The organism is Mesorhizobium amorphae CCNWGS0123 (genome assembly GCF_001686985.1).
In the GTDB taxonomy this organism is placed as follows: Bacteria; Pseudomonadota; Alphaproteobacteria; order Rhizobiales; family Rhizobiaceae; genus Mesorhizobium; species Mesorhizobium amorphae.
Genome location: NZ_CP015318.1, coordinates 898,737 through 953,533 on the forward strand (window position 1 = coordinate 898,737; position 54,797 = coordinate 953,533).

Annotated in this window: 59 protein-coding genes (2 of these 59 cut by a window edge); 29 read left to right on the forward strand and 30 right to left on the reverse strand. The window is 63.4% G+C overall.

Features of this window, described 5'->3' with window-relative positions; genetic code table 11:
- A protein-coding gene (gene msrA, locus A6B35_RS04310) for a peptide-methionine (S)-S-oxide reductase MsrA (protein ID WP_006206184.1) crosses the window boundary here: on the forward strand, positions 1–181 show its 3' portion. Its footprint begins 560 nt before the window's first position; only the last 181 of its 741 coding nucleotides appear in the window; its start codon lies beyond the left edge, outside the window; it ends in the stop codon at positions 179–181.
- Between the two features lie 140 nt (positions 182–321).
- Here msrA and A6B35_RS04315 read toward each other — a convergent pair whose 3' ends face one another.
- From A6B35_RS04315 to A6B35_RS04325, 3 genes are all read right to left on the reverse strand, one after another.
- Complete coding sequence (locus A6B35_RS04315; protein ID WP_006206183.1) at positions 322–609, reverse strand: GIY-YIG nuclease family protein; 288 nt, start codon at positions 607–609, stop codon at positions 322–324.
- Between the two features lie 186 nt (positions 610–795).
- Positions 796–1,800: a cytochrome d ubiquinol oxidase subunit II gene (locus A6B35_RS04320; RefSeq protein WP_006206182.1), complete on the reverse strand. Its 1,005-nt coding sequence runs from the start codon at positions 1,798–1,800 to the stop codon at positions 796–798.
- Positions 1,801–1,812: 12 nt separating this feature from the next.
- Positions 1,813–3,174 (reverse strand): cytochrome ubiquinol oxidase subunit I, encoded by a 1,362-nt coding sequence (locus A6B35_RS04325; protein ID WP_006206181.1) that lies wholly within the window; start codon positions 3,172–3,174, stop codon positions 1,813–1,815.
- A 228-nt stretch (positions 3,175–3,402) separates the two neighbouring features.
- On the opposite strand from A6B35_RS04325, the gene A6B35_RS04330 reads away from it, so the two are divergent.
- Both A6B35_RS04330 and A6B35_RS04335 read left to right on the forward strand, forming a co-directional pair.
- Positions 3,403–4,329, forward strand: a complete 927-nt coding sequence (locus A6B35_RS04330; protein ID WP_006206180.1) for an ABC transporter ATP-binding protein — start codon at positions 3,403–3,405, stop codon at positions 4,327–4,329.
- Between the two features lie 14 nt (positions 4,330–4,343).
- Entirely contained in the window at positions 4,344–5,105 is a 762-nt protein-coding gene (locus A6B35_RS04335) for an ABC transporter permease (RefSeq protein ID WP_006206179.1), read from the forward strand.
- Between the two features lie 13 nt (positions 5,106–5,118).
- Here A6B35_RS04335 and A6B35_RS04340 read toward each other — a convergent pair whose 3' ends face one another.
- A complete protein-coding gene (locus tag A6B35_RS04340; RefSeq protein WP_006206178.1) occupies positions 5,119–6,156 on the reverse strand; it encodes a phosphatidylglycerol lysyltransferase domain-containing protein in 1,038 nt (345 codons plus the stop codon).
- Positions 6,157–6,428: 272 nt separating this feature from the next.
- On the opposite strand from A6B35_RS04340, the gene A6B35_RS04345 reads away from it, so the two are divergent.
- Positions 6,429–6,920 (forward strand): MarR family winged helix-turn-helix transcriptional regulator, encoded by a 492-nt coding sequence (locus A6B35_RS04345; protein WP_006206177.1) that lies wholly within the window; start codon positions 6,429–6,431, stop codon positions 6,918–6,920.
- Complete coding sequence (locus A6B35_RS04350) at positions 6,917–7,597, forward strand: GNAT family N-acetyltransferase (protein ID WP_065518152.1); 681 nt, start codon at positions 6,917–6,919, stop codon at positions 7,595–7,597. Before A6B35_RS04345 ends, A6B35_RS04350 begins: the two co-directional genes overlap by 4 nt.
- A 29-nt stretch (positions 7,598–7,626) precedes the next feature.
- On the opposite strand, the gene A6B35_RS04355 is transcribed toward A6B35_RS04350, so the two are convergent.
- Positions 7,627–7,851, reverse strand: a complete 225-nt coding sequence (locus A6B35_RS04355; RefSeq protein WP_006200566.1) for a hypothetical protein — start codon at positions 7,849–7,851, stop codon at positions 7,627–7,629.
- A 143-nt stretch (positions 7,852–7,994) separates the two neighbouring features.
- The gene (locus A6B35_RS04360; protein ID WP_006200567.1) at positions 7,995–9,998 is read right to left on the reverse strand and encodes a PhoX family protein; all 2,004 of its coding nucleotides are present in this window, start codon (positions 9,996–9,998) and stop codon (positions 7,995–7,997) included.
- Between the two features lie 194 nt (positions 9,999–10,192).
- On the opposite strand from A6B35_RS04360, the gene A6B35_RS04365 reads away from it, so the two are divergent.
- From A6B35_RS04365 to A6B35_RS04385, 5 genes are all read left to right on the forward strand, one after another.
- Complete coding sequence (locus A6B35_RS04365) at positions 10,193–10,534, forward strand: hypothetical protein (protein WP_006200568.1); 342 nt, start codon at positions 10,193–10,195, stop codon at positions 10,532–10,534.
- A gap of 112 nt (positions 10,535–10,646) precedes the next feature.
- Positions 10,647–11,348 (forward strand): phosphatase PAP2 family protein, encoded by a 702-nt coding sequence (locus A6B35_RS04370; protein WP_006200569.1) that lies wholly within the window; start codon positions 10,647–10,649, stop codon positions 11,346–11,348.
- A 91-nt stretch (positions 11,349–11,439) separates the two neighbouring features.
- Positions 11,440–11,706, forward strand: a complete 267-nt coding sequence (locus A6B35_RS04375; protein ID WP_006200570.1) for a helix-turn-helix domain-containing protein — start codon at positions 11,440–11,442, stop codon at positions 11,704–11,706.
- Between the two features lie 79 nt (positions 11,707–11,785).
- The gene (locus tag A6B35_RS04380; RefSeq protein WP_006200571.1) at positions 11,786–13,489 is read left to right on the forward strand and encodes a SulP family inorganic anion transporter; all 1,704 of its coding nucleotides are present in this window, start codon (positions 11,786–11,788) and stop codon (positions 13,487–13,489) included.
- 381 nt (positions 13,490–13,870) lie between these two features.
- Positions 13,871–15,643: an adenylate/guanylate cyclase domain-containing protein gene (locus tag A6B35_RS04385; RefSeq protein ID WP_006200572.1), complete on the forward strand. Its 1,773-nt coding sequence runs from the start codon at positions 13,871–13,873 to the stop codon at positions 15,641–15,643.
- 152 nt (positions 15,644–15,795) lie between these two features.
- On the opposite strand, the gene A6B35_RS04390 is transcribed toward A6B35_RS04385, so the two are convergent.
- Entirely contained in the window at positions 15,796–16,656 is an 861-nt protein-coding gene (locus A6B35_RS04390) for an SMP-30/gluconolactonase/LRE family protein (RefSeq protein ID WP_006200573.1), read from the reverse strand.
- 113 nt (positions 16,657–16,769) lie between these two features.
- Between A6B35_RS04390 and A6B35_RS04395 the strand changes: the two genes are divergently transcribed.
- Positions 16,770–17,570 carry a helix-turn-helix domain-containing protein gene (locus A6B35_RS04395; RefSeq protein ID WP_006200574.1) on the forward strand — a complete coding sequence of 267 codons (801 nt, stop codon included), beginning with the start codon at positions 16,770–16,772 and terminating at the stop codon, positions 17,568–17,570.
- 360 nt (positions 17,571–17,930) lie between these two features.
- Positions 17,931–19,136, forward strand: coding sequence for an adenylate/guanylate cyclase domain-containing protein (locus A6B35_RS04400; RefSeq protein WP_244897073.1), 1,206 nt, complete (start codon positions 17,931–17,933; stop codon positions 19,134–19,136).
- Positions 19,137–19,205: 69 nt separating this feature from the next.
- On the opposite strand, the gene A6B35_RS04405 is transcribed toward A6B35_RS04400, so the two are convergent.
- Genes A6B35_RS04405 through A6B35_RS04415 form a run of 3 tightly spaced genes read right to left on the reverse strand, consistent with a single transcriptional unit; the run spans position 19,206 to position 21,489 of the window.
- Positions 19,206–20,033: a C40 family peptidase gene (locus A6B35_RS04405; RefSeq protein ID WP_006200576.1), complete on the reverse strand. Its 828-nt coding sequence runs from the start codon at positions 20,031–20,033 to the stop codon at positions 19,206–19,208.
- A gap of 41 nt (positions 20,034–20,074) precedes the next feature.
- Positions 20,075–21,019, reverse strand: coding sequence for a CHAD domain-containing protein (locus A6B35_RS04410; protein WP_006200577.1), 945 nt, complete (start codon positions 21,017–21,019; stop codon positions 20,075–20,077).
- Positions 21,016–21,489: a CYTH domain-containing protein gene (locus A6B35_RS04415; RefSeq protein WP_006200578.1), complete on the reverse strand. Its 474-nt coding sequence runs from the start codon at positions 21,487–21,489 to the stop codon at positions 21,016–21,018. Before A6B35_RS04415 ends, A6B35_RS04410 begins: the two co-directional genes overlap by 4 nt.
- 91 nt (positions 21,490–21,580) lie before the next feature.
- Between A6B35_RS04415 and A6B35_RS04420 the strand changes: the two genes are divergently transcribed.
- The 5 genes from A6B35_RS04420 to A6B35_RS04440 all read left to right on the forward strand — a co-directional run bounded on the left by A6B35_RS04420 (position 21,581) and on the right by A6B35_RS04440 (position 26,351).
- Positions 21,581–22,285 carry a CerR family C-terminal domain-containing protein gene (locus A6B35_RS04420; protein WP_006200579.1) on the forward strand — a complete coding sequence of 235 codons (705 nt, stop codon included), beginning with the start codon at positions 21,581–21,583 and terminating at the stop codon, positions 22,283–22,285.
- Complete coding sequence (locus A6B35_RS04425) at positions 22,282–23,235, forward strand: HlyD family secretion protein (protein ID WP_006200580.1); 954 nt, start codon at positions 22,282–22,284, stop codon at positions 23,233–23,235. Before A6B35_RS04420 ends, A6B35_RS04425 begins: the two co-directional genes overlap by 4 nt.
- A complete protein-coding gene (locus A6B35_RS04430; protein ID WP_006200581.1) occupies positions 23,232–24,152 on the forward strand; it encodes an ABC transporter ATP-binding protein in 921 nt (306 codons plus the stop codon). Before A6B35_RS04425 ends, A6B35_RS04430 begins: the two co-directional genes overlap by 4 nt.
- Positions 24,149–25,285 carry an ABC transporter permease gene (locus tag A6B35_RS04435; RefSeq protein ID WP_006200582.1) on the forward strand — a complete coding sequence of 379 codons (1,137 nt, stop codon included), beginning with the start codon at positions 24,149–24,151 and terminating at the stop codon, positions 25,283–25,285. The genes A6B35_RS04430 and A6B35_RS04435 overlap by 4 nt, the downstream gene beginning before the upstream one ends.
- Before the next feature lie 100 nt (positions 25,286–25,385).
- Entirely contained in the window at positions 25,386–26,351 is a 966-nt protein-coding gene (locus A6B35_RS04440; RefSeq protein WP_006200583.1) for an MBL fold metallo-hydrolase, read from the forward strand.
- A gap of 87 nt (positions 26,352–26,438) precedes the next feature.
- Here the strand turns inward: A6B35_RS04440 and A6B35_RS04445 are convergent, their stop codons facing one another.
- Positions 26,439–27,419: a threonine/serine dehydratase family protein gene (locus tag A6B35_RS04445; RefSeq protein WP_006200584.1), complete on the reverse strand. Its 981-nt coding sequence runs from the start codon at positions 27,417–27,419 to the stop codon at positions 26,439–26,441.
- Positions 27,420–27,554: 135 nt separating this feature from the next.
- Complete coding sequence (locus tag A6B35_RS04450) at positions 27,555–27,875, reverse strand: hypothetical protein (protein WP_006200585.1); 321 nt, start codon at positions 27,873–27,875, stop codon at positions 27,555–27,557.
- A 171-nt stretch (positions 27,876–28,046) separates the two neighbouring features.
- Here A6B35_RS04450 and mbfA point away from each other — a divergent pair, with 171 nt between their 5' ends.
- A complete protein-coding gene (gene mbfA / locus A6B35_RS04455; protein ID WP_006200586.1) occupies positions 28,047–29,030 on the forward strand; it encodes an iron exporter MbfA in 984 nt (327 codons plus the stop codon).
- 8 nt (positions 29,031–29,038) lie between these two features.
- Here the strand turns inward: mbfA and A6B35_RS04460 are convergent, their stop codons facing one another.
- Entirely contained in the window at positions 29,039–29,383 is a 345-nt protein-coding gene (locus tag A6B35_RS04460; RefSeq protein ID WP_006200587.1) for an antibiotic biosynthesis monooxygenase family protein, read from the reverse strand.
- Complete coding sequence (locus A6B35_RS04465; protein ID WP_006200588.1) at positions 29,380–29,712, reverse strand: NIPSNAP family protein; 333 nt, start codon at positions 29,710–29,712, stop codon at positions 29,380–29,382. Before A6B35_RS04465 ends, A6B35_RS04460 begins: the two co-directional genes overlap by 4 nt.
- Before the next feature lie 180 nt (positions 29,713–29,892).
- Here A6B35_RS04465 and A6B35_RS04470 point away from each other — a divergent pair, with 180 nt between their 5' ends.
- Positions 29,893–30,567 (forward strand): ArsR/SmtB family transcription factor, encoded by a 675-nt coding sequence (locus A6B35_RS04470; protein WP_006200589.1) that lies wholly within the window; start codon positions 29,893–29,895, stop codon positions 30,565–30,567.
- Positions 30,568–30,785: 218 nt separating this feature from the next.
- Here A6B35_RS04470 and ligD read toward each other — a convergent pair whose 3' ends face one another.
- Together ligD and ku are read right to left on the reverse strand one after the other, a co-directional pair.
- The gene (gene ligD / locus A6B35_RS04475) at positions 30,786–33,311 is read right to left on the reverse strand and encodes a DNA ligase D (RefSeq protein ID WP_006200590.1); all 2,526 of its coding nucleotides are present in this window, start codon (positions 33,309–33,311) and stop codon (positions 30,786–30,788) included.
- An 11-nt stretch (positions 33,312–33,322) separates the two neighbouring features.
- Positions 33,323–34,180, reverse strand: a complete 858-nt coding sequence (gene ku / locus A6B35_RS04480) for a non-homologous end joining protein Ku (protein WP_006200591.1) — start codon at positions 34,178–34,180, stop codon at positions 33,323–33,325.
- 353 nt (positions 34,181–34,533) lie between these two features.
- On the opposite strand from ku, the gene A6B35_RS34255 reads away from it, so the two are divergent.
- Positions 34,534–34,680, forward strand: a complete 147-nt coding sequence (locus A6B35_RS34255; RefSeq protein WP_006200592.1) for a hypothetical protein — start codon at positions 34,534–34,536, stop codon at positions 34,678–34,680.
- A gap of 179 nt (positions 34,681–34,859) precedes the next feature.
- Entirely contained in the window at positions 34,860–35,321 is a 462-nt protein-coding gene (locus A6B35_RS04485; RefSeq protein ID WP_006200594.1) for a thiol-disulfide oxidoreductase DCC family protein, read from the forward strand.
- A 161-nt stretch (positions 35,322–35,482) separates the two neighbouring features.
- Here the strand turns inward: A6B35_RS04485 and A6B35_RS04490 are convergent, their stop codons facing one another.
- The 10 genes from A6B35_RS04490 to A6B35_RS04535 all read right to left on the reverse strand — a co-directional run bounded on the left by A6B35_RS04490 (position 35,483) and on the right by A6B35_RS04535 (position 45,409).
- On the reverse strand, positions 35,483–35,770 hold the full coding sequence (locus A6B35_RS04490) for a DUF1330 domain-containing protein (protein ID WP_006200595.1): 288 nt from the start codon (positions 35,768–35,770) through the stop codon (positions 35,483–35,485).
- 27 nt (positions 35,771–35,797) lie between these two features.
- The gene (gene pyrF, locus A6B35_RS04495) at positions 35,798–36,496 is read right to left on the reverse strand and encodes an orotidine-5'-phosphate decarboxylase (protein ID WP_040582194.1); all 699 of its coding nucleotides are present in this window, start codon (positions 36,494–36,496) and stop codon (positions 35,798–35,800) included.
- Positions 36,497–36,513: 17 nt separating this feature from the next.
- On the reverse strand, positions 36,514–37,110 hold the full coding sequence (locus tag A6B35_RS04500) for an NADPH-dependent FMN reductase (RefSeq protein WP_006200597.1): 597 nt from the start codon (positions 37,108–37,110) through the stop codon (positions 36,514–36,516).
- A 45-nt stretch (positions 37,111–37,155) separates the two neighbouring features.
- Complete coding sequence (pmtA, locus tag A6B35_RS04505) at positions 37,156–37,761, reverse strand: phospholipid N-methyltransferase PmtA (RefSeq protein WP_006200598.1); 606 nt, start codon at positions 37,759–37,761, stop codon at positions 37,156–37,158.
- Between the two features lie 165 nt (positions 37,762–37,926).
- Positions 37,927–39,057: a molecular chaperone DnaJ gene (dnaJ, locus tag A6B35_RS04510; protein ID WP_006200599.1), complete on the reverse strand. Its 1,131-nt coding sequence runs from the start codon at positions 39,055–39,057 to the stop codon at positions 37,927–37,929.
- Positions 39,058–39,281: 224 nt separating this feature from the next.
- Positions 39,282–41,198, reverse strand: coding sequence for a molecular chaperone DnaK (dnaK, locus tag A6B35_RS04515; protein WP_006200601.1), 1,917 nt, complete (start codon positions 41,196–41,198; stop codon positions 39,282–39,284).
- Positions 41,199–41,462: 264 nt separating this feature from the next.
- The gene (locus tag A6B35_RS04520; protein ID WP_006200602.1) at positions 41,463–42,257 is read right to left on the reverse strand and encodes an inositol monophosphatase family protein; all 795 of its coding nucleotides are present in this window, start codon (positions 42,255–42,257) and stop codon (positions 41,463–41,465) included.
- Positions 42,258–42,329: 72 nt separating this feature from the next.
- Positions 42,330–43,331: an LLM class flavin-dependent oxidoreductase gene (locus A6B35_RS04525; RefSeq protein WP_006200603.1), complete on the reverse strand. Its 1,002-nt coding sequence runs from the start codon at positions 43,329–43,331 to the stop codon at positions 42,330–42,332.
- Positions 43,328–44,158, reverse strand: coding sequence for an arylamine N-acetyltransferase family protein (locus A6B35_RS04530; RefSeq protein ID WP_006200604.1), 831 nt, complete (start codon positions 44,156–44,158; stop codon positions 43,328–43,330). Before A6B35_RS04530 ends, A6B35_RS04525 begins: the two co-directional genes overlap by 4 nt.
- Positions 44,159–44,239: 81 nt before the next feature.
- Positions 44,240–45,409: an AI-2E family transporter gene (locus tag A6B35_RS04535; RefSeq protein ID WP_006200605.1), complete on the reverse strand. Its 1,170-nt coding sequence runs from the start codon at positions 45,407–45,409 to the stop codon at positions 44,240–44,242.
- Positions 45,410–45,783: 374 nt separating this feature from the next.
- Here A6B35_RS04535 and A6B35_RS04540 point away from each other — a divergent pair, with 374 nt between their 5' ends.
- Complete coding sequence (locus tag A6B35_RS04540) at positions 45,784–46,350, forward strand: carboxymuconolactone decarboxylase family protein (RefSeq protein WP_006200606.1); 567 nt, start codon at positions 45,784–45,786, stop codon at positions 46,348–46,350.
- A 120-nt stretch (positions 46,351–46,470) separates the two neighbouring features.
- Positions 46,471–47,289, forward strand: coding sequence for a helix-turn-helix domain-containing protein (locus A6B35_RS04545; protein ID WP_006200607.1), 819 nt, complete (start codon positions 46,471–46,473; stop codon positions 47,287–47,289).
- A 32-nt stretch (positions 47,290–47,321) separates the two neighbouring features.
- Here the strand turns inward: A6B35_RS04545 and A6B35_RS04550 are convergent, their stop codons facing one another.
- Positions 47,322–48,383: an LLM class flavin-dependent oxidoreductase gene (locus tag A6B35_RS04550; protein ID WP_006200608.1), complete on the reverse strand. Its 1,062-nt coding sequence runs from the start codon at positions 48,381–48,383 to the stop codon at positions 47,322–47,324.
- A gap of 221 nt (positions 48,384–48,604) precedes the next feature.
- Here A6B35_RS04550 and A6B35_RS04555 point away from each other — a divergent pair, with 221 nt between their 5' ends.
- Positions 48,605–49,033 carry a DUF6481 family protein gene (locus A6B35_RS04555; RefSeq protein WP_006200609.1) on the forward strand — a complete coding sequence of 143 codons (429 nt, stop codon included), beginning with the start codon at positions 48,605–48,607 and terminating at the stop codon, positions 49,031–49,033.
- Positions 49,034–49,140: 107 nt separating this feature from the next.
- Here A6B35_RS04555 and sugE read toward each other — a convergent pair whose 3' ends face one another.
- Together sugE and A6B35_RS37140 are read right to left on the reverse strand one after the other, a co-directional pair.
- Complete coding sequence (gene sugE / locus A6B35_RS04560; RefSeq protein WP_006200610.1) at positions 49,141–49,455, reverse strand: quaternary ammonium compound efflux SMR transporter SugE; 315 nt, start codon at positions 49,453–49,455, stop codon at positions 49,141–49,143.
- 252 nt (positions 49,456–49,707) lie between these two features.
- Positions 49,708–49,833 (reverse strand): hypothetical protein, encoded by a 126-nt coding sequence (locus A6B35_RS37140; RefSeq protein WP_006200611.1) that lies wholly within the window; start codon positions 49,831–49,833, stop codon positions 49,708–49,710.
- A 212-nt stretch (positions 49,834–50,045) separates the two neighbouring features.
- Here A6B35_RS37140 and A6B35_RS04565 point away from each other — a divergent pair, with 212 nt between their 5' ends.
- The 3 genes from A6B35_RS04565 (at position 50,046) to A6B35_RS04575 (ending at position 52,406) form a co-directional block, all read left to right on the forward strand.
- Entirely contained in the window at positions 50,046–50,855 is an 810-nt protein-coding gene (locus A6B35_RS04565; protein WP_006200612.1) for a transglutaminase-like domain-containing protein, read from the forward strand.
- Positions 50,856–50,973: 118 nt separating this feature from the next.
- Entirely contained in the window at positions 50,974–51,939 is a 966-nt protein-coding gene (locus A6B35_RS04570) for a cation diffusion facilitator family transporter (RefSeq protein WP_006200613.1), read from the forward strand.
- Positions 51,940–52,001: 62 nt separating this feature from the next.
- Entirely contained in the window at positions 52,002–52,406 is a 405-nt protein-coding gene (locus A6B35_RS04575) for a GFA family protein (protein ID WP_006200614.1), read from the forward strand.
- Positions 52,407–52,423: 17 nt separating this feature from the next.
- On the opposite strand, the gene A6B35_RS04580 is transcribed toward A6B35_RS04575, so the two are convergent.
- Positions 52,424–53,677, reverse strand: a complete 1,254-nt coding sequence (locus A6B35_RS04580) for a DNA recombination protein RmuC (protein WP_040582195.1) — start codon at positions 53,675–53,677, stop codon at positions 52,424–52,426.
- 103 nt (positions 53,678–53,780) lie between these two features.
- Here A6B35_RS04580 and def point away from each other — a divergent pair, with 103 nt between their 5' ends.
- Both def and fmt read left to right on the forward strand, forming a co-directional pair.
- Positions 53,781–54,311, forward strand: coding sequence for a peptide deformylase (def, locus tag A6B35_RS04585; RefSeq protein ID WP_006200616.1), 531 nt, complete (start codon positions 53,781–53,783; stop codon positions 54,309–54,311).
- 4 nt (positions 54,312–54,315) lie between these two features.
- Positions 54,316–54,797: the 5' portion of a methionyl-tRNA formyltransferase gene (gene fmt, locus A6B35_RS04590; protein WP_006200617.1), read on the forward strand. It continues 454 nt past the right edge of the window; 482 of the gene's 936 nt are visible here — the first part of the coding sequence; its start codon is at positions 54,316–54,318; its stop codon lies beyond the right edge, outside the window.

A 54,797-nucleotide genomic window follows, 5' to 3' on the forward strand; every position in this document is an offset into this window, starting at 1 on the left:
GCTGGAGACCGGCAAGGCCTTCTATCCGGCCGAGACCTACCATCAGGATTTTCTGACGCTCAACCCAACCTATCCCTACATCGTCTACAACGACCTGCCCAAGGTGGCGAACCTGAAGCAGCTGTTCCCGGCGCTGTATAGCGAGAAGCCGGTGCTGGTGCTGGCGAGCAGCAAGAGTTGAGGGACGGAGGTTTGGGACGCGGGATGATGCCGTCCTTCCCTTCGTCATCCTAGGGCGAAGCAGGAGCGAAGCTCCGTCGCGGAGACCCAGGATCCATGCCGTGACGGTGGTTTAGTGCTCCTGCGGATCACGATCGAGCGTCACCAGCCCGTCCCTCGAAAGAGCTCAAACCATTCCGGGTTGGTCTTCTCGATCAGTTCGATCTTCCACTGTCTCGGCCAGCGTTTCAGTGATTTCTCGCGCTGGATGGCATCGGTAATGTCGAAGAACTCCTCATACCAGACCAGCCGTTGCACACCGTAGCGGCTGGTGAAACTTGCGCCCTCGCCGGCCTTGTGCTCCGGTATTCGACGGCCAAGATCGTTGGTGACACCGATATAGATTGTGCCGCGCTTCTGGCTTGCGGTCATATAGACGTAGCCGGTCATAGTTTCAGGGTAATCAGCGTCGGTACGCGCATAAGTGCCATTCTGATCCGTTGCATTCTGGAGCAAACGTCACGGCATGGATCCCAGGGTCTGCGCCGCGTCGCTTCGCTCCTTGCTTCGCCCTAGGATGACGAAGGGATAGGGATGCGCCCCTCTTAGCCAAGGCAACATCTCCCGCCACCCCTCTCAATCATACGTCAGGTCCGTCGCCTTGCCGCCGAACACCCGGTAGGCATAAAACGAATAGAAGATGATGATCGGCAGCACGACGACCGTGCCGGCGAGGATGATGGCGAGGCTTTCGGGCGCCGACGCGGCCTGCCAGATGGTCAGCTTGTCGGGCACGACGAACGGGTAGAACGACCAGGCCAGCCCGGCGAAACCGAGCGCGAAGATGGCGGCCAGAGTCAGGAACGGCGTCAGCGCATGACGGTCGTTGGGCCTTGGCAGATGGAAGGTCTGCCGCCACAGCCAGACGAACAGCAGCGCCGACAGGATCGGCAGCGGCGACAGATAGAGCATTTGCGGCCAGACGAACCATTTGTCGAAGATGCGCGGGCTGGCGAAGGGCGTGGCGAGCGACACCGCGACCATGCCGAGCGCCGCCAGCACGAGTGCGGTGCGCAGCCAGACCACCGCCTTCTTCTGCAATTCGCCCTCGGTCTTGTAGATCAGCCAGGCGGCGCCCATCGCCGCATAGGCGGCGGCGAGGCAGAGCGCGACCAGCGCGCCGAAGGCGATGCCGCCAAAGCCGACGTCGAGGCCGAGCACATAGACGCCCAGCATGTAGCCCTGCGCCAGCGAGGCGATGATCGAGCCGAGGAAGAAGATGCGGTTCCAGCGATGTTTTCTGCCGGCCGGCACCTTGGCGCGGAAATCGAAGGCGACGCCGCGCAGGATAAGGCCGACGAGCAGCAGGAACACCGGAATGTAGAGCGCTGTCAGGATGGTGCCGTGCGCCAGCGGGAAGGCGACCAGCAGCAGGCCGACGGCCAGCACCAGCCAGGTTTCGTTGGCGTCCCAGAACGGGCCGATTGCCGCGATCATCGTGTCCTGCTCGGCGTCCTCGGCGGCCGCGAACAGGATGCCGATGCCGAGATCGAAACCATCGAGGATGACGTAGATCAGGATGGCGAGGCCCATCAGGCCGGCGAAGATCAGGGGGAGCGCGGTTGGCCAGTCGAAGCTCATTGGTCTCTCCCCTTACTCACTCGCTGCCGGTTGCGACAATGCCGCGTTCATGACGCCGGGCAGCGGCGAGGCGTCACCATCCTTGGCCGCCTTCAGCGCCAGGTGCACCAGCACGCCGAGATAGGCGATCAGAAGCAGCACATAGAGGATGAGATAGACGGCCAGCGTCAGCGCGACATGGCTGCCGGCGACCGGGCCGACGGCGTCGGCGGTTTTCAGCACGCCGGTGACCAGCCAGGGCTGGCGGCCGATCTCTGTCGTGTACCAGCCGGCAAGCGTCGCCACCCATCCGGAGATGGTCATCGGCACCATCAGCAGCGCCAGCGGCTTGGGCAGGCTGTGGCGGCGCTTGAGGAAGAAGGCGGCCGACCAGGAAACGATCAGCATCAGGACGCCGGTGCCGACCATGATGCGAAAGCCCCAGAACACCGGGAGGACCGGCGGATGGTTGCCGGGATAGTCGTTGAGGCCCGGCACCACGCCGCCGGTGCTGTGCCGCAACACGACGCTGGCGCCGTCCGGGATGGCGAGCTCGAACCTGTTCTCCCTGGCCGCCTCGTCGGGCCACGCGAACAGCACCAGCGGCACGTTGGGGCCGGTGTTCCAGTTGGCCTCCATGGCGGCGATCTTCTGCGGCTGGTGCTCCAGCGTGTTCAGACCGTGCTGGTCGCCGGCGAATATCTGGATCGGGATCAGGATCGCGGCGGTGAAGACGCCGGTGCGCAGCGCCTTCCACATCGATTCGGAACGGTCGCCGTAGAGATAGCGCAGCGCCGACAGGCCGGCGATCAGGAAGGACACCGTCAGGCCCGACGCGAGCAGCATGTGGACGAGCCGGTAGGGCATGGACGGGTTGAAGACGATCGCCCACCAGTCGACCGCATGCGCCACGCCATCGCGCATCTCGAAGCCGGCCGGCGTCTGCATCCAGGAATTCAGCGCGATGATCCAGAAGGCCGAGGCCGTCGTGCCGCCGGCGACCAGCACCGTGGCTAAGGTGTGGATGCGGTTGGAGACGCGGCGGAAGCCGAACAGCATGATGCCGAGGAAGGCCGCCTCGAGGAAAAAGGCGGTCAGGATCTCATAGGCGAGCAGCGGGCCGGCGATGTTGCCGACAGTTTCCATATAGCCCGGCCAGTTGGTGCCGAACTGGAAGCTCATGGTGACGCCGGAGACCACGCCCATGGCGAAGGACAGAGCGAACACCTTCACCCAGGTGAAATAGGCGCGCATCCAGGCGGAATCGCCGGTCGCGTTGTAACGCAACTTGAAGAACAGCAGCACCCAGCCAAGTGCAATGGTGATCGCCGGAAACAGGATGTGGAACGAGATATTCGCGCCGAACTGGATGCGCGACAGAATGAGCGGGTCCATGGCGGGCTCCGGCTGCTGCTTGTCGTTGCAGAATAGGGCGCAAGCCCGACCGGGTCAAAGTGGCTTGGCGTCACGCGGGGCGCGTTGTCGCAGCATCCGGCCGCAAATCGTCAGCTGTACACACTGTCAATGGCCAGAACTGTCAGGAGCGGCATTGACTTCCGGCCGCGCGCACCGACATTCACCGGATTCCGTACAACAACACGTTTCAGGCAGCCGTTTTCAGCCATGCCATCAATCATATCGATTTCCGGGGTCACCAAGACCTACGCCACCGGTTTCCAGGCGCTCAAGGAAATCAACCTCGACATCCAGCGCGGCGAAATCTTCGCGCTGCTCGGGCCGAACGGCGCCGGCAAGACGACACTGATCTCGATCGTCTGCGGCATCGTCAACCGCTCGTCGGGCACCGTCACCGTGGACGGGAACGATATCAACAAAGACTATCGCGCCGCGCGCAGCCTGATCGGGCTGGTGCCGCAGGAGCTGACCATCGACGCCTTCGAGAGCGTGTGGGCGACGGTCAGTTACAGCCGTGGCCTGTTCGGCAAGCCGGCCAACCCGGCATTCGTCGAGAAGGTGCTGCGCGACCTCTCGCTGTGGGACAAGAAGGACGCCAAGGCGATCACGCTGTCGGGCGGCATGAAGCGCCGGCTGATGATCGCCAAGGCGCTGTCGCACGAGCCGCGCGTGCTGTTCCTCGACGAGCCGACGGCCGGCGTCGACGTCGAGCTGCGCCAGGACATGTGGGAGATGGTGCGCCGGCTGCGCGAGGATGGCGTCACCATCATCCTGACCACGCATTACATCGAGGAGGCCGAGGCGATGGCCGACCGCGTCGGCGTCATCAACCGCGGCGAGATCATCCTGGTCGACGACAAGGCTGAATTGATGCGCAAGCTCGGCCGCAAGCGGCTGTTGGTGGAGCTGCGCAGCCCGCTCGCCACCGTCCCCGAAAAGCTCTCGCGCTATGCGCTCGAGCTGTCGCCGGACGGCCAGCAACTGACCTACACCTATGACAACCAGAGCGATCGGCCAGGCGTCGCCTCGCTGCTGCGCGACCTCGAGGCCGCCGGCATCCATTTCCGCGACATGGACACGGAAAACAGCTCGCTCGAGGAGATCTTCGTCAACCTCTTGAGGCAAGAGCCATGAACCTGCGCGCGGCCATGAATCTTCGTGCGGTATGGGCAATCTACCGGGTGGAAATGGCGCGCGCCTTTCGCACCGTGCTGCAGAGCATCATCTCGCCGGTCATCTCGACATCGCTCTATTTCGTCGTCTTCGGCTCGGCCATCGGCTCGCGCATCACCGAGATCGACGGCATCAGCTACGGCGCTTTCATCGTGCCCGGGCTGATCATGCTGTCGCTTTTGACGCAGTCGATCTCGAATGCCTCCTTCGCCATTTATTTCCCGAAATTCGTCGGCTCGATCTACGAGCTTTTGTCGGCGCCGGTCTCCTATCTCGAGATCGTCATCGCCTATGTCGGCGGTGCGGCGACCAAGTCGATCATCCTTGGCCTGATCATCCTGGCGACGGCGTCGCTGTTCGTGCCGCTCCACATCGAACACCCGGTGTGGATGCTCGCCTTCCTGGTGCTGACGGCGGTGACCTTCAGCCTGTTCGGCTTCATCATCGGCATCTGGGCCAAGAGCTTCGAGCAGCTGCAGCTGGTGCCGCTGCTGATCATCACGCCGCTGACCTTCCTTGGCGGTAGCTTCTATTCGATCAACATGCTGCCCGACATCTGGCGCACGGTGACGCTGTTCAATCCGGTCGTCTATCTGATCAGCGGGTTCCGCTGGAGCTTTTACGGCAAGTCGGATGTCTCGGTCGGCATCAGCCTCGGCATGACGGTTGTCTTCCTGCTGATCTGCATAGCGATCGTCGCCTGGATCTTCAGGACGGGCTACCGGTTAAGGAACTGACCGGTCGGCCGCTTCAGATTGCCTTCACCAGCCGCAGCAGCCCCAGCATTTCGACAAATGTCCCCTTGCGGAAGGCGACATAGGTCGGCTGCTCCTTGCCGTGGAAGCGGCGCTTGAAAGCCGCCTGGCCCTGCAAATTGAACTTCGAGCGATTGACCCATGCGGAACCGTAGGCGCGCTGGAAGGTGCTGCGCCAGAAGTTCGATTCGGCAAAGCCGCTGGCTTCGATGTCGACAAGTGGCGACAGGCCCAGCGTGACGACGGAAACGCCTTCCTCGCGAAAGCGGTCGACGGCGAATTTGGTCAGGCCGATCTCGGCATGCGGGGTGGCGTCGACATGCTTGCGCTTGAAGGCCGTGGTGTAGCCGGTGACCTTGCCGCCGCTGAACAGCGGATCGAAGTCGAGCAGGGCGACGAGCTCGCCGTCGGGGCCGCGCAGCACGAAACGGCGCATGTCGATGCCGAGATGGTCGGCGAAGGGCCGGTTGAGGAAGCCCATTTCCCAGCGCTTGACGATGCGCTCGCCGCGCCAGTTCTCGGACAGCCTGGCGATCTCGTCGAGGAAGATGCTGCGCCTGTCTTCCTCGAAGGAGTACCCCTTTTTCAGCAACCAACGCTCGGAGTAGCGCACCGTTTCGTTGCGCTTGCCCGAGAAATCATGGTCGGGCAGCGGCAGACTGGTGTCGATACCCAGGCGGTTGACCTGATAGCCGAGCGAGGCCAGCACGCGCGCGGTCTCGGCACCGATCTGCACGAACCAGGGACTACCGGCGGCTTCGACGAAACGTCTGATGTAGGCGGGCCGGTCAGGCGGATGCACCACCGGGTCGCCCAGCGCGAAATGGTGCTTCATCTTGGTGCCGAAGGCGATGTAGCCGTCGCTGTCGCCGAAATAGGACAGTTTCTGCTGCACGGCGGTCGAGTAGGCGAGCGAGAAATTGCCATGCCGGCGGACCAGCGCCAGGCGCTCGACATGCGTCAGCTCCTGGCGCGGAACCCTGGGTGCTGCGCCTTCAAGAAGCCTGTCGATGGTGATGCGCAAGGAGGGCATGGCCGATCCGCGTGTCGAAAAGGGAGACCCGCCAGCCCACGGGCCTCGAATCAGTCGCACTGACGCGACCTGATTTATCGATCATATCGCGCATGCGCCATAGAAGGCGCCATCGGGCGCCATCTGCAGGGGAATCTCGGCCAAAAGGCGGCGGATGGCAGCGGCCTTATTCCTGGGCCATCACTCGCTCGAGTTGCGCCCTATGGCACCGGCTTTTGACTTTCCATGCATTGTTATATACCATGTTATTGATTTGCGTGGACGGATTGATCATGGAAGACGTCATTCGATCTCTTGGCTTCTTGTGCCTGGGCAGCAGGTTGAAGCGTATAGGCGAGCAGTTGCAGGCGGATACGCAGCGAGTGCTCGATCGCCTGGATGTCCAGGTTCAGTCGAGCCAGTTCCCGCTCCTGGCCGCGCTCGACAGGCTCGGGCCGCTGCCGGTCGGTGAACTGGCGCAGTCTCTTGGGATTGCGCAGCCGGGCGTCACACGAAGCGTCTCGCTTCTGGCCGAATTGGGGTTGGTCGAAGTCGGCCAGTCAAACAACGACCAGCGGCGCAGGATTGTCTCGCTCACCCGGGACGGTCGACGGCTGGTCGATGTTGCGAAGCGCGACGCCTGGCCACGCATCGAGAAGGCCGTCGCGGATCTCTGCGCAGACCTTTCGGGGCCGCTTCTGGATCAACTGGCCGCCATCGAGGACGGCCTCGCCGCAGTTCCTCTCGACCGCCGTGCGGAAAGAACCGGGGCTGCCGTGCAATGAGCCATGTTCTCGACCGTCCCATTTGGAGCGCACTCGCGACGCGCCATCAGGCGTTCGCGCAAGGCGACAGCCTTGCCAAGCGATACCTATCGTCGATCGTTCCTTTCGCCGCCACGGCAGCGCACGACGTGGAAAGCCAGCAGGCGCTCAGCAGGCTCATTCCCCCGCTCGAGAGCACCATCCTGGTCCAGGCGGATGCAATCGTCTTGCCTGCGGAGCTTTCTGCGATTTCGACCGCGTGCCTGGTGCAGATGACAGCCGAACAGCCGTTGCCGATCGTGTCCGACGAGGGTGTGCAACGCCTGACGCGAAACGATGCCGCCGACATGCTCGCCCTGGCATCGGTCACCAAGCCTGGCCCGTTCACGGCTGAGGCGTTGAGCCTCGGCGATTTCTGGGGCGTGAAGATCGACGGCAGACTTGCGGCGATGGCCGGCGAGCGCATGAAGCAACCTGGTTATGCCGAACTCAGCGGCGTGTGCTCGCATCCGGACTTTCGCGGCCGCGGCCTGGGCAGGCTGCTGTCCTTGTTCGTGGCAAACCAGATCATGGCGCGCGGCGAAGTTCCCTATCTCCATGCCTATGCCACCAACGCCGCGGCCATAAGACTATACGAGTCGATCGGCTTCCGGCTGAGAAGCACGATGAACATGGCCGTGGTCCAACATGCTGCATAGGGGCGCGTGAGCGGCTGTTCCCGTGGACATCAAGCCGACTTTGAATCAAGCCGCCGGAAACCAACGGCTTCCATGAGCATGTCCTCCTCGACCATGCCGGCATTATGCAGTGCAAGCAGGGTCAGGGCGATTTCCCGCGCCTCGGCTGACTCGGGATGCGCTTCGCGCCGCTGGCAGGCTTCGTCAAAGACGCGCTGCAGCCTGGCGATATCAGCAGGCTTGAGCAGGCCACGATCATAAATGGATTTCGGCATGGCGATCTCCTGATAAAGACCTAGGGCGCCACGCCTAAATTGCCAATCTTTCCCGAGGCTTGATAGGTCCCTGAATAAAAAGGAGGGATTTCGGGTTGCCGAAATCCCTCCTGCGATTGTCCAATCTCTCCAGTCTGGCCGTGTCAGATCGCGATCTTGCCGCCGCCCTGCTTGGTGATGGCGACCACCGACGGCCGCACCGGCATGTCGGGCTTGAAATCGGGCCAACGCGTCGACAGGTCCTCATAGTAGGAGGGCCGACCGAAGGCTTCCCAGTCCTCGCCGCCGTCGCCCGGATGCTGGACGGCGACGAAAGCGGTCTGGTCGTCCGGCGCAAACAGCGGGCCGCACATTTCTGCGCCGATCGGCACACGGAAGAACAGCTTTGACGTCGCTCGCGCCGAGCCTTCGGTGTCGACCGCCCACAGGCCATCGGTGCGGCCGGTGGCCTTCGGGCCCTGGCCGTCGGTGGCGACCCACAGGCGTCCGGCCGAATCGACGGCGCAATTGTCCGGCATGCCGAACCAGCCATTGGCTGTCGTTGCCGTAGAGAAGGTGGCGCCGACTTCGGCCACCGAGGGATCGCCGCACTTCAGCAGCACTTCCCACTTGCCCTTGGTGGCGGTGAAATCACCGCCGTCCTCGACGATCTCGATGATGTGGCCGAAGGCATTCTCGGCGCGCGGGTTGGCGGCGTCGACCTGCTCCGCCTTGCGCTTGGAATTGTTGGTCAGCATGACATAGACCTTGCCGTTACCGGCATTGGGCTGGATGTCCTCGGGGCGGTCCATCTTGGTGGCGCCGAGCAGGTCGGCGGCGCGACGCGTCTCGATCAGCACGTCGGCCTGATCGGCAAAACCGTTTTCGGCCGTCAACGGGCCCTGGCCGAAGACGATCGGCAGCCATTCGACCGAGCCGTCCTCGGCGAACTTGGCGACATGCAGCGTGCCGTCGTCGAGCAGGTTCATGTTGGCGGCACGGTCGTTCGGGTTGAACGTGCCCTTGGTGACGAATTTGTAGACATAGTCGAAGCGCTCGTCGTCGCCGAGATAGAAGACGACGCGGCCATCCTTGGCGACGATCGATTCGGCGCCCTCATGCTTGAAGCGGCCCATGGCGGTGCGCTTCCGCGGCGTCGAAGTCGGGTCGTTGACGTCGACCTCGACGATCCAGCCAAAGCGATTGGCCTCATTCGGTTCCTTGGCGAGGTCGAAACGGTCGTAGTGCGCGCCCCACTCATAGGCACCTTCGGGAATGCCGAGGCGCTTGTAGTTGGTGGCTTCCTTGTGGTCGGCCGGCAGTTCGCCGGAGAAATAGCCGTGGATGTTTTCCTCGGCCATGACATAGGTGCCCCAGGGCGTGACGCCGCCGGCACAATTGTTGAGGGTGCCGATGACCTTGGTGCCGGACGGATCGGCGCTGGTCTTGAGGCGGTCATGGCCGGCGGCAGGGCCGGACAGCGCCATTTCGGTGTTGGAGCTGATGCGGCGGTTGAGCTTGCCGTCGCGCACGACCTGCCATTTGCCGCCGTCCTTGCGGATCTCGACGATGGTGCCGCCGTGTGCTGCCATCTCGACATCGACCTGCTCCTTGCTGAGCGGTGCGACTTCGAGCGCCTTCTTGCCGTCCTTGTCGACGACTTTCACGATGCCCGGAAACATCAGGTGCGAGTTGGTGTATTCGTGGTTGACGACCAGCAGGCCATGCTCGGCCGAGCCGTCGATCGGGATATAGCCGATATAGTCGTTGTTGTAGCCGAACTGTTTCAGCTGGGCCTCGGCCGACTGCTTCGTCGGGTCGAATTCAGGCGAATCGGCAAACAGCGGGTCGCCCCAGCGCAGCAGCACATCGGCATCGTAGCCGGGTGCTACGTGATGCTTGTCGTCGATACCGGCTTCGAGCTCGTCGAACGAGAAGGCCGAACCTTCGGCGGCGCGGGCATTGTCGGCGCTGACCAATGCCAGCGGGCTGACGGTGGCGGCAATGGCCGAGACGGCGAGCGAACCTTTCAGAAAACCGCGGCGCGAGAAGCGCGAGGCGATGATCTCGCCCATGGTGCGGTTGTCGGTAGGGTTGGTGGCCGGGCCGTCATTTTCCTCGAGCAGGCTGGTGCGGAAACGGGCGTCGGGGGAGCGATGGTCGGTCATGAGACTTGCCTCTGGCTTCTTGGAGTGGCTGGAGCATGGGTACCTGTTCGACCCTTACAGTCGGCGGATCACACTTTCGTGACATTGTAAGCCGGTTTCAATCACCAGCCGGACCTTGGTGCGATGGACCTTGCTTGACGTCCCGGCTCGCTTCGGAAACAAGGGCTGCCACAAGCGTCATTCAGGGGCAAAAAGTGAGTCTTTCCGGATTACTTCAGCTCGGCATTTCGACCGTGATCTTCCTGCTGGCGGCAACGGCGGCCAAGCAATGGGGGCTGGCGCCGAGCCTGGGCAAGATCGTGGTGACGCTGGCGCTCTATTCGCTGGGCAATCTTATCATGCTGAGATTGATCCGAGAATTCGGCATGTCGGTGTCGTTCAGCCTGTCGGCGGTGATCCAACTGGTGTCGGTCAATGCCGTGGCGCTGGTGTTCTTCGGCGAACGCGTCAACGCGCTGCAGGCGACCGGCATCGTGCTGGCGGTCGCGGCGGTGGCGCTGATCATGCTCGGGCCCTATCTGCAAACGCACCTCTAGAGCAATTCCAGGAAAAGTGTGAAACGGTTTTCCGTCCGGAATTGCGTCAAAAACAAAGGAAAAGAGCGGTTCGGCGTTTCCGCGAAACGATGAACCGCTCTAGCGAGACCCGATGAAGACCTTCGCTCACACGCTGCTCAACCGCATCGAATTCCCGGTCCTGCTGGCCGGCCTGGTGATCGCCAGTGGGCTGTGGGGATTCGAGGAATTGATGGAGGTGGCGCGGGCGAGCACGCCGCACGCTTTCGACACCGAAATCCTGCTCGCCTTCCGCAAGGCGGGCCAACCCGACAGCCCGATCGGGCCGCCGTGGCTGGAAGGGGCGATGCGCGACATCACCAGCCTCGGCAGCGCCAGTGTGTTGGTGCTGATCACGGCAGCGGTGATCATCTATCTCTTGATGATCCGCAGGCCGGCAACGGCGCTGCTGATCTTCGTCGCCGTGGCCGGCGGCCAGGTGTTGTCCAGCCTGCTGAAGGCCGGCATCGATCGGCCGCGGCCGGATCTCGTCTCGCATCTCGTCAACGAGACGTCGTTCTCATTCCCGAGCGGCCACGCCATGCTGTCGGCGGTGACCTATCTGACGCTCGGGTCGCTGGTGGCCCGCTTCCTGCATGGGCGGACGACGAAGATCTTTGTGCTCTGCCTCGCGGTGCTGACCACCGTGCTGGTCGGGATCAGTCGCGTCTATCTCGGCGTCCACTGGCCCTCCGACGTGCTGGCCGGCTGGTGCGCCGGCTTCGCCTGGGCCATGCTGTGCTGGCTGGTGGCGCGCGTGCTGCAGCGGCGCAAAGCGGTGACGGATAGCGAATGACACATGTTTCATCTGTTTATATTGATGCTTGAAACATCATGATCCTTATATTATCCATTGACACTGCAGACTCAGACAAGGGTTCTGGCCGATGATCACTGCCGCGCAGATGCGCGCCGCAAGGGCGCTGGCCGGCATCGATCAGAAGACGCTGGCCGAGCGCGCCGGGGTTTCGCTTCCGACCATCCAGCGTATGGAAGCGAGCGACGGCGTCGTCAGGGGCGTGGTCGACACGCTGATGAAGGTCATCCAGGCCCTCGACGAGGCCGGGGTGGAGCTGATCGGCGACAACCAGGCCAGCGAGCGCGGCGGCAGGGGCGTACGCCTCAAGCCGGCGCCGCAGAACCCACAGAACTGAGCCCGCAAGAAAGTCGCGACGGCGACCGCCGACATCCTGCCGACGATCCCCGCCGCCTCCGAGACGCGGAAGGCAGTCCATGGATCAGATCCGGCGGGAGACGCATCAACCGGTACGGCCAACTTTCTCTGAACTGTTCACGCCCAAACTGGTGACGGTGCTGCGCGAGGGCTACACGCTCGAGCACTTCAGGGCCGATGCCATCGCGGGGCTGACTGTCGCCATCGTGGCGCTGCCGCTGTCGATGGCGATCGCCATTGCCTCGGGCGTGACGCCGGAGCGCGGCCTCTACACCTCGATCGTCGGCGGCTTCATCATCTCGGCGCTCGGCGGCAGCCGCTTCCAGATCGGCGGGCCGGCCGGTGCCTTTATCGTGCTGGTGGCGGCGACCACGGCGCGGGTCGGTGTCGACGGGCTGCTGCTGGCGACGATCATGGCCGGCATCTTCCTGCTCGTCATCGGTTATCTGAGGCTCGGCACCTACATCAAGTTCATCCCCTATCCGGTGACCGTCGGCTTCACCGCCGGCATCGCCGTCATCATCTTTTCCGGCCAGATCGTCGAACTGTTCGGGCTGAAGCTTGCCGGCAAGGAACCCGGGCCATTGGTGCCGAAGCTGATGGCGGTCGGCGAGGCGGCCGGCACGATCAACCTCTCGGCGACCTTCGTGGCGGTGCTGACCATCGTGGCCATCGCCTTGCTGAAGCGCTGGCGGCCGAAATGGCCGGCGATGCTGATCGCCATCGGGCTGGCCTCGGTCATCGTGGCGCTGCTTTCGCTGCCGGCGGAGACGATCGGCACCCGTTTCGGCGGCATCCCGCGCAGCCTGCCATGGCCGGCCTTCCCGTCGGTGAGCCTCGCCAGGATGATCGACGTGCTGCCGGATGCCATCGCCTTTGCGCTGCTCGGCGCGATCGAATCGCTGCTCTCGGCCGTGGTCGCCGACGGCATGACCGGACGGCGGCACCGTTCCAACTGCGAACTGGTGGCGCAAGGTTTTGCCAATATCGCATCGGCCCTGTTCGGCGGCATCTGCGCCACCGGCACCATCGCCCGCACCGCCACCAATGTGCGGGCCGGCGCGCACGGGCCGGTGTCCGGCATGATCCATGCGGTGATCCTGCTGGTGCTGATGTTGGTGGTGGCACCCTTAGCCAGCTACATTCCTCTGGCAGCGTTGGCCGGCGTGCTGGCGGTGGTGTGCTGGAACATGGTCGAGAAGCAGGCCTTCGCCACACTGCTGCGCACGTCGCGCGGCGACGCGCTGGTGCTGCTGGCGACCTTCCTGATCGTCGTCTTCCGCGATCTCACCGAGGGCATTGTCGTCGGCTTCGTGCTGGGCTCGATCCTGTTCATCGACCGCATGGCCAAGAGCATCGCGGTCGAGCCCGATCAATCGTTGGTGCCGGAGGACGTGGCCGACAGCGCCAGCGCCTATGATTCCAGCGAGGCGAGCGACGCCGACACCGTCGTCTACCGGATCTCGGGCGCATTCTTCTTCGGCGCCGCTTCGACCGTCGGCACGGTGCTCGACCGTATCGCCGACCAACGCAAGAACTTCATCCTCGACTGCTCGGCGGTGCCGTTCTTCGATTCGACCGCGGCCAATGTCATCGAGGGCGCTGCCCACAAGGCCAGGCGCGCCGGCGTGCGCTTCATCATCGCCGGCGCTTCGCCGCAGACAAGGCGCATGCTGATCAACCACGGCGTCAAACGGCCGCTGGTGACCTACGCCGCCTCGATCCGGGATGCGCGGGCGCAGTTGGCCGGGAACCGAGAGTAGCGAGCAGGATTTGCCGGTCGGTGGTCCCCTTGTCGGTGCGAGGATGTTCGCCCGTTGAATGTCAATTTTTGACCCGAAGCCGAGCTACGTCTTCCACCACGCGAACGGCAGCTTTGCGCCTTATTTCGGCCTAACAGGCAAGTTCGTCGTTGCCCTAAAGCGGACACCATCAAGCTGAGGTCGTGATTGCGACTCTCCCCGATCCGGGAAACATTCCTTTATCCAACCCCGTGGAAGGCGCGAGACGCGACCATGAGGGGGAACGGCTCAGCCCATACCAAGACGCAATAATTTAGATTACCTTTCTGGGACTGAGCTGTCGCGACCTATGGTCGGGTCGCATCACGTGGGAGACCTTCCTCCAATCTCAAAGCCGCATGCATGCGTCGATCGCTATTTCAGAAGTATTTCTTAGTCTTGTTCGCGGCGGCCATTTTTCCGATGGCCGCCGGTGGCATCAGCAACACTTGGTTCAGCTATGTCGACCAGCGTGCGATCCTCAGTGCCCTGCTGCGGTCCGAGGCAACATCGGCGGCTGACAAAATTGAGAGCTTTCTTGACAGCATCAAGATTCCGCTCGGCTCCACGATCCCCGAGGACGTGTCGGCCAATGCCGGCGTGAAACAGCTTCGGCTTCTTTTCCTGCGCGTGATGCACCAGGTCCCGGGAATTCTCAGCATCAGTTTCGTCGACGGCGCCGACGCGGAACGGCTGCACGTCTCTCGCACGGGCAAAAACAGGACAGAAAGCGGGGCGGACCGCTCGGGCGATCCCGCTGTCGTGGGCGCCAGGACGGCGAAGGTCTGGTACGGCCCAGTCATTTATCGCCAGGGTTCCGAACCGTCGGTAACCATGGCGATGGCGAATTACGACGATACAGTCCTAGAAAACACGATCATCGCCGAAATCAGTCTGAAGCCTATCTGGCTCATCGTTTCCGAAATCCGCGTGGGCCGCAGCGGCCAGGCACTTGTCGTCGACCAGACTGGCCACCTCATCGCTCACCCCGCGATCAGCAAAGTGATGCAGGGCGCCGACGAGAAAGCAGCTTTGGCGCTACGCGGATTGCAGGATGCGATCGCCGCCGCGGGCGGCACTGCGATTGCAAACCGCAACGCCGAGAATGAACGCGTTGTGACCGCTGGCGCGCCCGTTGCCGCGGCCGGGTGGACGGTATTTGTCGAGCAGTCGCAGGCAGAGGCATTTGCACCCCTATACGCTTCATTGTGGCGGACCGGCGGGTTGTTCCTCGCCGCCACAGTCCTTGCGGCGGTACTCGCCTATTGGCTTGCCAGACGGATGAGCGGGCCCATCCGATTGCTGGAAGAAGGCGCCCTCAAGATCGGTGCCGGGCAATTCGATCATCGGATCAACATTGTCACTGGAGACGAACTTGAGCGGCTGGCTGCGCGGTTCAACCAAATGGCGCAGGAACTTGCCACATCGCGGGACCGCGCGGAGCGACTGACGCGGTTGAAGCGCTTCCTTGCACCACAGGTTGCGGAACTCGTAGAGAAGGCCGGTGATGAGCGAATGCTCGCTGGACAGCGCGCAGAAATAGTCGCTGTTTTTAGCGACTTACGTGGCTTTACTGCATTTTCAGCGCACGCTGAGCCTGAGAACCTCATGCAGGTCCTGCGTGAGTACTATGAGGCGCTCGGAGCGATCATCACCAAGTATGAAGCAACACTGACCAGTTTTTCGGCGGATGGATTGATGATCCTCGTCAACGCCCCGGTTCCATGTGAAGGGCCGGCGCTTCATGCCGTAAAAATGGCTGTCGACATGCAGGATTCCACACAAGAGCTCATATCTCAGTGGCGGCAACGTGGTTACAAGATTGGCTTCGGCATGGGGCTCGCTATGGGGTGGGCAACGGTGGGTCGAATTGGCTATGAGGCCCGCGCTGACTACACCGCAATCGGCAATGTCGTGAACTTGGCATCGAGGCTGTGTTCGTCCGCTGAAGATGGACAAATCCTTATAGATTATTCCGTGGCACGCCATTTGCCTGGCAACACGCCGATCGTTGACCTCGGTACTCGCCAGTTCAAAGGCCTCGAAGGGCACGTTCGCGTCTACAATGTTGAGACGCAAAGGATTGAGCGGCCGAATTTAGGTTCTGCTGAGAATGACGCAGGGGAAAAGGGCTAGGCTCCTCTGCATCGACGTCCGCAATCGTTCTTCCCTGTACCACAAGAGGACCTACTGCTTCCGGCCCACTGCGGTCACTCGAGAACTGGCAGCGGATGACCGCTTCTGGCGCCAAGCGGAAGTTTCGTAGACCGGCCCCGAGACCTTGGCTTTCAATCGAGGCTCAGTGCCGCCACCGCGCCCTCGTTCATCAACGGCACATAGATGGTCGACTTGCCGTCGGTGCCGATGTCGGCGCTGCCCGGCTTGAAGGTCGCGATCACCTCCGGCGCACCGCCCTCATGATAGCGGTAGAGCGTGCCGGTCATGTAGGCGGTGGCATAGATGCTGTCGCCGATGGCGATGACGCCGTCGAGGTCGGCGAATTTTTGCGCGCCGGGCAGTGGCGAAATCGCCTTGGTGGCGAGATCGACCCACAGCAGGCCGCCGGGCTCGGCGGTGCTGAAATCGGGCTTGATGCCCTTGCCCCAGGAGGCGACGATCAGCCTGTTGCCGTCGGCGAAGATGCCGTTGGGCGAAGCAAGGGCGGCGTCCTTGAAGAACAGCTCCGGTCTGTCGCCGTCGATGCGGTAGATCGTGTCGGCCAGCATGTCGGTGACATAGACCTTGCCGGAGCTGTCGGCGGTCATGTCGTTGAGGAAGACGGCTTTCGGTACGTCGATGCTTGAATCCAGCTTGCCGCTGGCGAGGTCGACGACGCGGACCTTGGTGATGTCGGCGACGTAAAGCTTGCCCCCGGAGATTGCCATGCCCTTGGGTGCGTCCATGCCGTCGGTCCAATGTTGGGTGACGATCTTGCCGTCCAGCGACAGCACCGACAGATAGCCGTTGCCGTCTGCTGCGCCGGGATTGCCGGCGATGTTGGAGACGATGATGCGCTTGTTGGCGGCATCGAAGAGTGCGGATTCCGGCTGCTCGAAGCCAGAAGCGCGCCAGATTTCGCCGGCCTGGGCGGCAGGTACTGCCGCGATGCCGAAGACGGCGAGACATATCGAGGTGACGAGGGTTTTCATGGCTGATCTCCTGTGGTGACGGAGGAGAGCTAGGTTTTTCGATACTTTTCCGGAAGGCCTTTTGGCACTAGTATCGAAGATCGATACGAAATCGCGCGAAAGAGGTGCATTCCATGAACGGCCCGATCTTCGAGGCGCTGAAGCGGACGCTGAAGGCGAAAGGCCTCACCTATCGCATGCTGGCCGACCGCATGGGCGTTTCCGAGCCGACGGTGAAGCGCATCTTCCATGAGCGCAACTGCAAGCTCGACCGCCTGGTGGAGATCTGCACCGCTGCCGAGGTCGAGCTGGAGAACGTGCTGGGCGCGATGAACCGGGGACCGGGGCCGGCCAACCACGTGGCGCCGGAGATCGAGCGCAAGCTGGCGAGCCGGCCGGCGCTGCTGTTCGTCTTCATCATGCTGTCGGAGAAATTCACGCCCGAAGGCATCATGCGCTCGCAAGGCCTGAGCGAAGCTTCGATGTTCCTCTATCTGCGCGACCTCGAGGAGCTCGGACTGGTCGCGCTCGGCCGCGGCCTTTCGGCGAGGCTGCTGGTCGAGACGCCGATCCAGTGGAATTTCGAAGGACCGCTCAGGCCGCTGTTCGAGGCGACCAACAAGAATTTCATCGGCTGGGCGATCAACCATCTGCAGCGTGAGGCGACATTCGTCAGCTTCTCCCGGCGGATGCGGCCGGAGACGGCCGAGATGGTCAGACGCGAGGCGGAGGAACTGGCGGAGCGCGCAAAGCTGCTGGCTCATCACGACCAGCACACGACGCCCGAAGACGCGCTTATCGGCTACAAATGGACCTTTGCGTTCGGCGCGACGCCCTTTCCGGCGATCATGCCGGTTGGTCCGCACCCTAGGGATGCCGGTGCTTCCGACCGGCCCGCCGCTGCTGCAAAGGGACGCCGTCCTTTGCCGGCCTGACACGGCCAAGCCTCCGCCTGTCCTGCTTTGGTTTTCACCAAGATCTCTTGTCTGGACGTTTTTGCTCTTTTCAGCCGCGTTTCAAAAATGAAACCACATTCATGATAGAGTTAGCGCACTGATTTGCCAGATTGTAGAGGGCGGGTTTGCCGAATGCGTGACGCGTCCCCGTGAAATCGAAGTGATCCCATGCCGAGCGCGCCAACACTTGAGCTTCGCCGCTATTCGCGCCTGAAAAATTTGCGGGCGCGCGCAGAACGCCAGGGTGCTGCATTGCAGTTCTGGGCGCGTACGGCATCGCTCGCTGCGATCTCCTGCTTCTTTTCATTGATCAGCCGCTGGGATGCCTCGCTGCTCTTCGTGCTGGCGGGCCTGGTGCTGTTCCAGCTCGTCGGCCTGATCCAGTTTCTCTTTGCGCGCCGTCGCACGGCTCCATGGTGGCTCGGGTACCTCGTCGGTACGCTGGACATCGTTCTGTTGACCGTTCTGCTGATAACGCCCAACCCGTTTTCCCTGGAGGTCGCGCCGGCCGCGATGCAACTGCGCGAGGGCAGCTTCAAATTCCTGCTGATTTTCGTATGCCTTGGCGCGCTGACCCTTTCGACACGATTGGCACTCTATCTCGGCGCGCTCGCGGCCTTGACGTGGGCGATCGGCGTGGGATGGGTGATTTTTCATCCGGGAACCGTCATTCCGGCGACGAACCTCTATTCGCTACCGGTGACAGAGCGACTGAACCTCTATCTTAACCCCAATTTCGTCGATACTTTCGCGCAGGCGACCAACGTGTTGGTCGTGCTGATTATCGGCGCGATCATGGCGCTGGTCGTCTTTCGTTCCCGACATCTGTCGGAAGACTATGTCAAGGCAGAGCGCGCCCGCGCCAATCTCGCCCGGCATTTTTCGCCCAATGTAGTCGACCAGCTCGCCAGCGATGACGAGCCCTTCGGCCCGGTCCGCCGGCAGGACATCGCGGTGCTGTTCGCCGACATTGTCGGCTTCACACACTATTCCGAGGATCATCCGGCCGAAGCAGTGTTCGAACTTCTGCGTCAGTTCCACCGTCGCATGGAACAGGTCGTTTTCGACCACAATGGCACCGTCGACAACTATATCGGCGATTGCATCATGGCGACATTCGGGGTTCCGCAAGCCAGCCATGACGACGCGACTCGGGCCATCCAGTGCGCTGAAGCGATGATCGCCGCTCTCGAAAACTGGAATGTGCAGCGGGTGTCCAGGGGATACCCGTCGCTGGACGTTCGGATCGGTGCACAGTATGGCGCAGTCGTCATCGGTGCGGTCGGCAGCGAGCGCAATCTGTCCTTCGCGGTGGTGGGCGACACCGTCAACGTCGCCAGCCGTTTGCAGTCGCTCTGCCGTGAGCTTCAGGCGAACATTTGCTTCGGGTCACGACTGATTGAGGCCGCGAAGGCGGAATCGCCCACGACACAGTTGAATGCGCGCGATCATGGACCGGTGAGCATCCGCGGCCGGGACGAACCTGTCCATGTCTGGGTCGAACACAGAGCCGAAAACCAGGGCGCTATTGCGGTTTCGGCATGATGTAGGTCGCCATGTAAACGCCTGCGCCACAGCCGGATAGGGGCATGTCCTGGCCAAGCCCGAAAGCCGTCACGTGTCTGAGGCGATTGCGCCAGCCGTCGCGGCTGCGGCGTCTGTGCTTGCCTTGTCGTCCCAGGTCACCGCCCGGTAGTCGAAGCCATATTCCAGCGTCGGCTTGACGATGCGGAAGAAGGGCGACAGGTCGAAATCGCGCGGCGTGTAGAGCGAGTGGTGGCGGATGTGCAGGATTTCCCGGCGCATATAGCTCGACTGCGCCGAAGCGCGGCCGGGCGCGCGCGTGACCTCGGGCAGGATCGGATAGCGTATCTGGCCATAAGCCTCGGCAATCAGCGTCGAGCAGATCGCCCGCGTCGGGTCGCCGGAGCCGAAGGCCAGCATGCGGCGGCGCCAGCGAACCGGCACCGGCGGCGTCGGCAGGAAGAAGCGCAGCATGTCGAAAATGTTCTTGAGATCGTATTTCAACCCGAGCTTGCCGATCATGAAGGCGACGACCTTGTCGCGGTCTTCCGGCGCCAGGCCGCTCGCCCGGCAGATGCGGGTGTTGTAGGTGCGGTAGCGCGACAGCGGCACGGCGACGCAACCCTCGCCGAGGGTGACCTCGATCAGGCGCCGCCGCTCCGACCCGTCCTCGGGTTCCGCCAGGGCGTCGCCGACATAGAAGGCCGCGTGCGACCAGGTCGACTGCGTCAAATACTTGATGACCGCCGAAATCTTCTGGTTGCCCTCGATGAGCAGGATGTCGCCGGGCTGGAGCGTGCGCCGCAGCGTTTCGGCGTCGGACGGCGTGTACGGCTCGTAGCCGGAGGATTCATCCTGCAGCCGGCCGGCAAGCCAGCGGCCAAGGCGATCGAGAAGCGTTTCGGCGGGCGCGGTCATCGTAGATGGCGATTAGCACAGACCGGCGGTGTGGACCATGATCAGCTGGCGACGGGCAAGCCAGCATCTTCCTGAGCCGCGCCTGCCAGGTCTTCGCGCACCTTGCGGGCGAGCTTTTTCGTCGACCGCTTGGGGCTGTCGCCGAACAATTCGGCCGCGTCGGCGAGGCAGGTCTTTCTCAGGCTCTTTTCCGAGCGCTTCAGCAGCTTGGCGAGAAGCTTTGTGTCCTCGGGCGAACCGAGTGGCTCACCATCGGCATCGAGAAGCGCGCGCATGACGAACACGTCGTGCAGGTCGCCCAGCTGCTCGCCCAGTTCGTCGACCGCCTTGCGCCTGGCCTTGATCGGCGTCGGCCACAGCCGGCCGAGCAGCGACAGATGCATGCTGTGGGTCTTGGCCGCCTTGCGCAAATCGTGGAAATCATCGGCCGCGCCGCGGGAGCCTGCCCTGTCCAGCGCCTTGCGAGCCCGGCGCAAGGTGGCGCGGGCGCCGTCGGCGAGGATATCGGCGGCCTGTTCCGGCTGGTCGGGCAGGACCAGCCTGTCGATGTGGCCGAGACCTTCCGCGCAAGCGGCGGTCGCAGCACCTATGGCGGCGTCGAGTCCGGCGCCCGCATGCATCTCGTGCTGGCGCACCACCAGCCGGTCGCGGACGGGATCAAGACCGCCACCGGCGCTCTGCTCGGGAAAGCTCTTTGCAAGCCGGTCGATGGTCTCGATCAGCGCCGTCGCCTCGCGCGGGCCGGCCAGCAGGGCCGATACATGGCGGTAGCACTCGTTCTCGGTCTTGCAGAACGCCTCGTCTCCAGAACGGACCAGGCGCAGCAGGGCGCGGGCGTTCTTCAGCCGCTTGCGGCATTTGTGCAGCGCCTTCTCGGGGTTGTCGCGCGCCGCATCCAGATGGGCGAGCGACTTGCCAACCTCTTCGGCGAGGATACGCCTGACCTCGCCGGTCAGCGGCAGGCGCGGGTCTATGCGAAAGCTCATGCGGCGATCTCCGGAATCCCCCCAAGGGCGAGCGACGCGTTGTAGAATCTGTGCTCGCCGGTGACTTCCCGGCCGAGCCAATCTGGCAGCATTTCGTCCGGCACGTCTTCCGGCGTCTCGAGTTCAGCGACCACAAGCCCCGCCAGCATTCCGCCGAATACATCGACTTCATAGAGATAGCCGCGGTGCCTAACATGGTGGCGTGTCTTCTCGATGACACGTCCGATGGCGAATGCCCGCATCTCCTCGGCCTCGGCCAGCGGGATCGGATATTCGAACTCGTCGCGCTCGCGCGCCTTGCTGCCGAATTTGAGCGTCAGTTCGGCAGAAGTGCCGTCGCTGATGCGCACGCGGACCGTGCGGCCGGGCGCGGCGGCAAGGTAAAATTGTCGAATCCGAATATCCGCCTCGACCAGCTCACGCCAGGCGGCGCCGGAGACCAGGAATTTGCGCTCGACTTCCTTGCCCATGGCCGGGCACTAAAGCGCGGGCGCCCCGAGATGGCAAGTCGAAGCTGAGAATCAATTTGACTTTAATCAATCGATTGATTAAATACGATTGATGAGCAAGAAACCGAGCGCCAAACCTTCGCTTCGCGAAGCTTCGCCTGCCGACCAGACACGCGCTGCGCTGGTGCATGCGGCACTCAAGCTGTTCGGGCGGCAAGGCTTCGACGGCACTTCGACACGCGAGATCGCGGCCGAGGCGAAAGCCAATATCGGCTCGATCGCCTACCACTTCGGCGGCAAGGAAGGGCTGCGCGCCGCCGCCGCCGACTATATCGTCGACACCATCCAGGTGATAGCCGGGCAGGCCACCGGCGCGGCCCAGGCGGCCTCACCGGCCACTCCCGAGGCGGCGCGGGCGCAGCTCTTCACGGCGCTGGAGCGGATGGTGGGCTTCATCGTGGCAAGCCCGCAGGCCGGCGAGATCGTACAATTCGTACTTAGGGAATTGTCACATCCGACAGCGGCGCTCGACCGCATCTATGCCGGTGTGTTCGAGCCAACGCATCGCCGGCTCTGCCAGGTGTGGGAGCAAGCGACGGGCGAGGCGGCCGAAAGCGAGGCTACCCGGCTCACCGTGTTCACGCTGATCGGCCAGGTCATCTATTTCCGCATCGGCCGCGAGGCGGTCATGCGCAGGATGGGCTGGAACGAGATCGGCGAGGCCGAGGCCGCCAAGGTGGTGGCGGTGACGGCGGACAATCTCGGCGCGATCCTCGCCGCCCATAGTCCGGCCGCCCGCAAGGAGGGCAAATCATGAGTTTTCTTTGTTCGCTGCCGCTTGCCGCCCAGCTGTTCGGCGCCTGCGCGCCGGCCGCACCTTTAGCCGTCGGCTATGTCGAGGGCGACTATGTGCTGCTGGCACCGATCGAGGTGGCGCAAGTCGCGACGGTCGCGGTCAAACGCGGCGATCGGGTAGCCCCGGGCACGCCCGTGGTGACACTGGAAGACGCCGACGCCAAGATCGCGGTGGCGCAGGCGGAAGCTGCACTCGCCCAAGCGCAGGCGCAACTTGCGGACTTGCAGGTCGGCAAGCGTCCGGAAGAAATCGCGGTGCTCAAGGCGCAAGTCGACATGGCCAAGGCGCAGGCCACCGACGCCAGGCGCAGATATGACCGCGCCAGCGACCTGTTCAAGCGCGGCACCGGCACGCAGGCTGACTATGACACGGCCTCCGCCACGCTGGAGACCGCCAATGCGCAGGTCGGCCAGGCGGAGGCCAATCTCGCCGTCGGCGGCCTGCCGGCGCGCGCCGAGACGATCAAGGCCGCCGACAACCAGGTCAAGCAGGCGCAGTCGGCGCTGGAGCAAGCGCAATGGCGGCTGTCCAAGCGCGTGCTGGCCGCACCTTCGCCCGGTCGCGTCAACGACGTGATCCGCAATCCGGGCGACACCGCCGGGCCGACCGCGCCGGTGATTTCGATGCTGCCGGACGGCGCGGTGAAGCTCAGCGTCTACATTCCGGAAAGCGCCTTTTCCTCGGTCAAGGTCGGCACGCTGCTCGGCGTCCATTGCGACGGCTGCGGGCCGGATGTGAAGGCGCGCGTCAGCTATGTCTCACCCGACCCGGAGTTCACGCCGCCGGTGATCTATTCGCTCGAGAACCGGCAGAAGCTGGTCTATCTTGTCGAGGCGCGGCCGGAGGGCGATGCGGGGCCCCTGCAGCCCGGACAGATCGTCGACGTCGATCTGGCGGATGGCGCAAAATGAACGCCATCGACGTCCATGGCCTGGTCAAGCGCTTCGGCGACAAGACCGTCGTCGACCACGTGACGATGACGGTGGCCGAAGGCGAGATCGTCGGCTTCCTCGGGCCGAACGGCTCAGGAAAGACGACGACCATCCGCATCATGTGCGGGCTGCTGACGCCGGACGAAGGCGAGGGCACCGTGCTCGGCTTCGACATCCGCACCGACAGCCTCAGCATCAAACGCGAAGTCGGCTACATGACGCAGAAATTCTCGTTCTACGAAGATCTGACGATCGGCGAGAACCTCGAATTCGTGGCCCGGCTCTACCGGTTGAAGCCGGTGGAGGACCATGTGGCGCGGACGCTGGAAGACCTCGGCCTGACCACGCGCCGCAACCAGTTGGCCGGCACACTGTCGGGCGGCTGGAAGCAGCGGCTGGCGCTTGCCGCCTGCATCATGCACAAGCCGAAGCTGCTTTTGCTCGACGAGCCGACCGCGGGCGTAGACCCGAAGGCGCGGCGCGAATTCTGGGACGAGATCCACCGGCTGGCGAGCGGCGGGTTGACCGTATTGGTCTCCACCCATTACATGGACGAGGCCGAGCGCTGCCACCGCATCAGCTACATCTCCTACGGCAAGATGCTGGCCACCGGCACGGTCGACGAGGTGGTGAAGAATGCCGGGCTGACCACCTTCGTCCTGATGGGGCCGCGTCTCGACCAGGTGGCCGAAGCGCTGCAGGGCCGGCCCGGCGTCGACCAGGTGGCGCCGTTCGGTGCCACGCTGCATGTCGTCGGCTCCGACAGGAAGGCGCTGCAGGCAGCACTTGCCGACATCGAGAAGAAGCACAAGGGCGTCACGGTGGCGCCAGGCGAAACCAGCCTCGAAGACGTCTTCATCCAGTTCATGTCCGGTTCGAAGGACAATATGGCATGAACAGCCTCTTTTCCTTCGCCCGGCTCGGCGCCCTGCTGATCAAGGAGTTCATCCAGATGCGGCGCGACCGCATCACCTTCGCCATGATGCTGGGCGTGCCGCTGATGCAGCTGGTGCTGTTCGGCTATGCCATCAACAACGACCCGAAGAGCCTGCCGGCCGCACTGGTGGCGACGAGCAGCGACCCCTATACGCGGGCCATGGTCTCGGGGCTGCAGACCACCGGTTACTACCGCTTCGACTATGTCGCGCAAAGTGCCGAGGAAGCCGAATTCCTGATGTCGCGCGGCGATGTCGCCTTCGTCGTCACCATCCCCGCCGATTTCGCCCGCAGGGTCGAGCGCGGCGACAATCCGCAGATCCTGATCGAGGCCGACGCCACCGACCCGGCGGTGGCCAGCGGCGCCATCTCGACGCTCGGCACCGTCGCCAACCAGGCGCTGCTTCGGGCGCGCGGCATGCAGGAGGCCGCCGCCGAGAGCGCCAAGGGCCAGCTCGAAGTGGTGGTGCACCGGCGCTACAACCCCGAAGGCATCTCGCAATACAACATCGTGCCTGGCCTGCTCGGCGTCATCCTGCAGATGACGATGGTGATGATGACTTCGATCGCGCTGACGCGCGAGACCGAGCGCGGCACGATGGAGAACCTTCTGGCGATGCCCTCCAGCCCGCTGGAGATCATGATGGGCAAGGTGCTGCCCTATCTGGTGGTAGGCGCCGTGCAGGTGGTGGTGGTGCTGGCGGCGGCAAAACTTCTGTTCGCCATTCCCTTCACCGGCTCGATGTCGCTGCTCTTGACCGCCGTGCTGATCTTCGTGCTGGCGCTGGTGCTGCTCGGCTACACGATCTCGACGATCGCCCGCACGCAGATGCAGGCGCTGCAGCTGACTTTCTTCTTCTTCCTGCCGTCGATCATGCTGTCCGGCTTCATGTTCCCCTATCGCGGCATGCCGGACTGGGCGCAGCTGTTCGGCGAGATCCTGCCGCTGACGCATTTTTTGCGCATTATCCGCGCGGTGATGCTGAAAGGCGCCGAACTGCCGGCGGTGGCGACCGAGATCGGCTGGCTGGTGGTGTTCGTGGCTTTGTTTGCCGGCGTGGCGCTAGTGCGGTTCAGGCGGACTCTGGATTAGGGTCAGGAAATGCATGGACTCTGGATGCCTATCGGGGCTGTGCGCGGCACCCGAATTGGATAGAGTGGCGGCCCCTATGCATCGTCGGGCGGGCGCTCCCATGAAAGCCGTCGATACTGCAGAGATCATCTTTCTGGTCGACAACGCGACCGACAGTCTCTCGTCGAATCCTGGTTTCGTCGAGACCGAGTTCGCCCGCCACCGCCGACAAGGGATGCAATGGCTAACCGGGAAATGCCTGTGCTGCGCCGCGCATGGGTTGTCCTGCTTGATCACCGCCCGGACTGGACCCGCCAGCCGCTCACTCCTGTTCGACACTGGGCCCGAGGAATGGGTGTTTGAGCGCAACGTTGTCAGGCTCGGCGTCGATCTAGGGGAAGTCGGCGCGGTGATGCTGTCGCATGGTCACTGGGATCATGCAGGTGCAATGCCGCGCGCCCTCCAAATGATCACGATGAGCAATGGCGGACAGCGTATCCCGACCTACATGCACCCCGGTATGTTCGCCTTGCGCGCAACCAAATCCGGCGATGGGCAGTTTCGGCCGATGGAACTGGTGCCGAGCGTGGATGTCCTGTCCGGAAACGGCGCCGATGTCATCATTACCCGAGATGAGCTGCTGCTTTTTGACGAGACGTTCTATGTGAGCGGCGAAATCCCTCGCGTGACCCGGTTCGAACGCGGGTTTCCCGGCCAGTATCGCCAGAGCGCGGCAGGCAGTTGGGAGCCGGACGAAGTAATGCCGGACGAGCGTTTCGTGGCGATCAACGTGGCCGGCAAGGGGCAAGTCGTCTTCACCGCCTGCTCGCACGCCGGCCTGATCAACGTTCTGACGCACGCCAAGGCGCGGTTTCCGGATATCCCGCTCTACGCCGTGTTTGGCGGCTTCCACCTCTCCGGGATCACCGAGCCAAGTATCCCGGAGACGGTCGAAGCGCTGGCGCAGTTTGACCTGCAATTGATATCACCCGGGCACTGCACGGGTTGGCGCGCCACGAGCGCACTTGCGGCCGCCTATGGCGAGAGGGTCGTTCCATCTGCGGTCGGCAAGACGTTCGTGCTTTGACGACCCCCGTGGGCAGAGCTATTGGCCCCATGCCCTCCGATCCTTGCAAGGTGGAAAGAGGTGCGCGACCTCGAACCGGTCTTCACCCTAGGCCGCCGCCATGATTTCCGCATAGGTGCCGAAATCGACATTGCCGCCCGACAGCACCACGGCGACGCACTTGCCTGCCAGCTCGATCTCGCCCGATGACAGTGCTGCCAGCGCCACACTGCCGCCGGGCTCGACGACCAGCTTGAGATTGGCCATGGCGTCGCGCATCGCCTGTCGCGTTGCCTGGTCGGAGACGGCAACGACGCCGGAAAGGTTTTTGCGGTTGATCTCGAAGGTGATCGCGCCCGGCTCGGCGACGAGAAGCGCATCGCAGATCGATTGATGACCGGGCTCATTCGTCACCCTGGCGCCCTTAGCCAGCGAGCGGCGGGTGTCGTCGAAATGCTCGGGCTCCACCCCCCAGACCGCGGTGCCCGGCGAAGCGTCCTTGACCGCGATCGAAATGCCGCTGGAGAGGCCGCCGCCACCGCAGGGGATAACGACCGCGTCGAGGCTCGCGCCAAGCGCCTTTGCTTGGCGTACAAGTTCGAGGCCGATCGTGCCCTGGCCGGCGATGATACTGGGATCGTCGTAGGGCGGCACAAGAACCATGCCCTGTTCGACGTAAGGGCGAACGACGGTCATGCGGTCCTCGCGGACGCGATCGAAATGCACCACCTCGGCGCCCATCTTGCGGACATTGGCGATCTTCATCGCCGGCGCGTCGGCCGGCATGGCGATGATCGCCTTGACGCCGAACATCGCCGCGGAGGCGGCCACGCCTTGCGCGTGGTTGCCTGAGGAGAAGGCGACGACGCCGCGGCTGCGTTCCTCCTCGGTGAGCGAAGACAGCTTGTTGTAGGCGCCGCGGAATTTGAACGAGCCGGTGCGCTGCAGCGTCTCCGGCTTGAACAGGATGCGGCCGCCGAAGCGCTTGTTGAGTTCTTGCGATTCGATCAATGGCGTTTCGACGATCAGGCCGGAAAGGCGCGTGGCGGCGTGGTGAATGTCGGCAATGCCGGGAAGGGTAGCGGTCATGCGGGTGCCTTGCAGGAAGGTGGGTCCATTCATGGTGCACGGAAAATACGGCAGCATGCCAACGAAAAAATGTGACCGTTACAAAATCGCCTTTGCCTCAGCCGAGGCCCGCTGCCTCCGGCAGCTCCACGGTTCTTACCCCAGCAGCGTCTTCCGCCGGGCTCCGCCGGCCTTGCGCCAGGCGTTGAAGCGGTGGGTGGCGGCGGCGAAGGAGATCTTCATCTGTTGGGCGACCGAATAGCGCGACTTGCCGTCGTCGAACATACGGTAGCAGCATTCGACGCCTTCCTCGGTCAGCTTGCCGTCGGGGGTCTTGTTGTGCGGGTTGGCGGGGTCGAATTTTTCGACCTGCTGCTCGACGAGGCCTTTCAGGCGTTGCAGGTCGGCCTCTATGCTGGCGATGAGATCGAGGACGGGCTTTGGGTCAAAAGGGTGCGCGTGCGGCTTTTCAGTCATCCGTGATTCCTTTGTTTGGCTTAGGTTCGGGTATATAGGCGAACCTTCGCCAATAATGAAGGCCTCGTGGCAACTGCTTGGTTCAACATTTTTTGAACTCCGGGCGATCGCGATTGACCAGCAACGGATGAAGCCATAGTTTAGAACTATTCTAATCTGGGTGACTTCCTCATGCTTTCACGTGTCTTCGGCTTCGGTCGCCGTTCTTTCGATTCGCTGTCGGAGCAGGAGATCCTGGCGCTGGCCATCTCGTCCGAGGAGGATGACGGGCGCATCTACCGCGCCTATGCCGACGGGCTGGCGGAGAGCTTTCCGCAATCGGCCAAGGTGTTCGAGGCGATGGCGGAAGAGGAGGACGGCCACCGCGACTCGTTGATCGAGCTTTTCCGCAAGCGTTTCGGCGAGCGCATCCCACTGATCCGGCGCGATCATGTGAAGGGCTATTACGAGCGCAAGCCCGACTGGCTGGTCAGGCCGCTTGGCATCGACGCCGTGCGTCGGCAAGCCGAGGCGATGGAGCGGCAGGCCTATCTGTTCTATGTCGAGGCGGCCAAACGCACCACCGACGCCTCGACCCGAAAGCTGCTCGACGATCTGGCCGCGGCCGAACAAGGCCATGAGAGCTCGGCACACCAGCTTGAACAAAAACATGTGCCGGGCGAGGTCAAGGACGAGGAGGCGAGCGCAGAGCAGCGCCAGTTCATCCTGACCTATGTGCAGCCCGGACTGGCCGGGCTGATGGACGGGTCGGTGTCGACGCTGGCGCCGATCTTCGCCGCGGCCTTCGCAACCCATGACACGTTCCAGACTTTCCTGGTCGGGCTTGCCGCCTCGATCGGCGCCGGCATCTCGATGGGATTTACCGAGGTCGCCTCCGACGACGGCAAACTGTCGGGCCGCGGCTCGCCGGTGAAGCGCGGGCTGACCGTCGGCATCATGACGACGCTCGGTGGCCTCGGCCACGCGCTGCCCTATCTCATCCCGTTGTTCTGGACGGCGACCGCGGTGGCGGCCGTGGTGGTGTTCTTCGAACTCTGGACGATCGCCTTCGTGCAGAACCGCTATATGCAAACGCCATTCTGGCGCGCCGCCTTCCAGGTGGTGCTGGGCGGCGCGCTGGTGTTTGCTGCGGGCGTGCTGATCGGGAACGCTTAGCGATCCCCTCACCCATTCACCACCCGGCTGTCCGCTGGCGCCTCGGCCCTCTCAGTCAGTCCATAGTCACGCACGACATGGGCAATGCGCAGACGATAGCCGGCAAAGATTCCGCCACGGCCGGCCTTCTGCGCCTGCCTGTGCTCCCCCGTGTTGCGCCAGGCCTTGACCGAGTCCTCGTCGCGCCAGAACGACAGTGACAGGACGCGGTTCGGATCGACAAGGCTCTGGAAGCGCTCGATCGAGATGAAGCCGTCGATGCCGTCGAGCAGCGGCCGCAGTTCGGCGGCTATGCCGAGATAGGCGTCGCGACGGCCCGCCGCCGGCTCGACCTCGAAGATGACGGCGATCACGGCAGCACCAATTTGGCGTGCGGCCCGGAGGCGAGCTTCAGGAACATGCGATCCTCCTTCAGGATGAATTTTTCCCGCTTCGCGAGTTCGTAGTTTGCCTTGCCGGCCGGATCGGCGGCAAGCCTGGCGCGGTAGGCTTCGTAGGCCGCGAGGCTTTCGATGTTGTAGGCGGCGTAGGCGGTGGTGGCCGAGCCTTCATGCGGCGAGAAATAGCCGATCAGGTCGGCGCCGCAGCGCGGGATGACCTGCCCCCAGTTGCGCGCATATTCCTCGAATGCCGCCTTGCCGAACGGGTCGATCTCGTAGCGGATGAAACAGGTGATGGTCATTTTCGTCTCCTCGTCGGCTTGGGTCTGTTACGGCGACACTTCGAGCACGGTCGAAACATTGCGCGCTTGCCTGTGCTAGGCGATTCGATGTCAGGAGCGTTGCGGCGGTCATCGCCATCTCCTTGATCTGATCGCAGGATAGTGGTTTTCTCGCGGGGATGCTTCGATGGAGATGAAACTATGCGTGAAGGACCCGACATAGCCCGCATCGCCAGCCTGGTCGGCGATCCGGCGCGGGCAAACATGCTCTCTGCGCTGATGGGCGGAACGGCTCTGACCGCATCAGAGCTGGCGCTGGAGGCCGGCGTGTCGCTGCCGACCGCATCGTCGCATCTGTCGAAACTGATGGAGGGCGGCTTGCTGACTTTGGCCAGCCAGGGGCGGCACCGCTATTACGGCCTCGCCGGGCCGCAGGTGGCCGGCATGATCGAGGCAATCACCGGCGTCGCGGAAGCCGTCGGTCCCAAGCGGGTGCGGCCGGGCCCGCGCGACGCGGCCATGCGCGTGGCGCGCGTCTGCTACGACCATCTCGCCGGCGAGCAGGCCGTGGCTATGCTCGATCGCCTCGTCGACAGGAAGGTGCTGCTGCGCGACGACAAGGAAATCCGGCTCGGGCATTCGGCCGCGGCGCATTTCTCGGCACTCGGCATCGATGTCGAGGCCAAGGCGCGCCGGCCGGTGTGCCGCGCCTGCCTCGACTGGAGCGTGCGGCGCTCGCACCTCGCCGGCACGCTGGGCGCAGCGATCCTCGACAAGATCCTCGCCGAAAAATGGGCACGACGCGAAAAGGACAGCCGGGCGGTGGTGTTTTCACCGGGGGGAAGACGGCAGTTTGAGAGGGTGTTTTTGGGCTGAGCGGCTTCGTCATCCACGGGCGGAGCAAGGAGCGTAGCGACGCAGCGCAGACCCGAGGATCCATGCCGTGGCCTCCGAACGCCGCAACGGTGCAGAACCTAGGAGACGTCAGCGGGAAGTCGGCCATTCTGAGCCGCCGAATTCTTCGGTAAACGTCACGGCATGGATCCTAGGGTCTACACTCCGCTTCGCGTTCGCTCCGCCCTAGGATGACGAAATCATAGTGCCCGCTTGAGTGGCTTACCAAGCTTGAAGAAATCCTTCCATGGGTCGGCTTCCGCCAGTCGCTTCAGCGTCGCCTTGTCGCCGACCGCAAAAGCGTTCGGCGCCAGCCCGGCCTCGATCTCCGCCCAGGTCACCGGCATCGACACCGTCGCGCCCTTCTTGGCCCGCGACGAATAGGGCGTGACCGTCGTCGAGCCGCGGCCATTGCGCAGATAGTCGACGAAGATTTTTCCGGTGCGCGCCTTCTTCGACAGCGTCGCCGTGTAGCGGTCGGGTGCGGCCTGTTCCAGCGCGCGGGCGAAATCATGGGCGAAGGTCTTCGCCTCGTCCCAATCCGCCGAGGGTTTCAGCGGTACGACGACATGGTAGCCCTTGCCGCCGGACGTCTTGACGAGGTTCGGCAAGGACAGTTCGTCGAGCCGGACGTGGATGTCGAGTGCGGCCTCACGCACGGCCTTGACGCCGACACCTTCATCCGGATCGAGATCGAAGATGATCTGGTCCGGCTTCTCCAGTTCCTCGACGGTGCAGCCCCAGATGTGGACCTCGACAACGCCGTACTGGACCAGCGCGGCGAGGCCGTCGAAATCCCGGATGAACAAGATCTCCTCGCCGTCCATCGGATCCTTCATCCTCAAGATCTTGTCGTGCATGCCGGCGGAAGCGTGCTTCTGGAAGAAGCGTGGCCCCCCGATGCCGTCCGGCGCCCGCACCAGGCTGAGCGGCCGGCTGACGACGAATTGTTCCATGCGCGGCCAGACCAGCGCGTAGTGATCGAGCAGACCTTGCTTGGAAACCTTCTCGTCGGGCCACAGCAGCTTGTCGGGGTGCGAAAGCTTCACCGAGGTCTTCACGGCTCCGGCCGAAGTGGCCCTCGGGGCCGCCTTGGTGCCATCCGCTTTCGAGTTGCTCCCGGCCTTGCCGGTGGCTTGCTTCGGCTTTTCCTGCACGACTTCCTCCGGCGGCTTGTCCTCACGCAATCCCTGGAACGAGGCGTGGCGGATCATACGGTCGGATGTCCAACTGCGGAACTCCACTTCGCCGACGAGTTCGGGCTCGACCCAGACCAGTCCCTTGCCTTTCGGCACGGCGGCGGAGAAAGGCGAGGTTTTTGCCTTGAGGCCGTCGAGCCGCTTCTTCAGATCCGCGGCCACCTTGCCGGAGAAACCGGTGCCGACGCGGCCGGCGTAGTGCAGCTTGCCGCCTTCATGATAACCAACCAGCAGCGAGCGCAGGCCACGTCCGGTCTTGTCGGATGGCAGATAGCCGCCGATGACGAATTCCTGGCGCAGCGTGCATTTCGACTTCACCCAGGTCAGACCGCGGCCGCTGCGGTAAGGCGCATCGGCGCGTTTGGAAACGACGCCTTCCAGGCCCATCCGGCAGACATGCTGCAGCATGACCTTGCCCGGTTCGGCGAAATGGTCACTGAAGCGCAGCGCCGATTGCTCGGACTGCTCGCCGAGCAGTTCCGCCAGGGCCTGCTTGCGTTCGACCAGCGGCTCGCGGCGCAGATCCTGGCCGTTGAGCCGCATCAGGTCGAAGACATAGTAGACGAAGCGATCCGTCCGGCGGGCCGACAGGTCCGCCTGCAGCAGGGCGAAAGACGAGACGCCGCTGTCGGCGAGCACGACGACCTCGCCATCGACGATGGCATCCCGGCACTTCAGGCTGGCAAGCGCGGCGGTGACCGGGCCGTCGAATTTCCCGGTCCAGTCGAGACCGGCGCGGGTCAGCAGCCTGACCTCGCTGCCGGCAAGTTGGGCCTGCATGCGATAGCCGTCGAACTTCACTTCATGCAACCACTCCTCACCGGAAGGCGCGTTCTTCTGCAGAGTGGCGAGGCTTGGTTCAATGAAGCCGAGGCGCTTGGCGTGACCGGCTTTAGGCTTGCCAGCAGCCGGCCTGTTGGAATGCCAGACCTCGGCCTTCTTTCCTTTCGCCGTCTTGCCCGCGCCCACCTCCTCGACCGTCAGGCCCGACTTCACCGATTTCGGCGCGTCTTTCAGAATGTCCTCGCCGGGGCGCGCGGCGGCATCGTCGGACTTGATCAGCAGCCAGTTGTCGCGCTTTTCGCCGGAGCGAGGCTTCAGCCTGACGAGATGCCAGCGGCCATGCAATTTGTGGCCCTTCAGCTCGAAGCCGATATGGCCCTTCTTCATCGCCTTGGCCGGATCCATCTCGGGCACCCATTTGCCCTCGTCCCAGACGATGACGGAACCGCCGCCATACTCGCCCTTGGGAATGGTGCCTTCGAACGGCGCATAGTCGATCGGATGGTCCTCGACATGCACGGCCAGCCGTTTCTCATGCGGATCGAGGCTCGGGCCGCGCGTCACCGCCCAGCTCCACAACACGCCGTCATGCTCGAGGCGCAGATCGTAGTGCAGCCTTGTCGCCGCATGCTTGTGGATGACGAAGATACCGCCGGCCGTTTTCCCGGCCCGCGAGACCTTGCCCGCCGGCTCGGTGGTTTTCCGGAAGTCGCGCTTGGCTTGGTACTGTTCGAGGCCGGCCATGGGGCGGCCTCCTAAGCCGATTTACGCCTGCCGCCGGCGGCCTTCGGCCTGGCAGTTTTCGCCGAACGCTTCGCCGGCTTCTTCTCGCCACCACCGTCCGAGAGGCTCTTCTTCAGCGCATCGAAAAGGTTGACGACATTGGAGGGCTTGGGCGCCGCCTTCGGCTTCGGCGCCTTCCTGCCGGCCTTCTTGGCGCGGATCAGTTCGAGCAGCGCATCCTCGTATTTGTCGTCGAATTTCGACGGATCGAATTTCGCCTGCTTCTTGTCGATGATGAGCTCGGCCAGATCGGTCATCTCGTCGTCGGTCTTCACCGCCTTGATGTCGCCGAAGACGGTGTCCGGCTGCCGCACCGTGTTGTCGTAGCGCAAAGTGGTCAGCACCATGCCCTTGCCCAACGGCTCGATCACCACCGGTCTTTCCCGCTGGTAGAGGGCGATGCGGGCGAGCCCAGCCATTTTCTTGCCCGACATGGCGTCGCGGATGACGGCAAACGCTTCCTCCGACACCTTGTCGGCCGGCGAAACATAATAGGGCGTGTCGAGATAGATCTGCTGGATCGAGGCTTTGTCGACGAAGCCGTCGAGGCTCATCGTGTGCGAGGTCTCGATCTGCACCGCCTCGATCTCGTCTTCCTCGATATGGACGAACTCGTCGTCATCGACCTCATAGCCCTTGATCTCGTCGCCTTCTTCCAAAGGCTTGCCGGTCTCGGCATCGACATAGATGCGTTTGACGGTGTTGCCGGTCTTGCGGTTGAGGATGCGGAACGAGACCTTTTCGGTATGGGTCACGACATTGGTCAGTTCGATGGCGCAGGTGACCAATGACAGCTTGAGATAGCCCTTCCAGGCGGGACGCGGCGCCATGACGAGTTTCCTGTTCAATGCGGTTCAATCGAGAACGGGCAGGGCGCGTTCAGGTTCCGGCAACAAGCCCGAACGCTTGTTGGCGCGCGCACGGAAATTTCGTCTGGGGCTCAAGCGTTGAAACAGAACCGCGCCCAAGCGACATTCATACGAAACATATGTGATGCAAAAGTCACACAAGCCGAAATGGCGACAGACTGCACGGAAACACCCCGAATCAGCCGCATTCCGGCCACGAACCAGGGCGTTTCGGACCAGAAATTAACATCACGTTCACCGACTATTCACGCCTCGACGCTATCATCCCAGGCAATTCGGAAGGGACATCCGAAATCGGGACAGGGACAGGGAAAATGAAGTTCTGGAATCACATCGCCGGCTACGCCGTCGCCCTCCGCGAGTTCGTCGCGCCGACCTATCGGCCGGAGCGCTATTACATGCGCGGCCCGGGCCCGGCCTGCGCCCGTCGCGGCAATTCGCTGGGCATCAGCGCGCACTGATCATGACCGTCGAAAGCCGTCATGACAGCCGGATCTGCAAACCGGCCGACAACCATCGCGCAACCACCTACCGCGCCGAGCGCCCCGCGCTGGCCGACAGACGGCGTGCGACAACGCCAGGGCTTTGATGCAGCCATCGGCTGGCTTAGTGTCCAAGGACATGAGCAGCCGAGGCAATCGTGACCGACGTCATCAAGCCAACCTCCCTTCCTGAACCAGCCCCTCTTCCTGAATCCTTCGACGCATCCCATCCGCTGATCGTCTTCGACGGCGTCTGTGTGTTCTGCTCGGGTTTTGTCCGGATGGTGATCCGGCTCGACCGCAAGCAGCGCTTCCGCTTTGCCACGGCGCAGTCGCCGTTTGGCGAGGCGCTGTTTCAAAAATATGGACTGCCGACCGACAGCTACGAGACCAACCTGACCCTCATCGACGGCATCGCGTCCACTAGGCTGGATAGCTTCGTCGCCGTGATGGCCGAACTGGGCTGGCCTTGGCGGGCGGCCAAGCTCCTGCTGATTTTGCCACGCCCGCTGCGCGACTGGCTCTACGATCGCATCGCCAAGAACCGCTATGCCCTGTTCGGCAGAAGGGACAGCTGCGAGATCCCGTCAGCGGAGATGCGGGAGCGGCTGATTGGCTAGCAATTGCAGGAAAAGTGCGTGGTGGCTTTCCGTCTGGAGTTGCGTAAAAACAAAGGGTTAGAGCGGTTCAACAATTCTATCAAACGTTGAACCGCTCAGGGCCCGGTCGCCGTCATCGGCGGCTATTGTTTGCAATCGCGGCTGTCGCCTCTCGATGGGTTTCAGATGCCTTCGACCAGCACGATCTCGCCGTCGGCCACCTTCTGGCGGATCGCGACGGCGCGCTGATACTCCGGCGAGTGGTAGCAATCGTGTGCTGCGGCAAGTGACGGAAACTCGATGATCACGTTGCGTGCGCGACCCGGACCTTCGGCCTTTTCATGCTCGCCGCCGCGCGCCAGGAATGCAGCGCCGAACCGCTCGAAGGCCGGCTTGGCGGCGGCGACATAGTCCTTGTAGCCTTCGGCGTCACGCACATCGACGCGGGCGATCCAGTATCCTTTCGGCATTCGTCTTCTCCGGATTGGTCTTGTGTCTTACGCCGAGCGCATTTCGTCGAGGATCGCTTCTGCAACCGCTCGCCGGTCGGCGGCGCCGACAATCGGCCGCCCGACGACGAGGTGGCTTGAGCCGTTGCGGATCGCCTGCGCCGGCGTCACGACGCGCTTCTGGTCGCCATGGTCGCTGCCCTTAGGCCGTATGCCCGGCGTCACCACGGCCATGCCGGGGCCGACGATCCGGCGCACCGCTTCCGCCTCCTCGGCCGAACAGACGACACCGCCCATGCCGGCATGCAGCGCCTGTTCGGAACGCCGCAGCACCAGCGTGTGCGGGTCGTATTCATAGCCGGCGTCGATCACGTCCTGTTCGTCCATCGAGGTCAGCACGCTGACCGCGAGCAGGCAAAGCTCGCTGCCCCTGGCGGCTTCCACGGCCGCCCGCATCGCCTTGGGATAGGCATGGATGGTCAGCATCGTCATGCCCATCTTGACAATGTTCTCGACGCCCTTGGCCACCGTGTTGTCGATGTCGAGCAGCTTCATGTCGAGGAAGATCTTGGTTCCGCCGCTGGCGAGCTCGCGGGCGAAATCGAGCCCGCCGGCGAAGGCGAGCTGGTAACCGATCTTGTAGAAGGAGACGACGCCGTCGAGTTCGCGCACCGCCTGCTCGGCCTCGCGCAGCGTCGGCAGGTCGAGTCCGACGATCAGCCTGTCTCGCATCGTCTCGGCGTGCATGGCGTCCTCGGCGTCGGTCACGCCTCGATCCGGGTGGACAGCATGCGCGAGGTTTCGATCAGTGTGCGGCATAGGCGCTCCATCGATTGGCGTAGTCTCTCATCCCTGAAATGTCCATCGTCGCCGAAGGCCCCGCTGGCGCCCGACACCGAGCATTCCGCCGTTACCACCTCCATCTGGCAGCGCACCAGCACGGCGCGCAGATGGTTGATGCAGCGTATGCCGGCGAACTTGCCGTCGGAAGAGGAACACAGGCCGGCCGGCTTGCCGGGGAAAGGCCGGAACGAGCGGCCACCATCCCTGCGTATCCGGCTCACCCAGTCGATGCTGTTCTTGAGCAGCGGCGGCAGCGAACCATTGTATTCCGGTGTGGCGATCAGCAGCCCGTCATGCGCGGCGATCAGCCGGCCGAGCTTCATGGCGTTTTCAGGGACGCCCTTTTCCTTCTCCAGGTCCTCATCCATGATCGGCAGCGGATAATCGCCGAGCGAGATGCGGGTCACCTCGGCGCCCTGCAAGGCAAGCTCCTTCTGCGCCACATCGGCGGTCCTGCCGCTGAAGGCGCCTGACCTGACCGAGCCGGCGAAGACGAGGATTTTCGGAACTATCGGCATTGGCCACCCCTGTCATGGGCAGGTATAGGCCAGATGCAGTTCAAATCAATGCGCCTCGCGCCGGTAGATCCAGAGCTGCGTCGGCGGGATGTTGCGGATGATGAAGTCGAAATGCTTGACCGTGTAGTCGCCACGGCCGGGCGGGATCGGCGACAGCGGTCCGTAGGTCAGCTGCACGATCGGCCTGCCTGCCGGGATGCGGTCGAGCAGGCTTTCGATATAGGCGATGCGCTGTGCGACCGGGAAGTTGAGCAGCGGCACGCCGGAGACGACGGAATCGAACACCATGTCGCGCTTGTCGCCAAGCGTCGCATTGAGGTTGAAGGCGTCGCCCTCGATGACGTTGACGCCCGGATAGAGCTGGCGCAGATGGCGCACGAAATCGGTCGAATATTCGACCGCATAGAGATTTTCGGGTTTCACGCCGAGCGCCAGGATGGCGCGGGTGATGACGCCGGTGCCGGGGCCGACTTCGAGCACCGGCAGACCGGATTTCGGGTTGACGATGGACGCCATCTTGCGGGCGGTGATGGAACTGGTCGGCACGATGGAGCCGACCGCTTTCGGCTTGTCGATCCAGCCCTTGAAGAATTTCAGCTCGTCGTCGAACTTCTCCGCCAGCGACTTGCGCAATCCGGGTCCACGTGCCATGCGAGCTCTCCTCAACGGCTCCCCCGAAACGCTACTTAGCAGCTACGGGGTTCAAGACAAGGCTCGAGCCGGCATAAGGTGTTGATGACGCTTGGGAAGCGTCGCGGTGCATGTCGCCCAAAAGTGCGTAGCGGTTTTGGGATAGCGACAATGAGACAAAGGGCATCAGCGATCGCCGAAGGACTCGAAGAAGTCCTTCATGCGGGCGAAAAAGCCGCTCGACTGGGGCGAATTGTCCTGTGAAGACAGCTGCTCGAATTCCTCCAGCAGCTCGCGCTGGCGGCGCGACAGGTTCTGCGGCGTCTCGACCGCGGTCTGGATGTAGAGATCGCCGACATTGGGCTGGCGCAACACCGGCATGCCCTTGCCCTTGAGCCGGAACTGGCGGCCGTTCTGGGTGCCTTCCGGCACCTTCACCTTGGTCTGGCTGCCGTCCAGCGTCGTCACCTCGAACGAGCCGCCAAGCGCCGCCGTCGTCATCGAGATAGGCACCTTGCAGTAGAGATCGGCGCCGTCGCGCTGGAAGAATTCATGCGGCTTGACCGCCAGGAAGATATAGAGATCGCCCGACGGGCCGCCGCGCAGGCCGGCCTCGCCCTCATTGGCAAGCCGGATGCGGGTGCCGTCCTCGATGCCGGCCGGGATGTTGACCGACAGCGAGCGCTCCTCGGTGACGCGGCCCTGGCCGGCGCATTTCGGGCATGGGTCCTTGATCGTCTGGCCGCGGCCCTGGCATTGCGGGCAGGTGCGCTCGATCGAGAAGAAGCCTTGCGTGGCCCGTACCTTGCCGTGGCCGTTGCACATGGCGCAGGTGGCAGGCTGGGTACCGGGCTTGGCGCCGCTGCCCGAGCATTCCGCGCAGGAAATGGAGGCCGGCACGCGGATCTGCGCGGTCTTGCCGGAAAAAGCCTCTTCCAGCGAGATTTCCATATTGTAGCGCAGATCGGCGCCGCGCTCGCGGCCGCCCGACGAGCGGCGTTGGCGGCCGCCCATCATGTCGCCGAAAATATCCTCGAAGATATCGGCGAAGCCGCCGGCGCCGAAGCCTTGTGCGCCGCCATTCATGCCGCCCTGCTCGAAGGCGGCGTGGCCGAAACGGTCATAGGCCGCGCGCTTCTGCGGGTCCTTCAGCGTTTCGTAGGCTTCGTTGATTTCCTTGAACTTGTGCTCGCAGGCATGATCGCCTGGATTGCGATCGGGATGGAACTGCATGGCGAGCTTGCGGAAAGCGCTCTTGAGCTCCTTCTCATCGGCGCCCTTTTGCACGCCCAGCGTTTCGTAGAAATCAGCTTTCATCTTTTCCCGCTGTCCGGATGCTCAACGTCTTGATGCATACTTTGCGTCGTTTGCCGGCATGTTGCTTCGATTTAGGAGCGATGCTGCCCGGATGCCAGTGGCGACTTGGGGGCAGCCCGTGTTTTTCCGTCACTTTTTCGGCGAAGCCCGCACTTTTTCAGCTTGGGTTGCAAAAAAGCCCGGCCTTGCGCCGGGCTTTTTCGCTTTATCTGCCGTCGGACGGCTCAGGCCGACTTCTTCTTGTCGTCGTCCTCGTCGATTTCCTCGAAATCGGCGTCGACCACATCCGAGTCCTTGGCGGCGTCCGCCTTGGCGTCGGCCTCCGCGGCTTCCTTCTGCGAAGCCTCGTACATGGCCTGTCCGAGTTTCATCGAGACTTCGGCAAGCGCCTGCGACTTGGCCTCGATCTCGGCCGCGTCGTCGCCTTCTGCCGCCGTCTTCAGCGCCGCGATCGCATCGGCAATCGCCGCGCGGTCGGTCTCCGAGACCTTGTCGCCATATTCCTTCAGCGACTTCTCCGACGAATGCACCAGTGCTTCGGCCTGGTTGCGGGCCTCGACCAGCGCGCGCCGCTTCTTGTCGCTCTCGGCATTGGCCTCGGCGTCCTTCACCATCTTCTCGATGTCGGCGTCCGAAAGGCCGCCCGACGCCTGGATGCGGATCTGGTGCTCCTTGCCGGTGCCCTTGTCCTTGGCCGAGACGTTGACGATGCCGTTGGCGTCGATGTCGAAGGTGACTTCGATCTGCGGCACGCCGCGCGGTGCCGGCGGAATGCCGACGAGATCGAACTGGCCGAGCATCTTGTTGTCGGCCGCCATTTCGCGCTCACCCTGGAAGACGCGGATGGTCACCGCCGATTGCGAATCCTCGGCGGTAGAGAACACCTGGCTCTTCTTGGTCGGGATTGTCGTGTTGCGCTCGATCAGGCGGGTGAACACGCCGCCCAGCGTTTCGATGCCGAGCGACAGCGGCGTCACGTCGAGCAAGAGCACGTCCTTGACGTCGCCCTGCAGCACGCCGGCCTGGATGGCGGCACCGAGGGCCACGACCTCATCCGGGTTGACGCCCTTGTGCGGCTCCTTGCCGAAGAACTGCTTCACGATCTCCTGGATCTTGGGCATGCGGGTCATGCCGCCGACCAGGACCACTTCGTCGATCTCACCGGCCTTCAAGCCGGCATCCTTGAGCGCCGCCTTGCAGGGGTCGATCGTGCGCTGGACGAGATCCTCGACCAGGCTTTCGAACTTCGCCCTCGTCAGCTTCAGCGTCAGGTGCTTCGGTCCGGTCGCATCGGCGGTGATGAAAGGCAGGTTGATCTCGGTCTGGGTCGTGGACGACAGCTCGATCTTGGCCTTCTCGGCCGCCTCCTTGAGGCGCTGCAAAGCGAGCTTGTCGTTCTTCAGGTCGATACCCTGTTCCTTCTTGAACTCGGTCGCCAGGTACTCGACCAGGCGCATGTCGAAGTCCTCGCCGCCGAGGAAGGTGTCGCCATTGGTCGACTTCACCTCGAACACGCCGTCGCCGATCTCGAGCACCGAAATGTCGAACGTGCCGCCGCCAAGGTCATAGACGGCGATGGTCTTGCCGTCCTTCTTGTCGAGACCGTAGGCAAGGGCGGCCGCTGTCGGCTCATTGATGATGCGCAGCACTTCGAGGCCGGCGATCTTGCCGGCGTCCTTGGTCGCCTGGCGCTGGGCGTCGTTGAAATAGGCCGGAACGGTGATGACCGCCTTCTCGACCTTCTCGCCGAGATAGGCTTCCGCCGTTTCCTTCATCTTCTGCAGGATCATGGCCGAGATCTGCGAGGGCGACTGCTTCTTGCCGCCGGCCTCGACCCAGGCATCGCCATTGTCGCCCTTCACGATCTTGTAGGGGACAAGCTTCTTGTCCTTCTCCGTAACCGGATCGTCATAGCGGCGGCCGATCAGGCGCTTGACCGCGAAGATGGTGTTTTCAGGATTGGTGACCGCCTGGCGCTTGGCCGGCTGGCCGACGAGGCGCTCGCCGTCACCGCTGATGGCGACGATGGAAGGGGTCGTGCGCGCGCCTTCCGCATTCTCGATGACCTTCGGCTCCTTGCCATCCATGATGGCGATACAGGAGTTGGTCGTTCCAAGATCGATACCGATTACTTTTGCCATTGTTCTGGTTCTCTCCGCTAAGCAGGCTCTCAGGACCCGTGAAGGCGTTCCGACGAAAGCCCCTGTTCACAAGAAATTCCGTTCCGGCTACCGGCGTTCCGGCGCCGAACGGCTTGGCGCGTATATAAGAACAGGCTGCACGGCGCGCAAGCATTCTGCGCAAGGCTTCCACCATCATACCGGTGGGCAGGCAGCGGACCAATTGTCGCCGCCTGCGATCCGTACCGGGCGCGACGCGCAAAATCAAAAAACATTACAGCCGGATCAGGACTTGAAGGCCTCGGAACAGAGAGATTGCAACTTGGGGTAGATTGCAGACCCGGATGCAATCACCAGCGTCCCATCCCGCAGCACAGTCGTCGGGTCGGGCCTGAGAACCGTACCGCCGGCTTCCTCCACCAGCAGCATGCCGGCCAGACAATCCCAGGGGTTCATATGCTCTTCGACATAGCCGAGCAGCCGGCCGGAGGCGGCATAGGCGAGCATCAGGGCGCCCGAGGCGTTGCGGAAGAAGACACCGCCCTCCGCCATGATCAGCCGGATGAGCACCGCGACATGCTCGGTCGCCGCGCGGTTCGAAAGCCCGGTTCCGACCGAGCCTTCGCCCAGGCTCGCGGCCTGGCTTGCCTTGATCGGCCTGCCGTTGACGAAAGCGCCGCCGCCACGGTGGCCATGAAAGGTTTCACCGGTCGAGGGTTCATGGATCACGCCGACGACGGTCTCGCCATCCCTGGCGCAGGCGATCACCACGCACCAGGCTGGAATGCCGCGCACGAAATTCGCGGTGCCGTCGATCGGATCGATCACCCAGACATAGCCGGTCGACCCGGTGACCGCTTCATGCTCCTCGCCGACAATGCCGTCCGTTGGGTAGTCGGCGGCGATTGCGGCGCGAATGAACAACTCCACCTCGCGATCGCCATCCGAGACCAGGTCCTGATGGCCCTTGCTCTCGATGGTCAGGTTTTCGAGGTCGCGAAAGTATCTCAGGCCGAGTTCGCCGGCGCGTCGCGCCAGCTCGATGGCAAAGCGCATGCGCGCGTCAAGGTCGTTGGTCACGGGATGCTCAATCTAGCGGAAGGATGCTTGCCCTTAGCAGACGGGCGCTATCAGCAAAAGCGCTGAGCTGCCTCAGGCCGCTTGCGATAGCGATTTGTGGACGTCGGCCAGCATCTCGAATGAGCGCACGCGCGCCGCATGGTCGTAAATCTGCGCCGTCACCATCAGTTCGTCGGCGCCGGTGCGGCGCACGAAGGCGTCGATGCCTTGCCTGACCGTTTCCGGCGAACCGACGACGGCGCAGGACAGCGCCTGGCCAAGCATGGTTTTCGCCATCGGGTCGAGGCTGGCTTCGTATCCTTCGACCGGCGGTGGCAGCCGGCCCGGCCGTCCGGTGCGCAGATTGACGAAGGCCTGCTGCAGCGAGGTGAACAACAGCCGCGCCTCGGTGTCGGTGGGTGCTGCAAAGACATTGAGGCCGAGCATGACATAGGGCTTGTCGAGCTGGTCGGACGGCTGGAAGCGAGAGCGGTAGATCTCCAGCGCATGGTCGAGCTCGGCCGGCGCGAAATGCGAGGCGAACGCATAGGGCAGGCCGAGCATGGCGGCGAGCTGCGCGCCATAGAGGCTGGAGCCCAGGATCCAGACAGGCACGTGCTGACCCTCGCCAGGCACGGCGCGCAGGCGCTGGCCCTCCTCGGCCGGCAGGAAATAGCCCATCAGCTCGACGACATCCTGCGGGAAATTGTCGGCGCCGGCCTCCAGATTGCGGCGCAAGGCCCGCGCCGTTCCCATGTCGGTGCCGGGCGCGCGGCCAAGGCCGAGATCGATGCGGCCGGGATAAAGCGCCGCCAGCGTGCCGAACTGCTCGGCGATGACCAGCGGCGAATGGTTGGGCAGCATGATGCCGCCAGCGCCGACACGGATCGTCCTGGTGCCGCCGGCGACATGGGCGATGACGACGGAAGTGGCCGCACTGGCGATGCCCGGCATGTTGTGGTGCTCGGCCAGCCAATAGCGCTTGTAGCCGAGACGCTCGGCGTGGCGGGCGAGGTCGAGGGAGTTGGCCAGCGACTGCGATGCGTTGCTGCCTTCGACGATCGGCGATAGGTCGAGGACGGAAAGGGCGGTCATGCGGTCTCCACGATTTTCTTGTCCCGCAGCTTGGCCTCGAAGGCTGCCCGGTCAGGGATGACGATTTCGAGCTGGCTTTCCAGCACCTCGGCAAGCTCGGCGGCTGTCGCGATTTCTCTTTGCTCGGTGCGGCCGCCAAGATGATGCGTCGACAGCCGGTTGTTGCGCAGCGCATAGCGCCGGTCGGGCAGAGCGCGCGCCGCGATCACCGTTGACAGGAAATGCGAGTCCGGATGGGTCGACAGGAAATGGCTGCTGACCGCGTAGTCGATCTCGTAGCTCTGCTGCATGTCGAAACGGTAGATGGTGCGCCAGCCGCCGCCGATATCGGCTTGAAGTCGGAAATGATCGGAGGCCTCGGTGATGCGAAAGTTTTCATGCGGGGTCTGCTGCTCGAGCCCGGGCTCGAGCAGCAGCGGCGCCGTCAGCGTCAACCCGCCGAAGCCGACATCGGCGATGTAAGTTCGTCCATCGAGCTCTATGCGGAGCAACATATGGCTGCGCGCGGTAATAGTGTCGTCGGGTTGGCCCCACAGCACCCGCGCGGCAAGGCCGCTGACCTCGAAGCCAAGCGCCTTCAGCGCATGCAGGAAAATCAAATTGTGCTCGTAGCAATAACCGCCGCGGCCGCGCGCGAAGATCTTGTCCTGCAGCGAGGCGAGATCGAGCTTTACCGGAGTGCCCAGGAACGGGTCGAGATTTTCGAACGCGATCGCTTGCGGGTGCTGCCGATGCAATGCCGTCAGCGCCTCCAGCGACGCATCTGTCCGGCCACGGTAGCCGATGCGGGCGAAATAGGCGTCGATGTCGAAGGAAGCGTTGGTCATGGAAGGAAGTCCGGCTAGACCGGGTCGATATAGGCACTCCACCCCGAGACGACAAACAGGCGGCAAACAATTGCCTGTCGTCTATGCGCGCGCCTTGTCGGTGTCCTCGGCCGGATCCTCCTCGACGACTGCGCTGTGTTGCGCGGCCAGGAAATTGCCGACATGGCTGAGACCGTCGAAATGGTCGCAGAACACCTTGATGACGACCAGCAGCGGCACCGCCATCAGCGCGCCGACGAATCCCCACAGCCATGACCAGAAGGCGATGGCAATGAAGACCGCCACGGCATTGATCTCCAGCCGCCGGCCGACCACCATCGGCGTCACGAACTGGCCTTCGACGAGGTCGCACAGCAACACGAAGGCGGGCGCCAGCAGTGCGAAGGAGATGCTGTCGAAGCTGATCAGCGCGATGACCGTGACGAGCAGAAGTGTGATCAGCGCGCCGACATAGGGCAGGAAGTTAAGCAGGGCCGCCGCCGCGCCCCAGACCTGCGGGTTGGGCATGCCGAGCCCCCACAGGCCGAGGCCGATCACCGTGCCGAGTCCGGCATTGATGACGGCGATGGTAAGCAGATAGTGCGAGATCTCGTGCTCGACGTCGTAAACGACACGCAGCGCCCGCTTCTTTTCGCTGAGGCTGGCAAAAGACTGGATGATCTTCTCGTAGAACATCGTGCCGGAGGCCAGCAGGAACAGCGACAGCACGAAGACGATGGTGATGCTGGTGCCCGCCGACAGGATGTTGCCGGCGGCCGAAGACAGGATGCCCGACTGCGCGAAGCTTACCTTTTGCACGCCCGGTTCCTGTGAGGTCTCGGTCAGCCCCTCCAGCTGTTGCGCAATCTGCATGGCCCTTTCGAGCGGGCGCTTGAGTTGCGCCAACCGTTCCGTCAGCTGCTGGCCGATCGACGAGGTGTTGTTGATGAGGTCGATGACCGGACCGCTGAGCAGATAGCCGGCGCTGGCAAGGAAGACGACCGACAGGAGCACCAGCAACGTCGCCGACAACACGTCGGGTACGCCGTGCTTGCGCAGGAAGCGCACGATCGGCGTCAGCGTCAGTGCCAGCAGGAAGGCGAGGATAACCGGCATGAAGAAGGCGCGGGCAAAATACAGCGCAAAGATGACCATCAGGATGAAAATGCCGATTAGCAGAGACCGCATCAGGCGAACATTCGCGCGGGCTTCGGCGCGCGGATCGGGGCTTTCGGTAACACCTGCGCCCGAAGCGGTCGGTTCGGCCTTCATCGCTTCCCCTCGAACGCACCGCAATCGGTGCGCTTCATCGGCGGAAACGCCCTCGCGACGCCTAGGTTCCGTTAGCCGGCAATGAGCGCAGCCATGGGCTGTGCGGCGGGCGCTGCCACCGCGGCGGAGGCCCGGTTGAAAGCAGGCGGCTGTCGAGCGTTGGCCGGTTCGGAAGTCTCGCGCCAACCACGACGCGTCGATGGCGATATTACATGGCGTGTAATTGAGACGGCGCTGCCGGCAGGTCTAATACGAGCAGACTTTCGCGAAACCAGAGGCAAGCACCGGATTGAAAGGTGCACCGCGATTTCAATTGATCGCAATGCTTTGGCGCAATGCGAAGGTGTGTGTGCAACCTTGGAAAGGACGTTACAATGCAAAGATTCAACCTTCAGACAATCGAGACTGCGCCGGAGAAATCCAAGCCTACGCTGAAGGCGTTGGAAGAAAGATTTGGCTTCCTTCCGAACGCTATAGCGACGATGGCGAACAATCCGGTCCTTCTCAACGGGTTCGTCGGCATCTTCGGCAGCTTTCACGGCGGCAGCTTCGACGAGATCGAGAAGCAGGTCCTGCTGCTTACCAACGCGGTGGCGATCAAATGCCCCTGGACGGTTGCCGCGCACTCGACATTCGCCATCGAAGACGGCATTGCCGAGAGTGAAGTCAAGGCGATCCGTGCAGGCAGGTTGCCGAAGGATCCGAAATACGCAGCACTTTCGGCACTGACAAAGGCCTTGATCGAGAACAAGGGAAACGTGACCGATGCGGACATCGACAAGTTCATCTCGGCTGGGTACTCGAAGGCCCAGATACTTGAGGTCGTAGCCGGCGTCGGCGTTTCCACGGTGGCGGCGACCACCGCGAACATGGCCGGCACGCCGATCGATGATCGCTTCCAGGCGCAGGCATGGTCTCCCGCGTCTGCGATAGCGGCCTGAGCCGCCGACGGCGCATGGACCGATGCCATGCGCCGTCGAGCAGTAAACGCAGGCCAATGGCCGCGGATCGTGGGGGCGCAAGGACAGTTGACTATGAAACCGTCGAATCCCGGAATTAGCATGGCACCCGACCTGGGCACGCTCTTGCGCCACTGGCGTGATCTGCGCGGCAGCAGTCAGCTCGATCTATCCCTCGATACCGGCATTTCGCAAAGGCAGATCAGTTTCATCGAAAGTGGACGCAGCGTACCCAACCGCGAGACCTTGATGGCGCTCGCGGGGGCGCTCGATGTGCCTTTGCGCGACCGTAACACATTGCTGCTCGCCGCCGGCTACGCGCCGATGTTTTCCGAAGGCGCATGGGACTCCATGGAAATGAAGAGCGTCACCAACGCCTTAACCCGCATCTTACGGCAGCATGAACCCTTTCCGGCGCTGGTCATGGACAGATACTGGGACGTGCTCATAACCAACGAAGCCGCGCCGCTCTTCTTCAGCTGCTTCTTCGATCCGGCCACCCGGAAAGGGCCGCGCAACGTGCTGCACCTCATGTTCGATCCCGAGGGCATGCGCCCGTTCGTCGCCAATTGGCACGATGTGGCGCGGAGCCTGTTCGAGCGCGTCTATCGCGAATCCATCGGCCGCGTCCTCGACGAAAAGACCAAGGATCTGCTGGCGGCGCTGCTCGCCTATCCGGACGTGAAAAGTGAATGGAAGAACCCCGTGCCGATCGGCTTCATGCCGGTCATTCCGCTGAGTTTCATCAGGCACGACCATGTCTTGAATTACTTTTCGATGGTCACCACTGTAGGCACCCCGCAAACCGTTGCCGCTCAGGAACTGCGCATCGAGTGTCTGTTCCCGGCGGACGAGGCGACCGAGACCCATCATGCCGCGATGATGGACATAGCCCGTGCGAATCAAGAAACGGAGCAATAGAACGAGGCCCGCGAATTGCGGGCCCGCCGGGATCAGGCGGCGGGCGCCGTGGCCGCTGGCACCGAATTTGCCGTCTCCTTGCGCACGATCGGCGCCACCTTGGTGCCGTAGAGTTCGATCGCCTTCATGACCTTGGCATGCGGCATGATGCCGATCGCCATCTGCAGCAGGAAGCGGTCATTGCCGAAGATCTTGTGCTGGGCGACGATCTTTTCCGCCACCTGCTCCGGATTGCCGACGAACAAGGCGCCCCCGGGACCCCGCGCGTGGTCGAAATGCGCCCGCGAGGTCGGACCCCAGCCGCGCTCGCGGCCGATGCGGTTCATCACTTCGGCTTGCGGCCCGTAGAAATCGTCGGCCGCCTTCTCCGTCGTCTCGGCGATGAAGCCATGCACGTTGAGGCTGGTGGCGAGACTTGCCGGGTCGTTGCCGGCGCGTCTTGCCGCCTCGCGGTAAACCTCGAACAGCGGCGCGAAGCGCGCCGGCTCGCCGCCGATGATGGCGAGCGCCAAGGGCAGTCCGAGCGCACCGGCGCGAGCGGCCGATTGCGGCGTGCCGCCGATCGCGATCCAGATCGGCAGCTTTTCCTGGAAGGGGCGCGGATAGACGCCGCGGCCGTTGATCGGCGCCCGCAGCCGGCCTTGCCAGGTCACCTTCACGCTGTCTCGGATGGCCAGCAGAAGGTCGAGCTTCTCGGCGAAGAGCTCGTCATAGTCCTCGAGGTTGTAGCCGAACAGCGGGAAGGATTCGATGAACGAGCCGCGCCCGGCCATGATCTCGGCCCGACCGCCAGACAGAAGGTCGAGTGTGGCGAACTGCTGGAAGACGCGCACCGGATCGTCGGAGGACAAAACGGTGACCGCGCTGGTCAGCTTGATACGCCTGGTGCGCTCGGCCGCCGCAGCCAGCGCCACCACGGGCGCCGATGCAGCATAGTCCGGCCGGTGATGCTCGCCCAGCCCGAACACGTCGAGGCCGACCTGGTCGGCCAGTTCGATCTCCTCGATCAAATTGCGCAAACGCTCATGCGGCCCGATGGCGCCAGGGCCTGGTTCCGGGCTGACGTCGGCGAAGGTGTAGAGACCAAGTTCCATGGCATGTCATCCCAGCGTTTGATTTTCGGGCTAGAGGTAGCGATCGGCCGGCCGCGCCGCCAGAGGGGCGGACGGTGAACAGTGCATGTCGATTTCAGCGGCAAGGAGCGTCTCCCGGCTGCAACAGACCAGAATTTCATGGCTGGCATACCGTTTTGGCGCTTGAACTCTCGGTTTTCGCGCGTATGTAAGCGTCGCGAATTGACTTCAGGGAAGTGGACTTGGCTATCTACAGGGAAAAAGACATTTTCGAGCGGCGCAATGCCGCAAACGAGGCAAAGAAGGCGCTTCTGGAGCGTTTCAAGTCAAAGCCGGCGGCAGATGATCCTGCGGTGCTGGCGCGACAGGCCGAACGCAAGGCAATCCTCGAGGCACGTGCGACACGCGAGGCCGAAAAGGCCAGGCTGAAGCAGGAAAAGCTTGCGCGCGAAGCGGTCGAGAAGGCCGAGCGCGAGGCAGCCGCTGAAGCGGCCCGCATCGCTGCTGAAGAAGCGGCGCAAGCGGAGGCGAAGATTCGGGAAGCAGAAGAAAACGAGCGCATTGCCCGTCTGCTTGCCGACGAAGCCGAACGCAAGGCCAAGCGCGACGCACGTTACGCGGCACGCAAGCAGCGCACCGGCAGGACGCCTCCGGGCTTCTCAGCCCGCTAGCTTTCGGCGCGATCGACTCGGATCGAAGACCAGGGCCGCCCGCAGCGGCCCTGAACGCGTTTGTGCATCCAAAATTTGTCAGGCATGGAGCGGGCGGCCTGCCAGCATCACGCTGCGAGCTTCAACCCCATGATGCCGCAGACGATGAGCGCGATGCAGCCGAGCCGGATCGCGGTAGCCGGCTCGCCGAGCAGCCAGATGCCGAGCAGCGCCGTGCCGACGGTGCCGATGCCGGTCCATACCGCATAAGCCGTGCCGACCGGCAGCGCCTTCAGCGCCAGGCCGAGCAAGCCCAGGCTGACGATCATCGAGGCAACGGTGAGGACTGTCGGCAGCGGCTTCGAGAAGCCATCGGTGTATTTGAGGCCGATCGCCCAGCCGATCTCGAACAGGCCGGCGAAGAACAGGTAAATCCACGACATCGGGTACGCTCCGTTCGGTGCGTGTCGCCCAAAAGTGCGCGGCTTTGGGATAACGCCACGCACACAGCAACACTTTGGCGGGTCGTCCCGGCCGAATTTCGGGGAAGGCGCGAGATCGTCCTCGCCGCTTCGATATAGGAAGCTGCACCTGCCCGATCAACAAAACACCGGCAGCATTGTTCATGCCGCCGGTTTGTAATCTGCGCCGAAACGGATTGGCCGGGATTAGAAAATGTCCCCGAGCCGAGCCGCCTACTTTTCCTTGAGCCGCATCGCCTTGACCGGTGGCGCCTTGAGCGCCGGGGCTGCGGCGGGCTTCTTCGCATCCTTCTTCGGCTTGCGGGCTTCCTTGCCCGCCTTCATCGCACCTTTAGCCATGATTCGCTCCTCCAATTGGTGGCCCCGAAGTGAAACAAGAGATTGGTCCGACTGCAAGAGCCTGTTGCATCTCGGCGCGCCAGTTGAGGTCCTGTCAACGCATTTTCTATTTTCCTCGTCAACGGTCCCGGACCATGCAATGGTCTTGGCTGCACTGCAGCATCAATCCGGTTTTCGCCGGATGACGATCAGGCAGGCCGGTCAGGACCAGAATGCGAATCCACATCGGCTGCGAGATGAGTTTCGACTTTCCGCAGGAAACACCGCTGATTGCGATGCTCAATGTCCACTATTCCCGGGCGTCCGATCTCGAACGGCCGGATTTCCTCACCTCCAATCCACCGGTGCCGATCGAAAGCTACCGCGACAGCTTCGGCAATTGGTGCAACCGGTTTGTCGCCCCGCCCGGGCGTTTCACCTTCGGCACCGATGCGGTGATCCGCGACCCCGGCACCTTCGAGATGGGCGACCTGATGGCCTGGCAGCATGAGGTGCGCGACCTGCCGTCTGACACGCTCCTGTTCCTCCTTCCCAGCCGCTATTGCGAGAGCGATGTGCTGGCGAACGAGGCGTGGCGGCTGTTCGGCCATACGCCGCTCGGCGTTCGCCGCGTGCAGGCGGTCTGCGACTTCGTTCACAACCACATCGTCTTCAACTACGGCAATGCGCGGCCGACGCGCACGGCAGCCGAGGCCTATCGCGAACAAAGCGGTGTCTGCCGCGACTTTGCTCATCTGGCGGTCGCCTTCTGTCGGGCGCTGAACATCCCGACCCGCTACTGCACCGGCTACATCAGCGACATCGGCACGCCAAAACCATGGTCGAGCATGGACTTCGCCGCCTGGATGGAGGTCTATCTCGGTGGCCGCTGGCACGCTTTCGATCCGCGCAACAACGCGCCACGCATCGGCCGCATCCTGATCGCGTCCGGCCGCGACGCGGCCGATGTGCCGCTGACCCATATCTTTGGGCCGGGTACGCTCGCCGGCTTCAAAGTATGGACCGACGAGGTCATCGAGTAAGGGCTCACGGTGCCCACCTTCCCCCTGAACGACCGGACCCTTTGCGCGTTGTGAATGCCTGTGGAGCTTTGGCGGGTTGGCCGCTAGGCTCTCGCGAGCATCGGACAGGGTAAAAACCATGGCGGCGCATGGCGGGTCGAGGAAGGTCATCTATGCGGCGCTCGCCGGCAATCTTGCCATCGCGCTGACCAAATTCGCCGCCGCCTTCTTCACCGGCAGCTCAGCCATGCTGTCGGAGGGCGTCCATTCGCTCGTCGACACCGGCAATGGCGGCCTGCTGCTCTATGGCATGCATCGCGCCGCCCAGCCGCCCGACCTCATGCATCCGCTCGGTCACGGCCGCGAGCTCTGTTTCTGGAGCTTCATCGTAGCCCTTCTCGTCTTCGCGCTCGGCGCCGGCGTGTCGTTCTATGAAGGCGTGGTCCACATCATGGCGCCCGAGCCGGTCGCGAATGCAATGGTCAACTATGTCGTGCTCGGCCTCTCCTTCCTGTTTGAGGGCAGTTCCTGGTACGTGGCGCTGAAGGAATTCCGCCGCGAGAAGGGCAGGCTCGGCTGGATCGAGGCGGTGCAGCTCAGCAAGGATCCGAGCGTCTACACGGTGCTATTCGAGGATAGTGCGGCGCTGCTCGGCCTGATCGTCGCCTTTGCCGGAATATTGGCGGCGGAGATATTCGCCATGCCTGAGCTCGACGGTGCAGCGTCGATCGGCATCGCGATGATCCTCGGCGCCACCGCCATCTTCCTGGCTCGCGAAAGCAAGGGCCTGCTCTTGGGCGAACCGGCCTCGCCCGAAGTGCAGAAGAAAGTGCTGGCGATTGCCCAGCAGGATCCGGCGGTGCAGCGCGCCAACGGCATATTGAGTGTCCATATCGGTCCGGAGGAAATCGTCGCCGGCTTGAGCATCGAATTCGAGGATCATATGACCGCGCCCGAGATCGAGGCCTGCGTCGAGCGGCTGGAGGCACGGCTGAAAACGGAAATGCCGGAGATTTCGCGGCTGTTCGTCAAGCCGCAGTCGGCCGGAACCTGGGAGCGCCGCCGCAAGGCGATCGTATCGGCATCCGGAGAGGCTCTGGATTAGTCGGCCGTTGTCTCGCGACCGCGCCGCGCTAAGATTGCGGCTGGATTTCGGGAGAAGCGACGATGAGAATTGACGGCGGGTGCCATTGCGGTGCGATCACCTATGAGGCGGAGGTCGATCCGGAAAAGACCTCGATCTGCCACTGCACGGATTGCCAGAAACTAACCGGCACGGCATTCCGGGTGACGGTTCCGGCACCGGAAAGCAGCTACAGGATCACCAGCGGCACACCGAAGGTCTATATCAAGACCGGATCCACTGGCACCAAGCGCGCTCAGGGCTTTTGCGGCGAGTGCGGATCGCACCTCTATGCGACCTCGGTCGGCGATGGCCCGAAGATCTACGGCATCAGGGTCGGCACGGCGCATCAGCGCGGGGACCTGGTCCCGAGAAAACAGGTTTGGCACCGCTCGGCATTGCACTGGTTGCCGGAATTTGAAGGCATGACGACCGTCGAGGAACAGTAGCCAACCGGCCCGGCGGCTCAGTCGTCGCCCTCGACCACTCGCAGCCGCAACTGGCCTGTCTTGGAGTCGGCGACGCGTGCACCGGCCTCGACCTTGCCAGCACTGGGGCGCGGCGGCTCGGCCTCGGCTTCCGCAAACTCGAGCGCCTCGATCTTCTGGCCGCGCTTGGTGACCTTCGATGTTGAGACGAGGATGTCGTCGATGTCCTTCGTCGCCTGGCCGAAATGCGTCTGCAGCCGCCGCACCCGCTCGTCGACGCGCGCAACGTCCTCCATCAGCCTGATGACCTCGCCCTGGATCAGATGCGCCTGCTCGCGCATGCGTGCATCCTTGAGGATCGCCTGGATGACCTGGATCGACAGCATCAGCAGCGACGGCGAGACGATGATGACGCGGGCGCGGTGCGCCTTCTGCACCACCGCCTCGAAATTCTCGTGGATCTCGGCGAACACCGATTCCGAGGGCACGAACATGAAGGCGGTGTCCTGCGTCTCGCCCTGGATCAGGTATTTTTCGGCGATATCGCGGACATGGATTTCGATGTCGCGGCGGAACGCCTGTGCTGCGACTTTCTGCAGGTCGGTGCCGTCGGCGGCGCGGATGGCGTTCCAGGCTTCCAGCGGGAATTTGGCGTCGACGGCGAGCGAAGGCGCGCCGTTCGGCATCCTCACCAGGCAGTCGGGCCGGCTGCCGTTCGACAAGGTCGCCTGGAATTCGTAGGCGCCATGCGGCAGGCCGTCGGCGACGATCGCCTCCATGCGCGACTGGCCGAAGGCGCCGCGCGTCTGCTTGTTGGAGAGGATTGCCTGTAGCTGGACCACCTGGCCGGCGAGCGACTGGATGTTGCCTTGCGCCGTATCGATCACCGCCAGCCGCTCCTGCAGTTTGGCCAGGCTTTCATGCGTCGATTTGGTCTGATCGGTCATGGTCTGGCCAAGACGCCCGGTCATCGCATCAAGCCGCTGGCCGATCGACTGGGTGAGTTCGGCCTGCCGCGCGCCGAACACTTCGGCGATCGCGCCCATGCGGCCTTGCATCTCGGCCTGGCTTTGCAGGATGCCGGCCATCCGCGCCTCGGCATCGCGGGCGTGGTCGGCGGCTTCCGCGGCCGCCACCGCGCGCGCCCGGGCCGACCGCCACAGCGCGACGACCAGCGCCAGGAACAAGCCAACAAACAGGATTGTGCCGAAGGCCAGGGCATGGCCGAGCGTGAACGTGCTGGCGCCGAGCCGGACGACGGGTTCGGAAAGGATGGTGCTCAGGTCGTTCATGCCGCCAGCATAGATGATTCGGTCCGCCGGCACAGATCAAAACGTGAACGGCCGCCGATTGTCCCCGTTGACGCTTTTCGCATGACGTCTTAGGTGAGACGCCATGTCGATCAAGCCGCTCATCATCCTTCCCGATCCCGTTCTGCGCCAGGTTTCCAAACCGGTCGAGCGCGTCGACGCGCCTTTGCGCAAGCTGGCCGGCGACATGCTGGACACCATGTATGACGCGCCCGGCATCGGTCTCGCGGCAATTCAGATCGGCGAGCCGCTGCGCCTGCTGGTCATCGACCTTGCCAAGGAAGACGAGACGCCGGCGCCGCATGTCTTCATCAATCCGGAGATCCTCGAAAGTTCCGACCAGCGCTCGGTTTACGAGGAAGGCTGCCTGTCGATCCCGGACTATTATGCCGAGGTCGAGCGCCCGGCCTCGGTGCGGGTGAAGTACCTCGACCGCGACGGCAAGCTGCAGGAGATGCAGGCCGAAGGCTTGATGGCGACCTGCCTGCAGCACGAGATCGACCACCTCAACGGCGTGCTGTTCATCGACCACATTTCGAAGCTGAAGCGCGACATGGTGGTGAAGAAATTCAAGAAGCTCGCCAGGGACAAGGCGCCGGGCAAAATGGTGGGATAGGGGCATGCCCCTTCGCGTCATCTTCATGGGCACGCCGGAGTTTTCCGTGCCAACGCTGCGGGCGATCGCCGAAGCCGGGCATGAAATAGCAGCCGTCTACACGCAGCCGCCACGCGCCGCCGGCCGGCGCGGGCTGGAACTGACGCCGTCGCCGGTGCAGCGCGAGGCGGAGCGGCTGGGCATCGAGGTGCGGACGCCGACCTCGCTGAAGGGCGAGGCGGAACAGCAGGCATTCGCCGCCCTGCGCGCTGATGTCGCAGTGGTCGTCGCCTATGGGCTGCTGCTGCCGAAGGCGGTTCTGGAGGCAACCCGGCTCGGCTGCCTCAACGGCCATGCGTCGCTTCTGCCGCGCTGGCGCGGTGCCGCGCCTATCCAGCGCGCCATCATGGCCGGCGACACCGAGACCGGCATGATGGTGATGCGGATGGAGGAGGGTCTCGACACCGGTCCGGTGGCGATGGTTGAAAAATGCGCCATCGCACCCGA

Coding starts and splice junctions, on each gene's coding strand:
- A6B35_RS04405 (WP_006200576.1), bottom strand. CDS start 20,033: ATGACCGCGCCCGCCGAAACGCTTCTCGATCGCCTTGGCCGCTGGCTT.
- A6B35_RS34255 (WP_006200592.1), top strand. CDS start 34,534: ATGAAGTTCTGGAATCACATCGCCGGCTACGCCGTCGCCCTCCGCGAG.
- A6B35_RS37140 (WP_006200611.1), bottom strand. CDS start 49,833: ATGGCTAAAGGTGCGATGAAGGCGGGCAAGGAAGCCCGCAAGCCGAAG.
- A6B35_RS04320 (WP_006206182.1), bottom strand. CDS start 1,800: ATGAGCTTCGACTGGCCAACCGCGCTCCCCCTGATCTTCGCCGGCCTG.
- A6B35_RS04470 (WP_006200589.1), top strand. CDS start 29,893: ATGCGTGAAGGACCCGACATAGCCCGCATCGCCAGCCTGGTCGGCGAT.
- mbfA (WP_006200586.1), top strand. CDS start 28,047: ATGCTTTCACGTGTCTTCGGCTTCGGTCGCCGTTCTTTCGATTCGCTG.
- A6B35_RS04465 (WP_006200588.1), bottom strand. CDS start 29,712: ATGACCATCACCTGTTTCATCCGCTACGAGATCGACCCGTTCGGCAAG.
- A6B35_RS04540 (WP_006200606.1), top strand. CDS start 45,784: ATGCAAAGATTCAACCTTCAGACAATCGAGACTGCGCCGGAGAAATCC.
- A6B35_RS04355 (WP_006200566.1), bottom strand. CDS start 7,851: ATGCCGAAATCCATTTATGATCGTGGCCTGCTCAAGCCTGCTGATATC.
- A6B35_RS04570 (WP_006200613.1), top strand. CDS start 50,974: ATGGCGGCGCATGGCGGGTCGAGGAAGGTCATCTATGCGGCGCTCGCC.
- A6B35_RS04390 (WP_006200573.1), bottom strand. CDS start 16,656: ATGAAAACCCTCGTCACCTCGATATGTCTCGCCGTCTTCGGCATCGCG.
- A6B35_RS04535 (WP_006200605.1), bottom strand. CDS start 45,409: ATGAAGGCCGAACCGACCGCTTCGGGCGCAGGTGTTACCGAAAGCCCC.
- A6B35_RS04370 (WP_006200569.1), top strand. CDS start 10,647: ATGAAGACCTTCGCTCACACGCTGCTCAACCGCATCGAATTCCCGGTC.
- A6B35_RS04315 (WP_006206183.1), bottom strand. CDS start 609: ATGACCGGCTACGTCTATATGACCGCAAGCCAGAAGCGCGGCACAATC.
- A6B35_RS04580 (WP_040582195.1), bottom strand. CDS start 53,677: ATGAACGACCTGAGCACCATCCTTTCCGAACCCGTCGTCCGGCTCGGC.
- ku (WP_006200591.1), bottom strand. CDS start 34,180: ATGGCGCCGCGTCCCGCCTGGAAGGGCTATCTCAAGCTGTCATTGGTC.
- A6B35_RS04445 (WP_006200584.1), bottom strand. CDS start 27,419: ATGACCGCTACCCTTCCCGGCATTGCCGACATTCACCACGCCGCCACG.
- A6B35_RS04330 (WP_006206180.1), top strand. CDS start 3,403: ATGCCATCAATCATATCGATTTCCGGGGTCACCAAGACCTACGCCACC.
- sugE (WP_006200610.1), bottom strand. CDS start 49,455: ATGTCGTGGATTTACCTGTTCTTCGCCGGCCTGTTCGAGATCGGCTGG.
- A6B35_RS04565 (WP_006200612.1), top strand. CDS start 50,046: ATGCGAATCCACATCGGCTGCGAGATGAGTTTCGACTTTCCGCAGGAA.
- A6B35_RS04420 (WP_006200579.1), top strand. CDS start 21,581: ATGAGCAAGAAACCGAGCGCCAAACCTTCGCTTCGCGAAGCTTCGCCT.
- dnaK (WP_006200601.1), bottom strand. CDS start 41,198: ATGGCAAAAGTAATCGGTATCGATCTTGGAACGACCAACTCCTGTATC.
- A6B35_RS04380 (WP_006200571.1), top strand. CDS start 11,786: ATGGATCAGATCCGGCGGGAGACGCATCAACCGGTACGGCCAACTTTC.
- A6B35_RS04450 (WP_006200585.1), bottom strand. CDS start 27,875: ATGACTGAAAAGCCGCACGCGCACCCTTTTGACCCAAAGCCCGTCCTC.
- A6B35_RS04360 (WP_006200567.1), bottom strand. CDS start 9,998: ATGACCGACCATCGCTCCCCCGACGCCCGTTTCCGCACCAGCCTGCTC.
- A6B35_RS04545 (WP_006200607.1), top strand. CDS start 46,471: ATGGCACCCGACCTGGGCACGCTCTTGCGCCACTGGCGTGATCTGCGC.
- A6B35_RS04440 (WP_006200583.1), top strand. CDS start 25,386: ATGAAAGCCGTCGATACTGCAGAGATCATCTTTCTGGTCGACAACGCG.
- A6B35_RS04385 (WP_006200572.1), top strand. CDS start 13,871: ATGCGTCGATCGCTATTTCAGAAGTATTTCTTAGTCTTGTTCGCGGCG.
- def (WP_006200616.1), top strand. CDS start 53,781: ATGTCGATCAAGCCGCTCATCATCCTTCCCGATCCCGTTCTGCGCCAG.
- A6B35_RS04435 (WP_006200582.1), top strand. CDS start 24,149: ATGAACAGCCTCTTTTCCTTCGCCCGGCTCGGCGCCCTGCTGATCAAG.
- A6B35_RS04500 (WP_006200597.1), bottom strand. CDS start 37,110: ATGCCGATAGTTCCGAAAATCCTCGTCTTCGCCGGCTCGGTCAGGTCA.
- A6B35_RS04530 (WP_006200604.1), bottom strand. CDS start 44,158: ATGACCAACGCTTCCTTCGACATCGACGCCTATTTCGCCCGCATCGGC.
- A6B35_RS04325 (WP_006206181.1), bottom strand. CDS start 3,174: ATGGACCCGCTCATTCTGTCGCGCATCCAGTTCGGCGCGAATATCTCG.
- A6B35_RS04340 (WP_006206178.1), bottom strand. CDS start 6,156: ATGCCCTCCTTGCGCATCACCATCGACAGGCTTCTTGAAGGCGCAGCA.
- A6B35_RS04415 (WP_006200578.1), bottom strand. CDS start 21,489: ATGGGCAAGGAAGTCGAGCGCAAATTCCTGGTCTCCGGCGCCGCCTGG.
- A6B35_RS04345 (WP_006206177.1), top strand. CDS start 6,429: ATGGAAGACGTCATTCGATCTCTTGGCTTCTTGTGCCTGGGCAGCAGG.
- A6B35_RS04395 (WP_006200574.1), top strand. CDS start 16,770: ATGAACGGCCCGATCTTCGAGGCGCTGAAGCGGACGCTGAAGGCGAAA.
- A6B35_RS04490 (WP_006200595.1), bottom strand. CDS start 35,770: ATGCCGAAAGGATACTGGATCGCCCGCGTCGATGTGCGTGACGCCGAA.
- A6B35_RS04430 (WP_006200581.1), top strand. CDS start 23,232: ATGAACGCCATCGACGTCCATGGCCTGGTCAAGCGCTTCGGCGACAAG.
- ligD (WP_006200590.1), bottom strand. CDS start 33,311: ATGGCCGGCCTCGAACAGTACCAAGCCAAGCGCGACTTCCGGAAAACC.
- A6B35_RS04575 (WP_006200614.1), top strand. CDS start 52,002: ATGAGAATTGACGGCGGGTGCCATTGCGGTGCGATCACCTATGAGGCG.
- A6B35_RS04525 (WP_006200603.1), bottom strand. CDS start 43,331: ATGACCGCCCTTTCCGTCCTCGACCTATCGCCGATCGTCGAAGGCAGC.
- A6B35_RS04550 (WP_006200608.1), bottom strand. CDS start 48,383: ATGGAACTTGGTCTCTACACCTTCGCCGACGTCAGCCCGGAACCAGGC.
- dnaJ (WP_006200599.1), bottom strand. CDS start 39,057: ATGAAAGCTGATTTCTACGAAACGCTGGGCGTGCAAAAGGGCGCCGAT.
- pmtA (WP_006200598.1), bottom strand. CDS start 37,761: ATGGCACGTGGACCCGGATTGCGCAAGTCGCTGGCGGAGAAGTTCGAC.
- A6B35_RS04425 (WP_006200580.1), top strand. CDS start 22,282: ATGAGTTTTCTTTGTTCGCTGCCGCTTGCCGCCCAGCTGTTCGGCGCC.
- pyrF (WP_040582194.1), bottom strand. CDS start 36,496: ATGCACGCCGAGACGATGCGAGACAGGCTGATCGTCGGACTCGACCTG.
- A6B35_RS04375 (WP_006200570.1), top strand. CDS start 11,440: ATGATCACTGCCGCGCAGATGCGCGCCGCAAGGGCGCTGGCCGGCATC.
- A6B35_RS04410 (WP_006200577.1), bottom strand. CDS start 21,019: ATGAGCTTTCGCATAGACCCGCGCCTGCCGCTGACCGGCGAGGTCAGG.
- A6B35_RS04350 (WP_065518152.1), top strand. CDS start 6,917: ATGAGCCATGTTCTCGACCGTCCCATTTGGAGCGCACTCGCGACGCGC.
- A6B35_RS04335 (WP_006206179.1), top strand. CDS start 4,344: ATGAATCTTCGTGCGGTATGGGCAATCTACCGGGTGGAAATGGCGCGC.